The following is a 56659-nucleotide window of genomic DNA, read 5'->3' as shown; positions in this document are numbered from 1 at the left end:
GTGTCGGGGCGCTCCCAGCCCAGCCGCGCTGCAACGGCCTAGGTCCGCCCGCGATGTGCGGTCGGTACGTCTCGGCCTCGACCTCCGATGAGATCGCCCGGTACTTCGATGCCGAGGCCGAGCCCGAGCAGGCGCTCGAGCCGAACTGGAACGTCGCTCCCACCGACGACATCTACGTCGTCCTCGACGATGGCGGCACCCGCCGGGTCGCCCAGCACCACTGGGGCCTGGTCCCGTTCTGGGCCAAGTCGCCGTCGGTCGGGGCCAAGATGATCAACGCCCGGGCCGAAGGGCTGGCCACCAAGAGCGCGTTCAAGCGCCCCTTCGAGCACAAGCGGTGCATCGTGCCCGCCGACGGCTTCTACGAGTGGCGCAAGCTCGACGGCCAGAAGGTCAAGCAGCCGTACTTCATCAGCCGGCCCGACGGGGAGCCGCTGGCGTTCGCCGGGCTGTGGGAGTCGTGGCGCCGACCCGACCAGGAGCGCTCCGAGCGCCTGCGGTCGGCCACCATCATCACCACCACCCCCAACGAGCTCCTGGCCACGCTCCACGACCGGATGCCGGTGATCCTCCCCCGGTCGCAGTGGGAGACCTGGCTCGACCCGGACAACACCGACCTCGAGCTGCTCGGCCAGCTCCTGGTCCCCGCCCCGTCCGATGCCCTTCGCATGCACCCGGTGTCCACCCAGGTCAACAGCGTGAAGAACACCGGCCCGCACCTGGTCGACGAGGTCGCGCCCGCACCGGTCCAGCCCCGGCTGGGCGAGCCCGAGGCCTCTCCCGGGTGAACGACCGGGCCGCCGGTCCCAGCATCCGACGTCGCTGGCAGCGGTTCGTCCTGCGCCTCCAGGGGCAGCTCGACGGCGAGACCGCCGATCGCCTGCTGCCGTGGGCGCTCGCGTTCGCCACGTTCGTCCTGTTCCTCGCGCTCGACGCAGCTGCTGAGCGCTCGCTCGACGGCGGCAGCGGCCTCGGGCCCTGGCTCCAGGCCGTGTGGCGCCGCGACCACGGTGGCGCCGGGCACCCGATGGGAGGCCTCGATCCCGCCCACGCCACCTGGGCGTTCGTGGCCGAACCGGTGCTCCAGCTCGGGCGGCTCGTGTCACCCGAGGCCGTGTTCGCCGTCGTCCAGGCGGCGGCGCTGGCGATCGCCATCGTGCCGCTTTGGCGCCTGGCGCGCGACGAGGCGCGGCTGCGCGTCGGCGCCACGTCGGTCGTCATCGCCGCGTACGCCCTGGCCCCGGCGCTGCACCGGGCCAACCTCACCTCGTTCCACCCCGAGGCCATCGCCCTGCCCCTCCTCCTGTGGGCGTACCTCCAGGCCCTGCGGTCGCACTGGTACCGGTACGGGGTCCTGGTGGCGGCGGTGCTCCTGTGCGGCGCATCGCTCGGCCTCACCATCGCCGGGCTCGGGCTGGTCCTGTTCCTGACGGGGTACCGGCGGCCGGGCTGGATCACCGCCCTGGTCGGGATCGCCTGGTCGGCGGTGGCGGTGCTGGTCCTCGACCCGCAGCTCCCCACGGGGACGCTCACGCCGGCGGGCGAGTTCGTCGCCCGGGCCACGGGGCCGCTGGCCGTGGTGCCCCAGCTGCTGACGGATCCCGTCGATCAGCTCCGCCAGCTGGTGGCCGAGCCGGCGGTGCTGTTCCTCGTGCTGGTCCTGGCCCCGCTGCTGTTCCTGCCGATGGTGGCGCCGCGGAAGCTGTCGGGTGCGCTGCCGTGCCTGGCCCTGGCGATGATCGCCGACGGCGCGGTGCAGGACGCGGCCCAGCGGGGCGTGATCAACCTGTCCCCGGCCGGGGCCCACATCGCCCCGGCCCTGGCCTTCGTGTTCATCGCCCTGGTCGCCGCCCTCGAGCGCATCGGCGAGATGAGCGTCAGCCGGGTCAACGTGGACCGACGGGTCCTGTTCGCCCTGCTCGCCGGGGCGTCGCTGTTCTTCCTGACCGAGGCGCCCACGTCGCCGTACCGCCAGCCGTGGGCGTGGGGGAGCCAGGATGCGGTCGACGGCGCCCGGCTCGACGCCGCCGACCTGATCCAAGGCACGGGGCCGGTGGCCGTGTCACCGTCGAGCACCTCGCTGGTGGCCGAGCGCCCGGTCGTGCACGAGCTGCCGATCGACGCCGACACCCTGACCGATGCCCGGGTGCGCTCCAGCACCGAGGGCGTCGAGTGGGTGCTGCTCGACACCACGGGCTCCGACCGGACCACCGGCCGCCCGTTCTGGACCGACGACGACGCCGACCGCGTCCTCGCCAGGCTGCGCGACGAGGGCTTCCGGGTGGTCTACGCGGCGCAGGGCGTCTACCTCCTGCAGGCGACGCCTCAGGGCAGCTGAGCGGCCTCTGGGTGGCCCTGGGCCGCGAGCGCCGCCCGCAACCGGTCGGCGGCCTCGTCGAGCGCCTCGGCCCGGGCTCCAGCATCGGCGCGACGGAAGTCGAGGTCGGCCTCGGTCTCGATCGGGATGGCGTGGAGGTGCGTGTGGGGGACCTCGAGCCCGGCGATGATCATGCCGATGCGGCTGGGGGCGAAGGCCTCCATCTGGGCCCGGCCCACCGCCTTGGCCACGACCATGAGGTGCGCCGCCAGGTCGTCGTCGAGATCGATCCAGTGATCGACCTCCTCGCGCGGCACCACGAGCGCATGACCAGGGGCGATGGGCGCGATGGTCAGGAACGCCACGCAGCGGTCGTCCGACCACACGAACCGGCCCGGGATCTCGCCGGCGATGATGCGGGTGAAGAGGGAGGTCATGGGCCGATCCTAGGGACGGCGGCCCGCGTCGTCTCCGTGCCGACCGGGGCCGATCAGTAGGATCCGGCCCATGTCAGTGAGCGGCACCCCCGTCGCGGCCACCCCCGGCGCCCACGACCCCGATGGCCAGGATCGGATCTTCACGATCCCCAACGTCATCTCGCTGATCCGGCTGCTCTGCCTGCCGCTGTTCCTCTACCTGCTCTTCGGGAAGGACGAGCCGCTGGCGGCCTCGATCCTCCTCGGTGCGCTCGGCGGCACCGACTGGATCGACGGCTACATCGCCCGGCACTACCACCAGGTCTCGGAGCTCGGGAAGATCCTCGATCCGGTGGCCGACCGCCTCCTGTTCTTCGTCGGCATCGGTGGCATCTGGATCTACGGTGCCGTCCCGGGGTGGTTCGCCGGCATGGTGCTGCTCCGGGAGATCGTCGTCGCCGTCACCACGGTCGTGCTCGCCGCCATGGGGGCCCGCCGCGTCGATGTCACCTGGTGGGGCAAGGCCGGCACGTTCGCCCTGATGATCGCCTTCCCCATGTTCCTGGCCTCGTCCGCCGACTTCTGGCTCGCCGACCAGGCCCGGTTCCTGGCGTGGGGCTTCGGCCTCCCCGGCCTGGCCCTGAGCTACGTGTCGTGGGCCATGTACCTCCCCCTCGGGCTCAAGGCGCTGGCCGAGGGACGGGCCGATCGGGCCGCGTCCGAGACCGCTCAGGCGTGACGTTGGTCCGCACCGCCTCCACCGGTCGGTAGGTTCGGACCCATGAAGGCCGTGATCATGGCGGGTGGTGAGGGCACCAGGCTCCGCCCGCTCACCTCGAACTGCCCCAAGCCCATGCTCCCGTTGGCCAACCGGCCGATGATGGAGCACATCATCGGGCTGCTCAAGCAGCACGACATCACCGAGATCGTGGTCACGGTGGCGTTCCTGGCCAACCAGATCCGCACGTACTTCGGCGATGGCTCCGAGTTCGGCGTCCGCATGGTCTACGCCACCGAGGACCAGCCCCTCGGCACCGCCGGGTCGGTGCGCAACGCCATGGAGGAGCTCGACGAGACGTTCCTGGTCATCTCCGGCGACGTCCTCACCGACATCGACCTCGGCAAGATCCTCGCCGTCCACGAGCAGAGCAGCGCCATCGCCACGATCGGCCTGGTCCACGTGCCCAACCCGCTCGAGTTCGGCATCGTCATCACCCGCGAGGACGGCTCCATCGAGCGGTTCCTCGAGAAGCCCACGTGGGGCCAGGTGTTCAGCGACACCATCAACACCGGGATCTTCGTGCTCGAGCCCGAGATCTTCGACTACATCCCCGGCGGGCGCCCGGTCGACTTCTCCAGCGAGGTCTTCCCGGCCCTGCTCGCCGACGGGAAGCCGCTCTTCGGTGCCGTCGCCGACGGCTACTGGGAGGACGTGGGCACGCTCGAGTCGTACGTGTCGGCCCACAAGGACGTCATGGACGGCCGGGTCACCGTCGACGTGCCCGGGTTCGAGTTCGGTCAGGGCATCTGGATCGGCGAGGGCGCCGAGGTCCACCCCGACGCCAAGATCGAGGGCTTCGCCATCATCGGCGAGAACAGCCGGGTCGAGGCCGGGGCCCGCCTCGGCGACTACACGGTCCTGGGCGGCAACGTCCGGGTCCGCGGCGACGCCGACCTCGAGCGCAGCGTCATCCACGACAACGCCTACCTGGCCGAGAGCGTGCGCATCCGGGGCGCGGTGGTGGGCCGCGCCAGCGACATCCGCCGCGGGGCCCGCTGCGACGACGGCTCGGTCATCGGTGACGAGTGCTTCATCGGCGACGACGCCCACGTCGGCGCCGGCGTGAAGATCTACCCGTTCAAGACCGTCGAGGCCGGCGCCACCATCAACTCCTCGATCATCTGGGAGTCCAAGGGCGCCCGCAGCCTGTTCGGCCGCGACGGCATCTCCGGGCTGGCCAACGTCGACATCAGCCCCGAGCTGGCGGCCCGGGTGGCCATGGCCTTCGCCACCACGCTGCGCAAGGACACCACGGTCATCACCTCCCGAGACTCGTCCCGGGCCGCCCGCATGCTCAAGCGGGCGTTCATGGCCGGGCTCAACGCCAGCGGCGTCAACGTGCTCGACCTCGAGGTGGCGCCGGTGCCGGTCACCCGCTTCCTCACCCGCCAGCCGCTGGCCACCGCCGGCGTCACCATCCGCCTCGTCGAGGGCGACTCCCAGTCGGTGGTCATCCGGTTCTTCGACCGAGACGGCATCGACATCACCGAGGACGCACAGCGCAAGATCGAGCGGCTCATCGGCCGGGAGGACTTCCGCCGGGTCCTGGCGGGGGAGATCGGCGACATCGGCTTCCCGCCGCGGGCCCTCGAGCAGTACACCGCCGGGCTGGGCGAGACCGTCGCCCTCGACGTGGTGCGCAAGGCCAAGTTCAAGCTGGTGATCGACTACGGCTACGGGGCCACCGCCTTCGTCATGCCCAACGTGCTGGCCAAGCTGGGCGCCGACGTGCTCGGCGTCAACCCCTACGCGTCCACCCGGCAGGCCATCACGGTCGAACGGGCCGACTCGGTCGACCAGGTCAAGGCCCTGGTGCTGGCCTCGGGCGCCCACCTCGGCGCCGTGCTCGACGCCGACGGCGAGCACCTCACCCTCATCGACGACACCGGTCAGCAGCTCACCGACGACGAGGCCCGCCTGGCGTTCGTGTCCCTGGTGGCGGGCCACCTGATCGGTGACCGCATCGCCCTGCCGGTCAACGTCAGCAGCGCCGCCGAGCAGCTCGTCGAGCCCCACGGCGTCCGCATCCAGCACACCAAGACCTCCACCGCGGCCCTCATGGCCGCCGCCAGCGAGACCGGCGTCGGGTTCGCGGCCAGCGGCGACGGCGGGTTCATCCTGCCGGGCTTCCTGCCGGCGTTCGACGGAGGTGCGGCCCTGGTCAAGCTGCTCGAGCTCCTGGCGCTGGAGGGCACGTCGCTCTCGGCGGTCCGCGAGTCGCTGCCCCGCACCCACCTCGCCCACGAGACCGTCGTGACGCCCTGGGAGCAGAAGGGCCTCGTCATGCGGACGCTGGTCGAGCTGAGCAAGGACCGCCGCCTCGAGCTCATCGACGGGGTCAAGGTCATCCACGACGACGGCTGGGTCCTCGCGCTGCCCGACCCCGAGGAGCCCGTCACCCACATCTGGGCCGAGGGGCCCGACATGCCTGCAGCCAAGGCGCTCGCCAAGGAGTACGTCCGGCGCATCCGCCAGACGCTGCGCTGACCCGGGCCCCGAACCGAACCGTGAACCTGACCCTGAGGGTTCGGGTCCCTCGCCCCGACGTGGTGGGATAGCCTCGCCAGCCATGAACGTCCCCGATGATCTGAAGTATTCGAGCGACCACGAGTGGATCCGGGCCGACGGCAATCGCATCCACATCGGCATCACCGACTACGCGCAGGACGCGCTCGGTGATGTGGTGTTCGTCCAGGTCCCGGAGCAGGGCGCGGCCGTGGCCGCCGGCGCCGGCATCAGCGAGGTCGAGTCCACCAAGTCGGTGTCCGACATCTACGCACCGGTCGCCGGCACCATCGTCGAGGTCAACGACGAGCTCGACGCCCACCCCGAGCGCCTCAACGCCGACCCGTACGGCGACGGATGGATCTGCGTCATCGAGGTCGATGATCCCGCGGCGCTCGATGCGCTGCTCGATGCCGAGGCCTATCGCAAGCTGATCGAAGGCTGACCCAGCTCCCTGGGTCAGACGGTTCGGACGGAGGGAAGCAGTGAGCGACGTGTTCTGCAGCAACTGCGGTCATGCCAACCAGGCCGGGTCCAACTTCTGCTCCTCGTGCGGGCAGCCGCTCGAGCGGGTCGACGAGGAGCCGCCCACCATCACCTTCTCCCTCGACTCCGAGAGCGGCGAGGAGCTGCACGTCGACCTCGGTTCGGTCGGCCCGGGCGGGCGCCTCGTCGTGACCCGAGGCCCCAACACGGGCGCCGAGTTCGACCTGGAGCACGTGATCACCACCGCCGGGCGCCACCCCGACAGCGACATCTTCCTCGACGACGTCACCGTGTCTCGCCGACACGTGGAGATCGAGCGCACCACCTCGGGCTCGGTGGTCCGGGACGTGGGGTCGCTCAACGGCACCTACCTCAACCAGCAGCGCATCGACGGCGATGTGCCCATCCACAACGGCGACGAGCTGCAGGTCGGGAAGTTCAAGCTCCTGTTCGTCGCCGGAGAGGCGAGCTGACATGACCGATCACCTGTCGATCGGCGAGGTGCTCTCCCTCCTCCAGGACGAGTTCCCCGACGTCACCATCTCCAAGATCCGGTTCCTCGAGAGCCAGGGGCTCATCGATCCCGAGCGCACCCCGTCGGGGTACCGCAAGTTCTACGAGTCCGACATCGACCGGCTGCGGTGGATCCTCGTGCAGCAGCGAGAGCACTTCCTCCCGCTCAAGGTCATCAAGGACCGCCTGGCCGACCCCGATGCCGGCCAGGGCGAGCTGCTGCTCTCGAACGGCACCCCGCCGCCCGAGGCGCCCCGGCCCGCAGCGTCGTCGTCCGAGCCGTCACCGTCGTCCCCGGAGGAGCCGGCCGAACCGGCGGAGCCCGCACCGGCCGCGCCGGCGGTCGCCCACGAGTCCCCGGCCCACATCGCCCAGGTCGTGGCCACCGCCGAGGCCGAGCTGGCCGCGGCGGCCGAGTCCGCGGACAGCCAGCCCATCTGGATGGTCGACCTGGCCAAGGCGTCCGCCGCCACCAAGGCCAGCGCCGCCAAGGCCGAGGCCCAGCTCCCGCTGGCGGTCGACAGCGGCCCCACCGAGGTCAGCCTCACCGCGCAGGAGCTGGCCACCGCCGCCGGCATCAGCCGCGACTCGCTGCGGGCCCTCGAGCAGTACGGCCTCATCACCGGCCGAGCGCTGGGCGACTCCGTCTTCTACGACGGCGACGCTCTGATCATCGCCAGCAAGGCGTCGGGGTTCCTCGACCGGGGCGTCGAGGCCCGGCACCTGCGCATGTACAAGGTGGCGGCCGAGCGCGAAGCCGGGTTCATGGAGCAGCTCACGATGCCGCTGCTGAAGCAGCGCAACCCGCAGGCCCGCCGAGAGGCCGTCGAGCTGGTCGAGGAGCTGTCCGCCCTGGGCCACGACCTGCGAGCGGCGCTGCTGCGGTCCAACCTCCGACGTCACCTCGACCAGGCCTAGGTGGCGGCCACACCGGTGGCCGGCCCCCAGCTCCTGGCCAGCCCCGAGGAGCTCGACCAGCACGTCCGCGAGCTGGCCGCGGCCATCAGCGCCGACCATCCCGACGGCGTCACCCTCGTGGGGGTGCTCAAGGGCTCGGTGATCTTCCTGTGCGACCTGGCGCGCCGCCTCACGGTCCCCACGCGCCTCGAGCTGCTCGCCGTCGCTCCCTACGACGGCGCCGCCGGCCGCACCCGCGTGGTGAAGGACCTCGACACCTCGGTGGAGGGGGAGCACGTCGTGCTCGTCTCGGGGATCATCGACACCGGCCTCACCGCCGACTTCTTGCTGCGCCACCTCACCGACAGCGCCCCGGCCTCGCTGCGAGTGTGCGCCCTCGCCGACAAGCGCGCCCGGCGCATCCTCCCGCTCACCATCCACTACACGGCCATCGAGGCGCCCGACGCCTTCCTCCTCGGCTACGGGCTCGACTACGCCGGCCGGTACCGCAACCTGCGCGGGCTGTGGACCGCCGACGGCGCCGCGCTGGCCGACGATCCCGACCGCTACGTGGCCCAGCTGCACCACGGCGGCGGCCCGATCTGACCGGTCACCCATCTACCGGTCGTGTCCCCTATGGACGACGGTAGGCTCGGGTCGATGGTCGAGATGGAGCTCGTCGGAGTGCGCGTGGAGATGCCCAGCAGCTCTCCCATCGCGCTCCTCAAGGAGGTGGGCGGCGCGCAGCGCGTCCTGCCGATCTTCATCGGCGCCCCCGAGGCCACCGCCATCGCCTTCGCCCTCGAAGAGGTCGTCACGGCCCGGCCGATGACCCACGACCTGATCCAGAACCTGCTCGACGATCTGGGCGTCAGCCTCGAGAAGGTCACGGTCACCGAGCTGCGCGACGGCGTCTTCCACGCCGAGCTCGAGCTCCACGCCCACGACGGCGTGCACACCGTCTCCAGCCGTCCCTCCGACGCCATCGCCCTCGCCTCCCGCACGGGCTCGCCGATCTACGCCGACGAGGCGGTGCTGGCCGAGGCCGGCTACATCGAAGAGCCCGAAGAGGACGAGGTTCCCGATGCCGAGGAGAGCGAAGAGATCGTCGAGGAGTTCCGCGACTTCATCGACTCGGTGAATCCCGAAGACTTCGCCACCTGACCCCTGGGTGCACGTGGGAGCCCAGCTGCGGCTGGACCAAAGGTCGACGTTCACCATTGACCCCGCGCGCGGGGTTCCGTAGGGTGACACCTACGTAACTTCACGCATGTGGTCCGTTCGGCCCACCTGCAACGCGGAGGCCAGGCGATCATGACCCAGAACTACAGCGGCAAGAAGGCGGCGGAGATCGTCGGGATCAGCTACCGCCAGCTCGACTACTGGGCTCGTACCGACCTCATCCGCCCGTCGGTGTGCGACGCCGCGGGCAGCGGTAGCCGCCGCCAGTACGGCTACCGGGACCTCCTCGAGCTCAAGGTCGTGAAGTCGATGCTCGACGCGGGCATCAAGCTGGAGTCGGTCCGCACCGCCTTCGAGTACCTCCGCGAGAACCTCGGCGAAGACGTCGCCTCGGCCCGGCTCGTCATCGGTGGCGGCAAGGCCATCTTGGTGCGCGACGATCACGAGCTGCTCGACGTCATCAACTCCGGCCAGTTCGTCATGACCAGCCTCCTGTCGCTCGACGGGGTCCAGCAGGAGATCGACACCGCCATCGTCGATCTGTTCCCCGGCGACGCCCCGGCCGCCGCTCCGGCTCGGCCCGCTGCCCCTGCGTCACCGCAGGCCGCCACCGGAAGCTGACGCTGATCGAACCGGTCCACCCGCCTGCGCCCGTCTCCGTCGGGCTGCCCTACGAGCGGATCTCGTTCGCCCACAACTCCGAGCGGCAGTTCGCCCGCCTGCTCGACTTCTACCGGGTGCGCTGGGACTACGAGCCCCACGAGTTCGTGCTCGAGCGCAGCGCCGACGGGTCCACCACCTGGGCCTTCGCCCCCGACTTCTACCTGCCCGATCACGGGCGGTACATCGAGGTCACCACGCTCAACCAGAAGCTGGTCACCAAGAAGCACCGCAAGCTCCGCCGCCTGCGCGAGCTCCAGCCGCTGATCGACATCACGCTGCTCTACCAGCGCGACTACCTCGAGCTGCTGGTGAAGTACGGGCTCGAACGGCCCGAGCAGCTGGCCGACGCCGGCGACGAGGTGCAGATCGCCGCCGAGCCCTTGGGCCTGCTCGGCCTGGGCACCCTGCACACCCCGCTCGACGAGCACGGTCCGATCGACGATCGCTCGGCCTGGGAGCACCCCGCAGCCGGCTGAGGCCCCGCGCCGCCCCCACTACGATCGGTGCGTGACGACCCTACGCACCTCTCCGCTCGATGCTTCCCACCGCGCCCTCGGCGCCAAGCTGGTGGAGTTCGGCGGCTGGGACATGCCCCTCTCGTACCCCTCTGGCACCCTGGCCGAGCACCGGGCGTGCCGCACCGAGGCCGTCGTGTTCGACGTGAGCCACCTGGGCACGGTCCGCATCACCGGCCCCGAGGCCTTGGGGCGCCTGCAGTTCGCCCTCACCAACGACCTCGACAAGGTCGGTCCGGGCCGGGCGCAGTACACGCACCTGCTCGACGCCGACGACGCCTCCGTGGTCGACGACATCATCGTGTGGTGGGTCGACGACGAGACGTTCGACGTCATGCCCAACGCCTCCAACACGGCCGGTGTGGTCGGGGCGCTGGGGGAGGGGGCGGTCGACGTCACCGAGACCCGCGCCATCCTGGCGCTCCAGGGCCCTGCCGCGCGGCGCCTTCTCCACGGCATCTGGCCCGAGGCCGCCGCCATCGGCCGCTTCCACGTCGCCCGCATGACGTGGAACGGGATCGACTGCGTGGTGGCCGGTACCGGCTACACCGGCGAGGACGGGCTCGAGGTGGCGGTGCCCGCCGCCGACGCACCGGCGCTGTGGGATGCCGTCCTGGCCGCCGGGTTCGCGCCCGCCGGGCTGGGGGCCCGAGACACGCTGCGCCTCGAGGCCGGGCTCCCGCTGCACGGCCACGAGCTGGGCGAGGGCATCACCACGCTCCAGGCCGGCCTGGGCTGGGTGGTCAGCTGGGACAAGGGCGACTTCTTGGGCCGGGCCCCGCTGCTGGCCGAGAAGGAGGCTGGCGTCGCGCGCCGCCTCCGGGCCCTCACGATCGAGGGCCGCCGCCCGCCGCGCGCCGATCAGGTGGTGCTGGTCGATGGGCAGCCGGCCGGCGTGGTCACCAGCGGCAACTTCTCGCCCACGCGCGGGCAGGGCATCGCCTTGGCGTTCGTCCCGCCCACCGTGGCCATCGGCGACACCGTCGCCATCGACGTGCGGGGCGAAGCCGTCCCGGCGCAGGTGGTCAAGCCCCCGTTCGTGACGGCCACCCCCGCCGAGCCCGTGGCCTGACCCCCGCCCGACGCCCCGTCAGCGAGCGATCGTCTCGCCCAGTCGGGGCCGGCGCAGGAACCGGTGCTCGCTGGCATCGGGGACCCCGTGCACCGGGTGGAGGTCGGCCCCCGGTGTGAGGCGGGCATCCACTACGGCGATCTCGGCGATCGAGAGGTCGCCATCGGGCCAGGCTTCGACCACACCCACCAACGTGGTGAGCGAGGCGTAGCCGAGGTCGAGGCAGCCCTGATCGGTGTCGGGGCCGGGACGCTCCTCGGTGGCCTCCAGCGTGAACTCGATCTGCTCCTCCGAGGCCGAGGCGACCGCGGCGCGCACGGCCCCGAACGGGGCGAGCCGGGCCCAGCGGATCCCTCCCACCTCGGCCCGGGGGCAGGCGGGGACGTTGAGGTTCAGCACCGACCGACGCGGTGCGGCGATGATGAGGTCGAGGACCTCGACGGCCACCTCGGCGGCGGTCTCCCAGTACCAGGGGGCCGAGGTGCCGGTGCTGACCGCCAGGCCGCTGCAGCCGAGGTTCTGGGCGGTGAGCGCGGCCCCCACCGTGCCCGAGTGGAGCACGGACCGGCCCGTGTTGTGCCCGGCGTTGATGCCCGACACCACCAGGTCCGGAGGGTCGCCGAACGCCCCCAGGAACGACGCCATGACCGTGAGCGCAGGCGGTCCCGCCAGCGACCACGCCTCGATGTCGGGGGCGCCGGGCACCTCGACGCGCCGGACCGCAAGGGGCTGCCGCGGATCGAAGTCGCCCAGGGCGGCACCGGCACCGCTCCAGTTGCTGTCGGGCGCGACGACCACCACCTCGTGGCCGGTGGCCGCCAGCGCCCGGGCCAGGACGTGGATCCCTTCGCTCTCGATCCCGTCGTCGTTGGTCACCTGGATGCGCATGGGCTCGACCCTACGAGCGCCACCTGACATCGAGGTGGCCTCCCGGTGGACAGCGCACGTTCGCCCCGGCCCCGCCTACTCGGCGAAGTCCTCGACGGGAGGGCAGCTGCAGATGAGGTGGCGGTCGCCGTGGGCGCCGTCGATGCGGCGGACGGGCGGGAAGTAGCGGTCACCGCGGCGGACCGTGGGGGAGGGGAACGCGCCCAGCTCCCGCTCGTAGGGGTGGGCCCACTCGGTGGTGGTCAGGCAGTTCACCGTGTGCGGGGCGTTGGCGAGCGGGTTGTCGTCGACCGGCCAGTCGCCGGCGGCCACCTTCGAGATCTCGGCGCGGATGGCGATCATGGCGTCGCAGAAGCGGTCGATCTCGCCGAGGTCCTCCGACTCGGTGGGCTCGATCATGAGCGTGCCGGGCACCGGGAAGCTCATCGTGGGGGCGTGGAAGCCGTAGTCGATGAGGCGCTTGGCCACGTCGTCGACCGACACCCCCGTGTCCTTGGTGATGCCCCGCAGGTCGACGATGCACTCGTGTGCCACCAGGCCCCCGCGGCCGGTGTACAGCACCGGGAAGTGGGGCTGGAGGCGGTGGGCGATGTAGTTGGCGTTGAGGATGGCCACCTGGGTGGCGCGGCGCAGGCCGTCGCCGCCCATCATGCGGACGTACGCCCACGGGATGGGCAGGATGCTCGCCGAGCCCCACGGGGCGCCCGAGATGGGCCCGGGGCCCGTGGCGGGTCCGGCCTCGGCGACCAGCGGGTGGTTGGGCAGGAAGGGCTTCAGGTGCTCGCCGACGGCCACGGGGCCCACGCCGGGGCCGCCGCCACCGTGGGGGATGCAGAACGTCTTGTGGAGGTTGAGGTGGCTGACGTCGGCGCCGAAGCGGCCGGGGCGGGCCAGGCCCACCATCGCGTTGAGGTTCGCGCCGTCGAGGTACACCTGACCGCCGGCGTCGTGGACCGCCGCGCAGATCTCGGTGACCGCCTCCTCGAACACGCCGTGGGTGCTCGGGTAGGTGATCATCAAGGCGGCGAGCTGGTCGCTGTGCTCGGCGATCTTGGCGCGCAGGTCGTCGAGGTCGACGTTGCCGGCGTCGTCGCACGCCACCACCACCACGCGCATGCCGGCCATCACGGCGGATGCCGCGTTGGTGCCGTGGGCCGACGACGGGATCAGGCACAGGTCTCGCTGCTGGTCGCCGCGGCTGCGGTGGTAGCCGCGGATGGCGAGCAGACCGGCCAGCTCGCCCTGGGATCCGGCGTTGGGCTGCAGGCTGACGGCCGCGTAGCCGGTGATCTCCACCAGCCACTGCTCGAGCTCGGCGATGAGCGTGCGATAGCCCTCGGACTGGGGGAGGGGAGCGAACGGGTGGATCTGCCCGAACTCGGGCCAGGTGATGGCCTCCATCTCCGCCGTGGCGTTGAGCTTCATCGTGCACGAGCCCAGCGGGATCATCGAGCGGTCGAGCGCCAGGTCGCGGTCGGCCAGCATGCGCAGGTAGCGCAGCATGGCGGTCTCGGAGCGGTGCTGGTGGAAGACCGGGTGGGTCAGGAACGGCGTGTCGCGATCGAGGCCGGCGGGGAGGGCGGAGCCGGCCGCGGCATCCAGGGCGTCGAGGTCGGCGCCCGTGACGCCGAACGCACCGAGGACGGCCTCGATGTCGGCCCGCACGGTGGTCTCATCGGTGGAGATGCCGACGGTGTCGGCATCGACCAGGCGGAGGTTCACCCCGCCCTCGAGCGCGGCAGCCACCACGTCGGCGGCCCGGCCCGGGACCACGGCGGTGACCGTGTCGAAGAAGTCGGCGTGGGCCACCTCGATGCCGGCCCCCTGGAGGCCGGCGGCCAGGACGGCGGCGAAGCGGTGGGTGCGCAGGGCGATCTCGGTGAGCCCCTCGGGCCCGTGGTACACGGCGTACATCGACGCGGTGACGGCCAGCAGCACCTGGGCGGTGCAGATGTTCGACGTGGCCTTCTCGCGCCGGATGTGCTGCTCGCGGGTCTGGAGGGCGAGCCGGTAGGCCCGGTCGCCGTCGGCATCGACGGACACGCCGACGAGCCGGCCCGGCATCGAGCGCTGCAGGCCCTCGCGCACCGCCATGTACCCCGCGTGGGGGCCGCCGAAGCCGAGCGGGACGCCGAAGCGCTGGGCCACGCCGACGACCACGTCGGCACCCAGCTCACCCGGCGAGCGCAGGACGGTCAGGGCCAGGAGGTCGGCATCGACGGCCACCACGGCGCCATGGCCGTGCGCCGCCTCGATCACCGACGACCAGTCGACGATGCGGCCCGAGGAGCCGGGGTAGGGGAGCAGCAGCCCGAACGACTCGGTGTCGGCGGGAAGGCCGGCGGAGAGGTCGGTGACCACGACGGTGAGGCCGAGCGGCTCGGCACGCGTCCGGACCACCTCGATGGTCTGCGGGTGGCAGTCGGCATCGACCAGGAACACCGCGTCGGCGCTCTTGCCCTTGGCGGCCCGCTTGGCGAGCGTCATCGCCTCGGCGGCCGCGGTGGCCTCATCGAGCAGCGAGGCGTTGGCCAGGGCCATGCCGGTGAGGTCGGCGATCATCGTCTGGAAGTTCAGGAGCGCTTCGAGGCGGCCCTGGGAGATCTCCGGCTGGTACGGCGTGTACGCCGTGTACCAGGCCGGGCTCTCGATCACGTTGCGGAGGATGACCGCGGGCGTGATGGTGGCGTGGTAGCCCAGCCCGATCATCGACGTGACCACCTCGTTGCGGTCGGCCAGGGCCCGCAGGTCGGCCAGGGCCTCCGTCTCGGAGCGAGCGGCGGGCAGGTCGAGGCCTTCGGTGCTGCGGATCGCCGTCGGCAGGGCCGCGTCGGTCAGCTCGTCGAGCGATCCGTAGCCCAGGGCGGCCAGCATCTTGGCCTGCTGGTCGGCGCCCGGACCGAGGTGGCGCGTCTCGAACGGGGCGGCCCCCTCGAGCTGGCTGAGGGTGGGCTGATCGGTCATCTGGAGGTCTCCTCGGTGGCCTTCGGGCCGCGCTGGTCTGACCTCCCCAGCTGTCTCGGGACCTGAGAGCTTCACCCGGAGACCGGGCTTTCCCCTTCGGTGAGGGGCGACGGTGCCCCTGCTTTCCAGCGTTGCCTGCGAGGACGGTCCTTGGTGCCTGAGAGATTCCGGGGAGGACTTGCTCCTTCGGCGTGCTCCGAGGAGCACTCTCCCGCCCACGCTGAACGGCAGCACCGATGGTACCAGCCGGCCCCCCGTCGGTAGCGGTCCGTCGGGCCGCCCCGATGGCGCCGCTACGATCCAGCCCACCGGTCGCCAGCAGTGGGGCCGGACCAGGGGAGGGGAGCGTCCATGCGGTCGAGCAAGAAGCTGAGCGCCCTCGCGCTGGTCGTGGCCCTGCCCCTCGCGGCCTCGGCGTGCGGTGGCGGCTCCGACGCTGCCACGCCCGCGTCGACCACCACCACCATCGCCGGGAAGGTCGACGTCAAGACCGACGACGGCAAGTCGAGCGTCGAGTACACCGACAAGGACGGCAACACCACCACCTACGGGGCCGACGCCTCGCTGCCCGAGGGCTGGCCCCAGGACCTGGCCCCGCCGGCCACGGTGCGGCTGGTCAGCTCGTCGAGCGCCGACACCGGGGGCAAGAAGCAGCTGTTCGTGACGGGGGAGTCCACGGCTCCCTTCGACCAGCTCCACGACGGCATCAAGGCGCAGCTCACGGCCGCGGGCTTCGACATCACGAACGACGTGAAGACCGGCGCCCAGGGCGGTTCGGGCGGCTTCGCCGGGGTGGAGGCGTCCGACAAGGCCTTTGCCGCCAGCATCAGCATCGCGGAGGACACCGACGCCAAGAAGGTGACGATCCTCTACACGCTCACGCCCTCGTCCTAGGCCGAGGGCCCGGCGACCGCCTCAGTCGACCGGGTCGGTGCTGCCGTACGCCGACGGCTCCTGCTCGGCGATCCAGTCGAACAGCGGCTGGGCCTGGAACAGGCCGGCCACGTGGCTGCCGTTCTCGGCCCCCGTGGCCCGGGCGACGTCGTCATCGATCAGCACCGGCTCGCCGGCGGCGCGCGCCAGCAGCTCGACCTCGCACGTGCGCTCCATCGTGACGTACCAGAAGAGGGCCTCTTCGACCGACTGCCCGACCGTGAGCAGGCCGTGGTTGCGCAAGATGGCGGCCTTGTTGCCACCGAGGGCGTGCGCCAGCCGCTTGCCCTCCTCGGGGTCGTTGACCGTGCCGGTGTAGTCGTCGAACAGGGCGTGGTCCTCGAAGAAGATCGCGCTGTCCTGGGTGATCGGCGAGAGCTCGCGGCCCAGGGTGGCGAACGCCCGCCCGAACTTGGAGTGGCTGTGGGCGGCGGCGATGACGTCGGGCCGGGCCTCGTGGATCGACGAGTGGATGGCGAAGGCGGCCCGGTTCAGCGGCCAGCTGCCCTCGACCACCTCGCCGTTGTGGTTCGCCAGGATCAGGTCGTCGACCGTGATCTGCTTGAAGCTCATCCCGAACGGGTTGACCCAGAAGAGGTCGGGGTCGCCGGGATCGCGCGCGGTGATGTGCCCGGCGACGCCTTCGTCGAAGCCCAGACGGCCGAAGATCCGGAAGGCCAGGGCCAGGCGCTGCTTGCGCCAGAGGCGCTCGTGGTCCGTGGACCGCTCGACGAAGAGGTTGCGGGGAAGCCGGGTCGACACCATGGTCCGAGTCTATGGACGATCAGGCGAGGACCCGGCTCCGGTACGCGGCCGCCGAGACGAGCGCCTCGAAGACGCCCTGGTCGCCGTCGGCGGCGTAGATCGGGAGCAGGGTGTCGACCTGGGCCTGGGTGGGGACCTTGCCGTTCATGCCACGGGCCAGCTCGACGATGGCGACGGTGCCCCGGGTCTTGCGCTCGTACTCCGACGACTCGGAGAACTGGAGCACCACCTGGCCGCGCTGCCAGCCGGAGGCCAGCTTGGCCAGGTAGAAGCTGCGGCCCGACGGGTCGGGGTCGCGGTCGAACACGTTGTTGTAGATCTTGTCGATGAACGCGGTGTCGGTCAGCGTGCTGTAGCGGCGCTTGAACTCCGAGGAGGTGGCGAAGAACTGGGAGATCGCCGCCAGGGAGGTCCCACTCCGGCGCCGGGTCGCCCAGTAGTCGAGGCCGCTCGGATCGGGCAGCCGCAGGAAGTACGCCCGGTACAGGCGCGTGGCCGGCCCGTAGGCACCGTCGAACCACGCTCCCGCCCTCAGCCCGTCGACGAACGCCGACGGGGTCGTCGTGCCGGCGTCGAGGGCCGCCACATCGAGCAGCAGCCGGCTCGCCGACGGCGCCGCGCCGGTGAAGTCGAGGTGCTGCTGCTGGACGAAGGCGGCCAGGGTCCCGAACGGGGCGATCGTGGCGGTCGATGCGGCCGACTCGGGGCTGGTCCCCACGGCGTTGGTCGCCGTCACCCGGTAGCGGACCACGGTGCCGGCCGGAGGGGCGGGGAGGGGGGTGGTGGTCGCGGTGCCCTCGTACACGGAGGCGCCGCTCGCCGGAGCGGGAGCCCCGACGTAGGCGAGCAGCGAGTAGCCGGTGACGGGGCTGCCGCCGTCGTCGGCCGGCGCGCTCCACGAGGCCGTGAGGCCCGACCCGCCGGCCGTGATGGTGGGAGTGCCGGGTGCGGTCGGGGCCTCGAGCGGCGCCACGTCGACCGCGGTGACGGTGCTGGCGCTGAGGTTGCCGTTGACGTCGAGGGATCGGACCTCCACGTACGACCGGCCGAGCTTGGTGATGGCCTTGTCGGGGGCCACGCCGATCGACGGCACCCAGTCACCGACGGTGCCATCGGGGTTGTGCACGCGAACCTCCTGGCCGCGAAGGCCACCAGCATCGGTGCCGCTGAAGCGAACCGTGGCCGTCAGGCGATGCACGCCGCTCGGGGTTCCCGAGGGCAGCACGCTGGCGCCGGCCGTCGGGTACGTGGTGTCGGTCCAGTTCCGGCCCGCCACCGTCGCGGCGTCGGCGATCTTGCCCTGGCCCTGCTTCGACGGGTGGAAGTGGTCGCCGCAGCCGCCGCCCACGAGGCCCGGGAGGGGGCAGAAGCTCGCCGTGTTGCGGCTGATGTCGAGATCGGTGAAGGCCCACTGGGCCTGGGGGAGCAGGGGCCCGTCGGGCGGCGAGACCCGGTTCGACGTCAGGTCGAACAGGTGGTTGCCGTCGAAGCGGCAGCGCAGGACCTTGCCGCACTCCTCGGCGAGGACGCCGTTGTAGGCCTCGTCCCGGGTGCGGACATCCTGGCGGCGCGTGATGTCGGCGGCGGCGTAGCTGTCGGGGTTGTGGAGCAGCGACTGGCAGGGGAACTTCACGCCGAGCCCGGTGAGCCCGTCCCAGTAGAAGCGGGCCCCGTTGATGCCCGAGGCCTGATCGCTCTCGTTCTCGGGGTGGTACGTCGCGTTCTTCACCGCGCCGCGGATGTACCAGAGGTTGTAGATGTCGGGAACGCTCATCACCTGGATGAGGGCGTTGGGTGCCTTGGCGTGCACCGCGGCCAAGCCCGCCTGGAACTGCGTCCGGTAGGTCTCGATCGACGTCATGTCGGCGACGGTGTCGCGGCAGAGGTCGTTGCCGCCGAACTCCACCAGGACGAGCCCGGCATCGGCCGGCAAGGCCGCCACGTCACCGCTTCCACCGGACTTCCCGTTCTGGATCTGCGGGGCGAAGTCCGACATCTTGTCGCCGTTGGTCGAGTAGTTGTACCGCTTGGTGGTCGGGACGTTGAGCCGGGCCGCCACGCTGTTGACCTCCCAGCCGGTGGCCCAGGAGTTCTTCGGGTTCTCGGCCGACAGGGCCCCGGTGCCGGTGGACTGGGTGATCGAGTCGCCGACCGCGGCCACGCTCGTCGGCTTGCCCGGGCGCGGCGCCGTGGGGGTGGGTGCCGCCAGCGGTGCGGGCGCGGGCGGCGCGCTCGGAGCCGACGGCGCGGCGCCGGCGGGAGCCGATGCGGCCAGGGCCGGGATGCCGAGCATCCCGATCGTGGCCGCAGCCAGCAGGACGGTACGGCGCGTGGCGCGTCCAAGGATCATGTTCGAGCTCCCCCTCGTTCCCCACCCGTCGGCGTCAGCCGACGGACCCGGCGACAGTAACGCGCGGCGGCCACCGCCGAACGCCTTCGTGGATCGCGCGCAGACCATCACCGTCGGCACCTGTCCACCACCGGTAGTTTCATCACGTGACGAAACCACCGATGGGTGAGCGGTGCCGGTGGTGCGGGCGAGCGTTGCCCGATGCCGCCCGAACGGGACGACCCCGGAGGTACTGCCGGCCGGGCTGCCGCCAGCAGGCCCACATCGCCCGCAAGTACGCCGCCGCCCACGGCCTCGGCGACGACGATGTGATCATCGACCGGCTGCAGCTCGAGGAGCTCCAGGGCGCGCTGTACTGCCTGCAGGCCGCCATCGAAGACGTCGACGGCGATCTGGAAGGCAGACCGTCGGCCGCCGAAGTGCGAACGGCGCTCGGCTGGCTCCTCGACAACGCCCGGCCGCTGGCCGCCCAGTGGATCGAGCCCAAGGCCGACCTGGGATCCTGATCCCAACTCGACATAACGTAGATTATGGGCGTTGCGGCGCTGCTCACTCCTGATGCCCGCGCTCGTGGTCATCCCGCTCCTCTTCCGTCGCATCAGCCTGCTACCGCCGGGGCCCCGGCTACCTTCCCGCTCCGGCGGCGGCCCAAATGGTGGGACCGGTCATCCTCCGCCTTCTGACGAAGGAGACACTGCATGAAGGACTTCCTACGAGGCCTCGCCGCGGCGATGGCGCTCTCCACGGTGGTGCTGGCCACGACGCTCCCGGCGGGCGCATGGACCACCCAGCCACCCAACCCGATCGTCCCGTGGACCATGTACCCGGGCGGCTACTGCGCTCTCGGCGGTGGCGCCTGGGGGACGCAGCCGGGAGCCGGTGGCACCCACTACCAGGTCAACGCATCGACGGTGTCGCAGAAGACTCCGTCGGGGTCCGGGAGCTGCACCGCCACCTCATCTGCCCCGTACAACACGATGGCCGTGCAGGCCCGCATCCAGAAGCAGACGAGCAGCGGCTGGGTCGACTGCAAGAGCACCCTGGTCGTCTACAACGCGGCGAACAGCTGGTACGCCCAGGTCAACGTCGATGGCGACGTGCTCGGATGCGGCTCGGGCAACTACCGCCTGGCCACCGACCACCGCATCATCTACGGCGGTACCCCCCAGTACAAGACCTTCACCTCCAGCAGCGTCGCGCTCTGAGGTGAACCAGCCGCCCGCAGCCCCACCCACCTCGCCTCGCCGCTCCGCGCGGCTCGGTGCGACGATCGCCGGCATGGTCGTCGGCGTCGCCGTCGTCGCCGGTGGGCTCGCTGCGGCCGGGGTGCTCGGCTCCCATGCCGAGCACCCCGGGTCGCGGGCCCCCAAGACCCTCTCTGGCTACGCCACCACCCCCGGCGATCCGAGCGTGGGCCCCCTCACCCCGGTGCTCGACCGTGCTGGCCGCCTCGCCGGGTACGTCCGCACGAGCGCCTTCGACGCCGCCCTCGACGAGGGCACCCCCACCCTCACCCTTGCCAGCGGCCGCATCACCACCCACGGCTACCCCGTGCGAAGCCGGGCCGGCGATCTCGTCGGCTACTACCTCGTTCCTGCCGGCTTCGTCGACCTCAGCACCGCCACCGACCCCTCACGCCTCCGAGCGATCATCGCCAAGGGTGGCAGCGGGCCGGGGGCGACCTCGGGGCACTGAGCAGGTCGGGTGAGCGCGACGGGCTGCTCGTCCTGATCGCCCTCGGTCCCCGGCGCCGACGCGGCACAATGGACCGATGACGACCGACACCGATCTCGGGCTGCTCGTCGGCGTCGCGGCCGAGGACTGGGCCGAAGATGCCGAGTACTTCGAGTACTCGCGCGCCGCCAACCCGGTCGGCTCGGGGCACACGCCGAAGCTCCCCATCGAGCTGTTCCCGTCGACGCTCTACGAGGGGGGCGAGAGCCGGGTGGTGCCGTTGGACCTCTCCTCGGTCCTCGGAGGCACCCGGGGGCCGGCCACGAGCCCGGCCCTGCTCGCCTCGTTCGTGAAGATCCTGGCCGGCGATGAGATCGGCACCGAGTCGGTCGCCACCTCGGACCTGTTCTTCGTGCTGAGCGGGAGCGGATCGTCGGTCACGAGCGCCGGCCGCCTCGAGTGGGGCCCCGGCGATCTGTTCGTCGTCCCGTCGGGCGGGGCGATGGTCCACACGGCGACCGACGACACCGTCCTGTACTGGGTCAACGACGCTCCCCTGCTCCGCTACCTCGGGGTCGTCCCGTCCGAGGCCCGCTTCCGCGGCACCCGGTTCTCCGGGGCCCGGCTCGCCGACGAGCTGGCGGCCATCGCCGCCGATCCCCATGCCGAGGACCGCAACCGGCTGAGCGTGCTGATGGCCACCGCGCCCCAGACCCAGACGCTCACCGTGACCCACGTCCTGTGGGCGATGTACGGCCTTCTGCCCGCTGGTGCCGTGCAGCGGCCCCACCGCCACCAATCCGTCGCGCTCGACCTCGTCGTCGACTGCCCGCCCGGTTGCTACACGCTCCTCGGGCGGAGCCTCGACGAGCGGGGCGACATCGAGCGCCCGATCCGCGTCGACTGGGAGCCGGGCGCCGCCTTCGTCACCCCGCCCGGGCTGTGGCACGCGCACGTCAACGAATCGGGCACCGACGCCCACATCCTCCCGATCCAGGACGCCGGGCTGCACACCTACCTCCGCTCGCTCGACATCCGATTCGCGCCGCCCGCACCCTGAGACCTGCCTGCTGGCGGCCGGTAGGGTCCGCCCCATGGCCAACGAGCAGATGCGAGAGTTCTGGCGGACCAACGCTGCGGGCTGGGTGCAGCACCGCCACCTCTTCGATGCCGAGCTGGCGCCGTTCAGCGAGGCCATCTTGGCCACCGTCGAGCCAAAGCCCGGAGACCGGCTGCTCGACATCGGCTGCGGCACGGGCTCCCTGCTCGGCCTCGCCACCGCCATGGGAGCCAGCGGCCTCGGGGTCGACATCTCGCCCGCCATGGTGGAGGCGGCCACCGAGCTCGTGCCCGATGCCTCGTTCGTGGTGGCCGATGCGCAGACCGACGACCTCCGCTCCATGGGGCCGTTCAGCACGATCGTGTCCCGGTTCGGCGTGATGTTCTTCGACCAGCCGGCCTCGGCCTTCGCCAACATCCGGTCGGCTGCGGCGCCGGGAGCCTCGCTCGCCTTCGTGTGCTGGCGCGGCGTCGAGGAGAACCCGATGTTCACCCTCGGCACCTCGCTGCTTGTCGATCGCCTCGACCCCCGGCCCCCTCCCCCGGCCCCCGGGACCCCCGGTCCCATGGCCTTCGCCGACCCGGCCCGGGTCGAGGAGATGCTCGCAGCTTCGGGGTGGGCCGACGTGGCCATCGTCCCGCACGACGCCCGGTGCGACTACAGCAGAGACGGCTCCGACGGTGTCGAGGAGCGCCTGACGATGATCCTCCACACCGCCACCGGCCGGGCGGCCCAGCTCCAGCTCGAGCCCCAGCTCGGCCCCGACGCCTGGGCGGCCGTGCTCGACGAGGTCCGCGCCGAGCTGCGCCGCCACCTCGTCGACGGCCGCGTGGCCTTCAACGGCGCCACCTGGCTGGTGACCGCCCGCAACCCCAGCTGACATCGGCCTGAGCCCTTGCGTCGCTCCCCCAGCGGTGAGGTGGGGAGATCCCCGGACGGGCGGGTCGCGGCGAGCGAGTAGATTGGCAGCCCTATGTCTCGCAGGATCGACATCGAGCTCACCAGTGACCGTGCCGATGGCACCTGGTCGTGGCGAGCCGCCGGAGCAAAGCAGCCCAAGGGCGTACTCAGGGCGGAGCTGCTCCCGGAAGGGGCCTCCGTGGGACAGGAGCTGCGCGCCGACATCGAGTTCTCGCTCGACGGCGACGAGGTGGTCGCCGTCCTGCCCCCCAAGACCAAGAACCGGGCCCCGGTCGAGACGCTCGAGATCATCGCGCGCCCCGTGAAGGACGACGAGCTGGTCACCAGCAAGCTCGCCGGGCGCGGCGGCGGCCGCGACCGGGGTGACCGCCCCGACCGTGGCGACCGTGGCAGCCGCGGCCCGCGCCGAGACGGCGACCGCAAGCCCCGAAGCGACGGCGATCGTCGGGGCGGCCGTCCCGACGGCGACCGGCGTCCCCGGCCAGAAGGCGACCGTGGCCCCCGCTCCGAGGGCGACCGCGGCCCGCGCAGCGACCGGCCGCGCCGCGACCGCCCCGCTCCCCCGCCGAAGCCCAAGGCCAAGCGGCTCCGTGCCGGGCGCGCCCACCGCAAGGCGGCGCTCGACGCCCTGCCGGCAGCCGAGCAGGTCATCGCCGAGCAGATCCTCATCGGTGGCATCCCGGCCGTGCGCCAGGCCGTCGAGAAGCAGAACGAGCAGGCCCGCGCCGCCGGCGGTCGAGAGGTGGCGGCCGAGCCGTTGGTCGCCATCGCCGAGCGCCTCCTCCCCGACCTGCGCTCGGCCGAGTGGCTCGACAAGGCCGAGGCGGCCCTCGCCGACATGGCCGAGCTCGACCTCCGCGACCTGCGCTCCGTCGTCGTCGCCTCGGAGACCGGGGCCAAGGACGAGGCCGGACGTGAGCTGGCCACCCAGCTGCGCGACGGCCTGAGCCAGCGCCTCGACAGCGAGCAGGCCGCATGGCTGGCCGAGCTCCAGGAGACGGTGACCGAAGGCCGGATCGTCCGGGCGCTCCGCCTCAGCTCCCGTCCGCCCAAGGCCGGCGCCCCGCTCCCCGCCGAGCTGGCCGTGAAGCTGGCCGAAGCCGCATCGGCTTCGCTCACCGCCGACACCGCCGCCGACCGCTGGGCCACCGTGCTCGACGCCCTCTCCTTCTCTCCGGTGCGCCTCACGGTCGCACCGGCCTCCAAGCCCGATGCCCCCTCCGAGGAGCTCATCGCCGTCATCACCCGCATGGGTGACCGCGTGCCGAAGGTGGCCGAGGCGTTCGGCATCGAGCCCAAGGCCACACCGGCCCGCAAGGGACGCGGCCGTGGTGGGGCCGCTGGGAAGGGCGGCGGCAAGCCCCGTCCGCCCAAGCCGCCGAAGCCGGCCGCGCCTGCAGCTGGGGCCACCCCCGCCGAGGCCACCCCTGCCGAGGCAACCCCCACCGAGGCCGCGCCGGCGGAGCAACCCCCTGCTGAGGTCATCGAGGCCGCCATCCAGGAGGGCGAGATCGAAGCCGTCGGCAACACGCCCGCGGCCGCCGCTGCGGTACCGGAGCCCGAGGCTCCGGCCGAACCGGTCGCGGCAGCGCCCGAGCCGGCTTCGGCCGAGCCCCAGACCGCTGCCGCGGACGAGCCGTCCGCCACCCCCGACGCCTGAACCGATCGGGGCCCGGCCGTCGCGCGGCCGGCCCCGCATCAGGTGTCGCCGCGCGGCACCACCACCGAGGCCCGAGTGGCCCGACCCCGGAACTCGCCGGTGTGCGGATCCTCGTCCCAGCGCGCCCCGCACTCGGCGCACTGGCACGAATCGAGGCGGACCGAACCGAGGTACAACCGCGCCACATCGGTCCCGCGGCAGTAGGGACAGGCGACCTGGTGGGACCCGGACGGTGGCATCGCGGGCCACCGTAACCGCCCGGACGACGAACCTGACTGATCGGTCAAGTACCCGGTAACGTCGCCGCCATGACCGTCGATTACGAACTCCGTGGCCACGTCGCTGTGATCACCATCAACCGTCCCGCTGCCCGCAACGCCGTGAACACCGACGTCGCCCAGGGCATCGAGGCCGCCATCGACCAGCTCGAGGGCGACGACGCCGCCTGGGTGGGGATCATCACCGGTGCCCAGACCGACAAGGGCTGGATCTTCAGCGCCGGCGCCGACCTCAAGCAGATGGCCACCGACCCCGGGGGCATGTCCACCGCTCGCGGCGGCTTCGGCGGCATCGTCCACCGGGTGCGCTCCAAGCCGCTGATCGCCGCGGTCGACGGCCCCGCCCTGGCCGGCGGCACCGAGATCGTCCTGGCCTGCGACCTCGTCGTCGCCTCCGAGACCGCCGTGTTCGGCGTCCCCGAGGTCAAGCGCAACCTGGTCGCCGCCGGCGGCGGGCTGTTCCGCCTGCCCCGCAAGATCCCCCGCAACATCGCCATGGAGCTGATCCTCACCGGCCGCCTCGACTTCTCGGCGGCGGAGGCCCACCACTACGGCTTGGTCAACCACCTCAGCGCCGAGGGCGGGGCGCTGGCCCGCGCCACCGAGCTAGCCGAGCAGATCTGCGAGGCCGCTCCCCTGGCCGTCCGCGAGAGCCGCCGCATCGCCCTCGAGACCACCGACGAGCCCGACGACGTCGGGTGGAAGCGGTCCGGCGAGGGCATCATGAAGATGTTCGGCACCGAAGACTTCTCCGAGGGCCTCAACGCGTTCATCGAGAAGCGCGCCCCCGAGTGGAAGGGCCGCTAGGCCCGCCGCTCGCCTGACGAACGGGTCCTCCGACCATCAGGTGATCGTGGCGATCACCTGGTGGTCGTGCAGGAACTCGGCCAGGCCCGGAGCCAGGCGGTAGTCGCACACGTCGGCCAGGGGCACCCAGCGGGCCTCTGCCGCGTCGTCGCCCGGCGCCGGCTCGATGGCCTCCATCAGCGTGACCACGTGGCTCAGCACCACCTGGTGCGGGCCCTCGTCGTCGACGAGCTCGAGCACGCCCAGCAGCTCGCCGCAGACGCCTTCGAGCCCGGTCTCCTGCCGCAGCTCGCGCACCACCGCTTCCGCCAGCAGCTCCCCCGGCTCCACCCGGCCGCCCGGCACGGCCCACGTGCCCTGCGCCCGCCCTCGGCCGCGCCGCACGAGGAGGAGGCGCTCGTCATCGATCACCACGGCGCTGACGCACAGCTCAGGCGCGGCCATCGTCGCTCCCTGCCGGATCGTCGGTGGGGCGCAGCGATCGGTGCACGACGATGGCGCGGGCCTTGAGCCCGAAGGTCTCGAAGAAGTTCTTGGTGCCGCGGTCGCCCGGCAGGGCCAGCGAGTCGATGCCGACGGCCCCGACCTCGTTGGCGTGGGCCACGAGCAGGTCCATCATCGCCTCGCCCAGGCCGATGCCTCGCGCCTCGGGGTGGACGTACAGGTCGGTGATCACCGACAGCGGCGAGCCGTCGGCCAGCTCGTCGATCCGGCTGATCCCGTAGCCGACCACCACCTCGTGGATGGTGGCCACCACGGCCAGCCCTTCGGCACGTGGGCGGGCGACGTCGGCCTTGATCCCCGCCTCGACGGGCTCCTGACGGCCGTCCTGGAGGCGCCACACGGCGCCCCCTCGCAGCTCCGACAGCTCGGCGACCGCCTCGGTGGCCAGCTCGGTGATGGCGGCGAGATCGTCGCCGGTGGCGACGCGGGCAGCGTCCACGGTGGCGCCTACGCCCCGCCGAGCTGGGTGATCTTGCCCAGGATCGTCTTGCGACCCCGGTGGCTCACCTCGTAGTCGTGCACGGCCTGCAGCTCGTCCTCGGAGAGCCCGGCCAGGCGCGGGATCACCTGGCTGGCGGCCAGGCTGTCGTAGTCGGCGATCGGCAGGGCGATCGCGGCTTCGCTGGATCGGACGGGCGCGGGCGCCGGGGTTGCGGGCGCTCCCGGCGTGGACGTGGGCGCGGCGGCCGTAGGGGCCGCAGCCGGCGTCGCCGCCTGGGTGACGCCGAACTCGGTCAGCACCGCCCCGGCCTGGGCCTGGACCTTGGCCAGCTTCTTGGTGGCCGTGGTCTGCCCGTGGGTCACGGCGAACTGCCCCACCACCTTGGCCATGTTGACCTGCTGGCGACCGCGCTCTACGAACGACGGGAGCAGGCGCCGGGCCTCGAGGACGAAGCCGATCGGGGCGTACACCGCCACCTCGACCACGTGCCCGATGGGGTTCTTCTCGTCAGTCACCGGCCCATGTTGGTGCACCGGTGCGGTGACACCCCAATCATTCGGGCGGGCCCGCCGGCCCACCCCCAGGCGTCAGGCCAGGTTGAGCTCACGCTTGACCGGGCAGTCCTCGCCGTCGAGGCCACCGGGGCAATCGGTGCGCTTGGCGCTGAACTGGCTGCGCCGGACCAGCAAGAAGCACTCGTTGCACGAGAACTCCTCGGCCGCCCGAGGTGCGACCCGGTCGCCGCCGTCGGCCCGGTCGTCGACCGGTGCTTCCTCGTCGTCCTCATCGTCATCGTCGGCGCCGGCGGCGATGCGGTCCTTCAAGATGGTGTCGAGGTCCTCCTCGACGTCATCGGGGTCGACATCGTCGTCATCGTCCTCATCGTCGTCGCCGGACCGTCCCTTGACGGGCGCAGGAGCGGGCTCCTCCTCCGCATCCTCGTCCCCCTCCTCGACCACCACGGCCACGAGGTCCTCGTCGGGGACGACGACATCGTCGTCGAGGTCGTCGGCGAGCTCGTCATCGAGTTCGGCGTCGTCGAGGTCGCCGTCGAGGACATCGTCCTCGGCGTCTTCGACGTCGATCTCGTCTTCGATCAGCTCGTCGTCTGCCATGTCTTCCTTCGTCGGAACGTTTTCGGTCTAGTGCTGCTGGCCCGCTGGAGCGAGGCCGCGGCCGGATACTACGCGCGAGACCGCGCGATGCCGCATCCTGGCGCGATCATCGGCCTTCGCGCCGTGCTTCTGCCCGCCGTTCGGCGTCGAGGCGCTCCAGGCTCGGCTCCGGAGCGTGGTCGACGTACCGCATCATCTCGGCCACCGCGTGGTGCCCGGCCTCGTCGGCGATGAGCCGGTGCATGTCCTGCGCGACCTCCCGGTAGGCCGGGTGGCCCTGCGGGCCGCTGCGCAGCTCGAGCATGTGCATGGCCTCCCGTGCGTTCATCTGCATCGTGAAGCGGACCTTGTAGGCCAGGCAGACGGCATAGGAGGCCTCGGCCGGGAAGCGGGCCTCCAGGAGGTCGTAGAGCGACGCGGAGCGCTCCATGGCCCGGTCGAAGGCGCCGCCCTCGCCGGCCAGGTCGACGGCCTCTGGGCGCGTGTAGCCGTGCCGCGGCGACAGGGGCTGCCACTCGAGGGTGAGCATGCGGTGGCGCTGGAGGTCTCGGAAGGCCCCGTAGTCGGCCAGGACGTCGAAGCGGTAGTCGATCCGCTCGAGGGCCCGTCCGGGCCGGTGGCGCCGGTTGGACCGCTCCCCCACGTACGCCTTGACGATCTGGAGGCGCTCCTCGGCCGACATGGCCCGCACCCGGCGCTCGATCTGCACCTCGGGCACGTGCGTGTGGGCGTAGAGCATGGCGGTGACCATGTGGATCTCGGCGTCGGGATCGAAGTCGACCAGGGTCGTGCGGGGTGCCGCCTGGGCCTCGGTCTCCCCGGAGGGGAAGAACCGCGCGGCGATGTCGTCCATGGCCTCGCGGTTGCGGCCGAGGTAGTCGCTCCAGGCGACCCCCCGGTCGGGCAGGTCGACCCGTTTGAGGAACGACGGGATGACCTTGCGCAGCTCGTGGAGCATGAGGTCGGCGTACGTGCGGGCCTCGGGCAGCGGGTGCGAGCGCATGCGCAGCAGGAGCGCCTCGTAGGCCTGACCGGTGCCGTAGATGCCGACGTTGGACAGCGACGCCGCCGGCAGGATGCCGCGCAGGGCGTCGAACGCCTTGGCCCGCACCGCCTGGCGGTACACGAAGTCGGAGTCGTTCTCGTCCTTCGGGAACTGCTCCTTGAAGAAGTCGGTGAGCTTGGGGAGCAGTTCGGCGTACGTGTCGAACAGCCGGTCCATCTCGCCCACGAACCGGGTGCCGAGGGGTGACCCGAGGATCCCCGGATCCCGGTAGAAGCGGTACCGGCCGCCGATGCGGGCGTCGTAGGCGATGTAGCGGGTCGACTGCTCGAGGTACGACATCAGCCGACCCCACTCGAGCACCTTGGTCAGCAGGTTGGAAGCCTGCTCACAGGCCAGGTGGACCCCGCCGAGCTGGGCCACGGAGTCGTCGCCGTACTCGAAGAACACCCGGTCGTAGAGCTCCTCGGCGCGCCGCAGGCCCACGGTGGCGTCGATGGTCTGGTCGCCGGAGATGTCGAGCTCGCCGACGAACTCGTCGAGGAACAGGCGCCGCAGGCTCTTGGAGGACCGGGAGTACCGGGCGAACAGGGCACCCTTGACCACCTCGGGCAGGTTGACCAGCGCGAACACCGGGCTGTCGAGGTTGGTGAAGTAGCGGCGCAGGACATCAGCCTCGGTTTCGCTGAACTCCTCGGCTACGTAGACGGTCACAGGCGGTGACCCTAGAGGGTTCTGCGAGACGGACCGCGGACCGCAAACCGCACGTCGGATCAGGCCTCCGGAGCAGCGCTGATGGTGGCCGAGCCGGTGGCCCGGCCGCTCCCCCTCGCGTCGGCGAACGCCGCCGTGGCGGCGTCCATCGCCCCAGGCCGCGCCCAGAGGTCGGCCACCGTGGCCGCCATGGCGCGGGCGCCGTCGAGGACCGCCCGGTCGCCCTCCTCCGCTCGGGCGTAGCGCACGAAGTCCGACGTGTGGATGGCGACGGTGGGCGGCGACACGGCGATCATGGGGTGGATCGACGGGACGATGTGGCTGATGTTGCCCATGTCGGTGCTGCCCACGATGGCGTCGAGCGACACCGGGTCGACCAGGGTGCGACCGGTGCGCGCCAGGTTCTCGCGGTACAGCTCCACCATCGGGTCGTTGTCGACCATGTCGGCGAACGCCGGATCGATCCACTGGTGCTCCATGGTGCAGCCGGCAGCCGTGGCGCCCGCCTCCAGGCAGGTCAGCACGCGGGCCTTCAGCTTGTGGAGCCCCCGCACCGTGGGCGACCGCACGTACCAGGTGGCAGCCGTGCGGGCCGGCACCACGTTGGCGGCGTCGCCCGCCTCGGTGAAGATGCCGTGGATGCGCTCGTCGGGGCGGATGTGCTGGCGGAGGGCCGCCACGTTCACGTACCCCAGCACCGCGGCGTCGAGGGCGTTGCGCCCCGCCTGAGGGGCCGCCGCGGCGTGGGCGGCGCGCCCGTGGTACGTCACCTCGAGCTGCTGGATGGCGATGGCGCCGAAGCGCGCCAGGTCCATCCCCGCGGGGTGAACCATCAGGGCGGCGTCGACGTCGTCGAACGCGCCCCGCTCGGCCATGACGATCTTGCCGCCACCACCCTCCTCGGCGGGCGTGCCGAGGATCACCACGGTGCCGCCCAGCTCCTCGGCCACCGCGGCGGCGGCGATCCCGGCGCCGATGCCGGCGGTGCCGATGATGTTGTGGCCGCAGGCGTGGCCGATCACGGGGAGGGCGTCGTACTCGCACAGCACCGCGATCCGCGGTCCTCCGGTGCCGGCGACGGCCTCGAACGCCGTGGGCAAGCCGTAGGCGCTGCGGGTGACCTCGATGCCGGCGCTCTCGAGGACGCTGGCCAGCACCCCGTGGGCGAAGTGCTCGTCGAACCCGAGCTCGGGCCGGGCATGGATCTGGTGCGAGGCGTCCAGCAGGGCGTCGGCGTGCTCCGACACCACGGCGTCGATCCGGTCCTTGGCAGCCTGGAGATCGGTCATGGGGGCAGGCTACGTCGCTGGTCAGGCGGGAGGCGCGGGACCCCGGGGCCGGGCCTCAGTCGTGGCGGAGGACGACCTTGCCGACGGGGTTGCCCCGCTCGAGGCGCTCGAGGGCCTCTGGATACGCCGCGAGCGGCAGCTCCACGTCGACCGCCACCGGCAGGCCCTGCTCGACGAGCTTGACCACCTGGCCGAACTCCCCGTAGCCGCCCATCGTCGACCCGATGATCTCGTGCTGCTTGAAGAACAGGCGGGGCAGGTTGACCTCGACCACCGGTCCCGAGGTCCCGCCGCAGACCACCAGGCGTCCGCCGGGCTGCAGGGCGCGGATCGAGCGGTCCCACGTGGCCGGCCCCACGCTCTCGACCACCACCTCGCAGCGCACCGGCCAGTCCTCGTCGGAGGCGAACGCGCCGGCGGCGCCGGCCTCGACCGCCCGGCGGCGGGTCTCCGGGTCGCGGGAGGTCCCGTAGACGGTGGCCCCCATGTGGTTCGCCAAGGCGAGCGCCGCCATGGACACGCCGCCACCGATCCCGACGATCAGGACCGACTCGCCGGCCTGGAGCCGGGCCCGGCGGAGCATGCGGTAGGCGGTGAGCGTGGCCAGCGGGAAGGCTGCGCACTCGGCCCAGCTGCGGTTCGCCGGCTTGGGCACCACGTTGCGGGCCGGGACCGTGACCAGGTCGGCGTGACCGCCCCAGCGCTGCTCGCCCAGGATCTGGAACCCCGGGTACATCGGGGCGTCGTCGCCGTGGGCGACCACCATCTCGATGGGCGACACCGCGGGGTTCACCACCACCTCATCGCCGACTGCGACGCCCTCGACGTGCGAGCCCACCGCCTCGACGACACCGGCCACGTCGCAGCCGGGCACGTGGGGCAGGTGCGGCCGCGGCTTCCCCTTGGTGACCCACAGGTCCATGTGGTTGAGGGCGCTGGCCACGGGCCGGACCCGCACGTCCTCGGGCCCGACGGTCGGGTCGGCGATCTCGCCGAACCGGTAGGGGCCGGGGGACGCGTCGAGGATCCATGCCTGCATGGACGGCGACGGTACCGCTCACCCCCCGGGGCCCACCACCGGCCGCTCAGACGAAGCAGGTCAGGGCATCGGGCTCGACGCGGATCGCGAGGGTCCGGGCCGAGACCACCCGCTCGCCGTCGAGCCACACCGGGGTGGGCCGGTCGAACTCGACCTGCAGCGCCGGCACCCGGGACTGGGCGATGCCCGGGTGCGGGACGTGGGTGCCGGTGGGCAGCCGCGAGCGGACCTTCAACCGGTCGTCGAACCCGAGGTCGCCGTCGAACACGTCGAGCAGCCCGTCGTTCGGGTGGCTCTTGGGCGCCACGTCCCACGCGCCGATCCACTGGGCGTTCATGACGGCGAGCACCCGGCCGCGCCACCAGCTGCGGCGCGCCACCAGGTGGGCCACGAACCAGTGCTGATGGCCATCGATGAGCACCGAGCCGATGTCGGTGGGGAGCCGCATCGCGGCGTCGGATCGGAGCCGGTCGAGGTCGCCGGTGCCGCCGACGGTCCGGCACAGGTCGCCGGCCACCAGGCCGAGGGCGGGCAGCGCATCGCCGGCCCGGCGTGCCGCCTCCACCAGCGATCGCGCCTGCGCGTCGGAGCGCACCAGCACGCCGTCGTCGGGGAGCGCGCCCGGGCTCCCCCAGGGTTGGAACTTCTCGATGGTCACCCGACCGGCTCGCCTTCGGCGTGGGGTGCGGGATCGGTGGCCTCGACCGGGTGCGTCGGGGGCGAGGCCGACCCGGGCCCGTCATTGGTGGACACCTCCGACGACGCCGCGATGATGCCGCGGAACAACCGGTCGGCCGCGGCCCGGGCGGTGGCGCGGGTCTCGCTGCTCGGCGCCACCTCCCCCACCTGGCGGAGCAGGTCGATGAGCTGCTTCACGTTGCGGACGAAGTCGCCGCCCGACAGGTCCTCCTCGGCGATCACCACGTCGAAGGACTCCCCCGCCGCCCAGGCGTAGGCCAGGGCGAGGAACGTGGGATCGGGCGGCCGGGTGGCCGGCAGGCCCGCCCGCTCCTCGTCGCGGGCGAGGGTCCGGCCCAGCTTCTCGATCCTGGTGGCCCGCTCGCGAACCCCGGGCGACGGGTACCACGGCGTCGGCGGCGGCTCCTTGGACCGGTGCTCGTAGGTCAGCATCGAGACCAGCCCGGCCATCGACGCCTCGTCGACGTCGTCGAGGACGCCGTCGGCCATGACCGTGGCCACCAGCAGATCCGACTCGTGGAACGTCCGGGCCAGGATCTCGCCGCGGGCGGTGAGGTTCCACCCCGACAGGAAGCCGCGAGCGGTCAGCAGGCCCTCGATCTTGTCGAAGCGCCGGGTGAGCGACGTGGTGCGGTCGTCGACGCGGCGATCGAGCTCGTCGAGCTGGCGCACCAGGCGGTCCCGTTCGGAGGCGGCCATGAGGTGGGCATCGAGATCCGGGCACGCCGCCACCGGCAGGTCCGCAGCGCGCGCCTGGACCGGCACCGTCGCGGCCGCGCCTCCGCCGTCGGGCCCGGCGCCCACCGTGCCGTCGATCACGCCGGAGCGGTGCGTCACCCGCGCCTTGCGCAGGGCACTGGCGGCCTGGCGCTGGAAGATCCGGTTCCGCGGGTTGTAGGGCTCGGGCAACGAGATCGACGCCGCGCGCGCCGGTGGCTCGTCGAAGTCATCGGGGTCGAGGACCGACACGCGGGCGTCGCCGTCGATCACCCGCAGCCGCACCCCGCCCTTGCGGTGCGAGACCGACAGCACGGCGAGGCGGTGGCCGGCCACCCGGATGACGTCGCCGGGAGCGAGCTCCTCGACCATCGATGCCAGCTGGGCCCGAGCACCCTGCCGGGCCTCGCGCGCCTGCTGGCGCTCGGCCGAACGGCGCGCCCGGTACTCGTCGACATCGCCGAGCTCGCACCGGGCCCGCTCGACGGCCTGGTCGAGCAGCTGCTGGCGCGACGCACGGCGGTGCACGATGCGGCCGAGCGACTGGTCGGCCTGGTACTGGGCGAAGGACCGCCCGAGCAGCTCGTGGGCGGTGTCTCGGTCGTACCGACGCACCAGGTTGACGACCATGTTGTAGGTCGGCTGGAAGGCCGACCGGAGGACGAACTCCCGGCTCGATGCCAGGGCGGCGACCTTGTCGAACCCGTACCACGGTGACCACAGCACGAGCGCGTGGCCAACCGGGTCGAGCCCACGCCGGCCGGCTCGCCCGGTGAGCTGCGTGTACTGGGACGGGGTGAGGTCCTCGTGGTGCTCGCCGGTGAACTTCGACAGGACCTCGATCACCACCGAGCGGGCCGGCATGTTGATCCCGAGGGCGAGGGTCTCGGTGGCGAACACCACCTTGACCAGGCCCTCCACGAAGCAGGCCTCCACCGCCTCCTTGAACGGCGGCACCATGCCGGCGTGGTGCGCGGCCACCCCGGCCTCGAGGCCCGCCAACCAGCGGCCGTACTCCAGCGCGCCGAGGTCGCCGTCGGAGAGGTGGTCGGTGTGGGCCTCGGCGATGGCCCGGATGCGCTCGCGCTCGGGCCCGGTCGTGAGGCGCATCCCGGCGTCGAGCACCGAACGGGCGGCGTCGTCGCAGCCCTTGCGGCTGAACACGAAGCAGATGGCCGGGAGCAGGCCGCTCCCCGCCAGGTGCTCCACGACCTCGGTGCGCCGGGGCGTGCCCCACCGGTGCTTGCCGCGCTGGCGGAACCGCTCGGAACGGGGCCCGTCGTTGCCCGGTGCGTCGAACCGGGTCCCCTCGGGGTTGGGGCGGCCGTCGACCAGGGTCTCGACCTGCACCAGGTCGCCGCTGCCCTTGTCGTAGACCAGGAAGTGGTTGACCAGCTCGACGGGCCGCTCGTGCTCGACCACCGTGTCGGTGCGGCCGCGCGCCGCGGTGATCCAGCCCGCCAGCTCGTCAGCGTTGGAGACGGTGGCCGACAGGCACACGAACCGCACGCTGGGAGGCGTGTGGACGATGACCTCCTCCCACACCGGGCCCCGGTACGTGTCCTGCAGGTAGTGGACCTCATCGAGGATCACCCACGCCAGGTCGTCGAGGGCCGACGACTCGGCGTACACCATGTTCCGCAGCACCTCGGTGGTCATCACCACCACGCTGGCGCCCGGGTTCACGGCGTTGTCGCCGGTCAGCAGTCCCACCTGGTGGCGGCCGTGACGTCGCACCAGATCGGCGTACTTCTGGTTCGACAGGGCCTTGATGGGCGTGGTGTAGAACGCGCGCCGCCCTTCGGCGATGGCGCGGGCCACGGCGTGCTCGGCCACAACCGTCTTGCCCGACCCGGTCGGGGCGGCGACGAGGACGTTGTGCCCGAGGTCGATCGCGGCCATCGCCTCGCGCTGGAAGCGATCGAGGACGAACGGCTCGGCGGTCACGCTACGAGGTGACCTCGTTGGTCCGCCGCCGCACCACGAGCAGGCCGATGAGGATCGAGATCTCGTAGAAGATCATCATCGGGATCGCCAGCGCGAACAGGCTGATCGGGTCGGCGCTGGGGGTGATCACCGCGGCGATCACGAAGATGATGACGATCCCGAAGCGGCGGAAGTCGCGGAGCTGCTGCGGCTTGAGCACGCCCACGAGCTGGAGCGCGACGAGGACGATCGGGAACTCGAAGCCCACGCCGAACGCCAGCATCATGTACACGATCAACATGAGGTAGTTCTGGGGCGTGAACTGGTAGTAGAGGTCCTTGCCGCCCACCGTGGACAGGAACTGAAGGGCCGGTGGGAGCGTGAAGTAGGCCACCGCCGCGCCGAACAGGAAGAGGGCCGTGGCCGAGAACACGAACGCCGAGGCGTAGCGCCGCTCGTTCTGGTACAGCCCCGGCGAGATGAAGCGCCACACCTGCCAGAGCAGGTAGGGCATGCAGATGGCGATGCCGATGTAGGCCGACATCTTGATGCGGAGCATGAACCCGTCGAGCGGGCCGAGCACCTGGAGCTTGTCGCTGACGTTGGGGTCCTTCGACAGCTCGTTCAGCGGCTCGCGCAGGAAGCTCAGCACCGGGTTGTAGAGCACCCAGCCCAGCGCGGAGCCGATGGCGATGGCGATGGCACACTTGATCAGCCGGCTGCGCAGCTCGATCAAGTGCTCCATGAGCGACATGCGCCCGTCGAGCGGTGGTGCGTCAGCGATGGTTCCGGCCATGGTTCAGCGCTCGGGCGTCAGCCCGCGGCGCGGTCGGCGGGGTCGATGGCCGGGCGGGCCGGCGCCGCTTCGGCGGGGTCGGGCTCGGGGGCGGCGGTGTCGCCGGGGTCGACGGTGCCGGGAGCGGTGCTTGCGACGGGGGCATCGTTGCGAGCCGCCACCTCGATGATGTCGTCGGCGGCAGGGGTGGAGGTGGCGGCGGGCGTGGCCGGGGCCATGGTGCCGCTCTGGGGCTTCTCGGTGGCCGAGCTGTCGACCACGCTGTCCATGGCGCTGCGCATCTCGGCCTGGAAGCTGCTGGAGACCTTGCGGACCTCGGCCATCACGTTCCCGAACGTGCGCATCGCCTTGGGCAGCTGCTGCGGCCCGAGCACGACCAAGGCGACCAGGAAGATGACCAGGAGCTCTGGTCCTCCTGGCATGTTGATCATGCGGTGAGCTTACCGGCGGTGGATGCGGTCCACGGAGTCGCGCGTGCGGCGGGTCTCCACCCGGAGCGGGATGAGCCCGTCCTCGAGACGGCGGAAGCGCCGGTGAGCGGCCTGGGCCTCGTCGGTGGCCTTGGCGATCATGCGCAGCAGCGCTGCAGCCGCGGCCGCACCGATCCCGAGCACTGCTGAGGGTGCGATCCAGGTGGTGTCCACGACACGAGCGTAGCGGGGGTTCGCCGGCTTGCGCCCGCGAGTTCTCGCTGGGTCCCGATCAGCCCGGGGTCATCTTGCGCAGCGTGTCGATCCAGTCGTCGCGCTGCAGCAGGGCGTGGAAGTCGAGGAGGTCGTCGTGGTCGATGGGTGCACCCTGGTGCACCTCGGTGAGCTCCTCGGGCAGGTGCCAGGTCACGAGGCGCACGCCCGAGGTGACCAGCAGCTCCACGATCCGGGGCTCGGCGGACTTGACGACGATCCGGCTGCACGTCGGGCAGGCGAACGAGTACGAGCCGGCGCTGTTGGCGCTGCACACGCGCACCGTGACATCGGCGCTGGTCAGCTCCACATCGCCGCAGTCGCTGCAGCTCGCCCGAATCGTTGCCATGTACGCACGCCTCCCGTGAACAGTCCCACTCAATCGGCCACCGAGCGGTGATGTTGAGGGGTGGCTGCTGGCTCGCGCAGGGCTGGTGGACCACCATGGCGGCCGTGGCTGCCCTCATCCCCACCCGGCTCGAACGACCGATCGGCTTCGCCCATCGCGGCGCGCGGGCGCATGCCCCCGAGAACACGCTCGAGGCGTTCGAGCTGGCCCTGAGGCTGGGCGCCACCGCGCTCGAGAGCGACGTCTGGCTCACGGCCGACGGCGTCGCCGTGCTCGACCACGACGGCGTGGTGGGCGGCCTGCTGCGCCGCAAGCCCATCGCGTCGGTCCCGCGGTCCGACCTCCCTGACCACATCCCCACCCTCACCGAGCTCTACGGCGAGCTGGGCACCGAGTTCCAGCTGTCGCTCGACGTGAAGGACCCGGCGGCCGGCGTGGTGGCCGTGGCCGACACCCACGCCGCCGATCCCACGATGGTCACGCGCCTGTGGCTCTGCGAGACCAGCGTCGATCGCCTGGCGGCGCTCCGCGCGGTGTCGCCGCACGTGCGCCTGGTCGACTCCACCCGCATGGCCAAGATCAAGGAGGGGCCCGAGCTGCGGGCGGCGAAGCTCCAGCGGGCGGGGGTCGACGCCATCAACATGCACCACACCGACTGGACCGGCGGGCTCGCCACGCTGTTCCACCGCTTCGGTCTGTGCACCTTCGGGTGGGATGCCCAGTTCGACCGCACCCTCGACGAGCTGCTCCGGATGGGCATGGACGGCGTGTTCTCCGATCACGTCCCGCGCATGGTCGACGCCCTGGCTCGCAACGCCGCGGCGCGCGGCCTCGTCATCGACTGACGGTCAGTCGACGTCCCACGTGGGCCGGCTGTGCAGGAGCGTCCGGAGGTCGCCGGTGCCGGAGCGATCGTGCGCCGCCGCCAGCTGCCGGTTGGTCTCGCTGCCGTAGTCGGGCCGGGAGACGGCGCGGAAGACGCCGACGGGCGTGGGCTCGTGGGGGCCGGCCGACAGCCGCGACAAGGTGAAGGCCAGGCCGGGCTCGGCGCGCGCCTCGTCGTGCACGAGGATGGCCTCCTCGCCCACGTCGGCCACCTGGACGATCTGGGCCCGGCCCTGGGCATCGATCGCCACTCCCTTCTCCTTCTCCGCGCCGAACCGCACCTGCTCGCCGTGGACGAGCGGGATCAGCATGTCGTCGCGGGCCGACTTGGCCGTGATCGTCTCGAACGCGCCGTTGTTGAAGACGTTGCAGTTCTGGAAGATCTCGACGAAGGCCGCACCGCGGTGCTCGCGGGCCCGCCGGAACATCTCCTGCATGTGCCTCCGGTCGAGGTCGTGCGTCCGGGCCACGAAGCTCGCCTCGGCGCCGAGTGCGACGCTGATCGGGTTGAACGGCTGGTCGAGGGAGCCGAACGGCGTCGACTTGGTGACCTTGCCGACCTCGCTGGTCGGTGAGTACTGGCCCTTGGTCAGCCCGTAGATCTGGTTGTTGAACATCAAGATCGTGAGGTTGACGTTGCGGCGCAGGGCGTGGATGAGGTGGTTGCCGCCGATCGACAGCATGTCGCCGTCGCCGCCCACCACCCAGACGTCGAGATCGTCGCGGGCCATGGCCAGGCCGGTGGCGATGGCGGGCGCCCGCCCGTGGATCGAGTGCATCCCGTAGGTGTTCATGTAGTACGGGAACCGGGCTGCACAGCCGATGCCGGAGATGAAGACGGTGTTCTCCGGCTTCCCGCCCAGCTCGGGCATGAGCATCTGGACGGCCTTGAGGATGGAGTAGTCGCCGCAGCCAGGGCACCAGCGGACCTCCTGGTCGCTGGACCAGTCCTTCGCCGTGGTCTCGTGCTCGATGAGGTCGGTCACTGGTCCATCTCCTTGAGGAAGGCCGCCTCGAGCTCGCCGGCGGTGAACGGGACGCCACGGATCTTCGTGACCGATCGGGCGTCGACCAGGTACTCCGCCCGCAAGAGGCGGGACAGCTGGCCGAGGTTGAGCTCCGGCACCACCACGCGCGGGTACCGCCGGAGGATCTCGCCGAGGTTGGCCGGGAACGGGTTGAGGTGGACGAGGTGGGTGTGGGCCACCCTCCTCCCCCGGTTGCGGCACCGGTTCACGGCCCCGTCGATGGCCCCCCAGGTGGATCCCCACCCGATGACGAGCAGCTCGGCGTCGTCGACGTCGCCGAACACCTCGAGCGGCGGGATGTCGTGGGCGATGCCCGCCACCTTCTCGGCCCGCACGTGGACCATGTGCTCGTGGTTGGCGGGGTCGTAGGAGATGTTGCCGGTGCCGTCCTCCTTCTCGATCCCGCCGATGCGGTGCTCGAGCCCGGGCGTGCCCGGGATGGCCCACGGCCGGGCCAGCGTGAGCGGGTCTCGCAGGTACGGCCAGAACTCCGCTCCGCCCTCGGAGTTGGTGTGGTTGTGCTCGCTGGCGAACTCGACCGAGATGTCGGGCAGGTCGTCGACATCGGGCAGCCGCCACGGCTCGGAGCCGTTGGCGAGGTAGCCGTCGGAGAGCAGCAGGACCGGGGTGCGGTACTTGAGGGCGATGCGGGCCGCCTCGATGGCCGCGTCGAAGCACTGCGACGGGCTGTAGGAGGCCACGATGGGGATGGGCGACTCGCCGTGGCGGCCGTACATCGCTTGGAGCAGGTCGGCCTGCTCGGTCTTGGTGGGCAGGCCGGTGGAGGGACCGCCCCGCTGGATGTCGACGATGATCAGCGGGAGCTCGAGGCTCACGGCCAAGCCCATGGTCTCGGACTTGAGCGCGATGCCCGGGCCGCTCGTGGTGGTGATGGCGAGGTGGCCGCCGAACGCGGCACCCAGCGCGGCACCGATGCCGGCGATCTCGTCTTCGGCCTGCAGGGTGCGGATGCCGAAGTTCTTGTGCTTCGACAGCTCGTGGAGGATGTCGGAGGCCGGCGTGATCGGGTACCCGCCCAGGAACACGGGCAGCCCCGAGAGCTGGCCGGCCGCCACCAGGCCCCAGGCCAGCGCGGTGTTGCCGGTGATGTTGGTGTAGGTGCCGGGCAGGTGGTCGGCGGGCCGGACGGCGTAGTGGTGCTCGAAGAGCTCCGCCGTCTCGCCGAACGCGTGGCCGGTGGTGAACGCCACCCGGTTGGCTGCCGCCACCTGGGGCGACTTGGCGAACTTCTCGTCGATCCACAGGAGCGTCGGCTCGGACGGCCGGGTGTACATCCAGCTGATGAGGCCGAGCGCGAAGAAGTTCTTGGAGCGCTCGGCGTCGCGGGGCTTCACCCCGAGGGGGGCGACCGCGTCCTTCGTGAGCGTGGTCATCGGCACCTCGTAGACCGTGAACCGGTCGAGGGTGCCATCGGTGAGCGGATCGGACCGGTAGCCGGCCTTGGTGAGGTTGCGCTCCTCGAAGGCGTCGGTGTTGACGATCACCGTCCCGCCGTCGACCAGGTGGTGCAGCTCCGATCGCAGCGCCGCCGGGTTCATGGCGACCAGGATGTTGGGCGCATCGCCGGGGGTGGTGATGTCGTGGTCGGAGATGTGGACCTGGAACGCCGACACGCCCGCGAGGGTTCCAGCGGGCGCCCGGATCTCGGCCGGGAACTCGGGAAGCGTCGACAGATCGTTCCCGAACACCGCGCTCGCCGCTGTGAAGCGGTCGCCGGTGAGCTGCATGCCGTCGCCGCTGTCCCCAGCGAAGCGGATGATGACCTGGTCGATCTCGACCGGATCTGCTGACTGTGCAAGGTCGGCCACACTGCCTCCTCGATCGTTTCCCCTGATTCGGGGAATCCCCTTCCCCGATGGGCAGGGTAGCGACCCGCTACCCATCGCGGTGGGGACCTCACGCATTCATCCTTGACCGATGCATCCCGAGTATGCATACTGCGTACCCATGAGCGTGCGGATGGGGCTCCTGGCGTTGCTCTCCGAGCAGCCGAGCCACGGCTACCAGTTGAAGGCCGCCTTCGAGGCGCGCACCGGCGGGGTGTGGTCGCTCAACGTGGGCCAGGTGTACACCACGCTCGATCGCCTCCGGGCCGACGGGCTCGTCGAGCCGCTCGAGGTCGAGACCGCCGCGGGAGACGGCCGCGACCGCCGCCCGTGGCGCATCACGGGCGACGGGAAGGAGGCGCTCGAGGCCTGGTTCGAGGAGCCCTCGGTCGACGAGGTCCCGCCGCGCGACGAGTTCCTCGTGAAGGTGCTCCTGGCGTTCGGCGGGTCGAAGGCCGAGGCCCTCGCCATCATCGACCGCCAGCGCACCGAGCTCTACCGCCTGCTCCACGGAGCCCGCCGCGCGCCCGCCATCAGCGGCACCGGCCCCGCCGCCGACCTGGCCGCCGTGCTCATGGCCGAAGCCGTGACCAGCCGTCGTGAAGCCGATCTCCGCTGGCTCGACGCCTGCGAAGCCCACCTCCTCGCAACTCCCGGATCGAGATGAACAACGTGACCGACCCCGTGCTCCAGCTCCACGGTGCCACCAAGACCTACCGCCACGGCACCGTCGACGTGGCGGCGCTCCGCGGCGTCGACCTCGAGGTCCTTGCCGGATCGCTGACCGCGATCATGGGTCCGAGCGGGTCGGGCAAGTCGACGCTCCTGCACCTCGCGGCCGGGATGGTGCCCGCCATCACGGGCACGGTGCGCGTGGCGGGGATCGACCTGGCCGGCCGCTCCCCCGCCCAGCTCGCCGCCCTCCGCCGCCACACCGTGGGGGTGGTGTTCCAGCAGTACAACCTGATCCCGTCGCTCACGGCGCTCGAGAACGTGACGCTGCCCCTCGAGCTCGATGGCGGCGCGCTGCGGGCCGTGCGCGAGTCGGCACGGACCGCGCTCGAACGGGTGGGGGTCGACGAGCCCTACGACCGCTACCCCGACGATCTGTCGGGCGGCCAGCAGCAACGGGTGGCCATCGCCCGCGCGGTGGCCGTGCCCCGCAAGGTGATCCTGGCCGACGAGCCCACCGGCGCCCTCGACACCCTGACCGGCGATCGGATCCTCGAACTGTTCCGCCAGCTGGCTGACGACGGCGCCGCGGTCCTGATCGTCACCCACGAGCCCCGGGTGGCCAGCTTCGCCGACCGGGTGGTGACCATCCGCGACGGCAAGCGCGTGGCCGACACCCTGACCCCTGTCGATCGGGACCTGTCGTACCTCGCCACCCGGCGACCCGCACCCGTCGACGTGGAGACCACCGCGTGACCACCTCGTCGCGCGGCAGGGTCAGCGTGGCCGCCCGGCTGGCGCGCCGTGAGGTCCGCCGGCACCCGTGGCGGCACCTGCTGGTCGCCCTGCTGATCCTGGTTCCCGTGCTGGCCGCCCTCACCTGCTTCTCCGGCATCGTGACCTGGCAGGACGCCATGCACCGCCAGGACAGCTTCACCGATCCTCCCGCAGGGGCGTTCACGTTCCCGGCCGAAGACGGGCCCCGGGCCCAGACCGCAGACGGGTCGGCGGCCTCGCTTCGCCACCTCGGGCTGCCGGCGGACACCCGGGTGGAAACGGCGTGGAACGGCGTCGACTGGTTCATCACCGACCACCAGCGCGCCGACCGGAAGGGACCCCAGCTCGCAGGGGCCCAGATGATCGAGGCGACGGCGGGGAGCGCCAGCGCCGACCGCGTCGTGGTCACGAAGGGCCGCCTGCCCCTCACCAAGGACGAGATCCTCCTCACCGAGCCCGTCGCCGACGCCGGCGGGTGGTCGGTGGGCGACACGGTGGAGGCGGCGCGCGGCGGCCAGTCCTTCGACGTCGTCGGGATCGGCGTGCTCGGCGACGAGACCAACCGTCCGGCGGCTGCGGTCACCCACCAGCCCCTGTCGTACTGGCAGCAACCGATCGTGGGCTTCGACAACGTGTACCTCGGCGACGAGTGGGTGAACGGCCGCTCGCACCAGCAGGTGACCGCGTGGCCTCCGGCCAGCGAGGTGCGAGCGGGCTTCCAGCACGACGGCTCGTACACCGCGAGCTCGTCGGCCGATCTCGACGACCGGGTGCGGCCCGGGCTGCTGATGGCCTCGGTGGCGGTCTGCGCGGTGGTCGCCGTGGTGGCATCGGCCGCCTTCGCCATCTCGTCGCGCCGCCAGCTGCGCAGCGTGGGTCTGCTCGCCACCGTGGGGGCCGATCCGGCCACCATCAGGTGGGCGATGGTGCTCCAGGGTGCGATCCCCGGCTTGGTCGCCGGGGTGGCGGCGGTGGCCATCGGCGTGGTGGTGGTGGCGGTGGGCAACGCCAACGACGTCTTGGAGCGGCTGGGCCACATCTCTGGCTCGCACCTCATCTTGTCGGTCAGCGGTGCGGCGATCGCCGTGGGCCTGGGCCTGGCCTCGGGCATCGCGGCGGCGTGGCAGCCGGCGCGGACCGTGAGCCGCATCCCCGTCTTGTCGGCGCTGGCGGGCCGTCGCCCGCTGGGCCCGATCCGGGCCCAGGTCCCGGTGATCGGCGCTGTGCTGTGGGGGGTTGGCGCGGTGATGCTGGCCATCGCCTTCGGCGGCCGAGCCGGCTTGGTGGAACAGCTCCAGCCGTTCCTGGTCATCGGTGGCATCGCCGCCCTGGCCCTGGGCGGGGTGGGCCTCGCGCCCGTCCTGGTCGCCCTGCTGGACCCGCTGGCGCGCCGGGTGCGGGGCCCGTCCCGCATGGGCCTGCGCGGCCTGGTGCGCCACCGGACCCAGAGCGCGGCCACCGTGGCCGCGGTGGCCGTGGCCCTGGCCCTGCCCGTCGGCCTCCTCACCGCCCGCAACGCGGCGGCGCCGACGCCGATGGCATCGAGCTCGTACACCTACGGTCCCGGTGGCGAGGTGCAACCGGAGGACCAGCCGCCATCGGTCTTCCGCTCCGATCCCGACGTGGCGCACGTGGAGATCGAGGGGGCGATGGACTCGAAGGCGGCTGCCGACGCCACGGAGGCGGTCGCCCACGTCATGGGTCCTTCGGCATCGATCCTGCACTCCATCTCGATGGCCGACGAGGCAGGAAGGTGGCGCAACATCGCCACCATCGACGAGCGCGTGGCCGACTCGATCCTGGTGCCGTGGGCGGCGACCGCCATCGCCCAGGGCAAGGCCATCTCGCTCGAGGACGCACCAGGCCCTGTCACCCTCCGCGCCGATGGCGACGAGGCCACGTTCGACACGGTGCTCGCCCCCGGTGGTGCCGGCACCTGGTTGCCCGCCGCCTCGGCGGCCTACCTGGTGGGCCGCGGCGCCCTGGGCGACGTGGGCTCGCGGCGGGCCGACCAGTCCCGATCGGTGGTGCGGGAGCAGCCGCTGACGACGAGGGAGCACGATGCCATCGCCGTGCTGCAGGGAGAGCGGTCGCGGCCGCTCACCACCGACCCGACCCTGGAGGCCGTCCGAGCTGCGGTCTCGCCCGACGCTCCCACTCCGGCCGGTTCGTTCTACGAGTCCGGTGTGGACATCGTCGACACCGCGAGGCACGTCGATTCGAGCAGCCTCGAGGCCGTCGACGCTTCGAACGGCACGGAGAAGGCGCTCGACGCCGTCTTGGTGGCGGCCATCGTGGTCGCCCTCGCCCTGGCCCTGCTGGTGCTCACCATCACCTTGTCGCTGCGCTCGGTGGACGGCGAGGCCGAGCAGCGTGCTGCGTTCGCCGCCGGGGTCTCCCCGGCCCGCCTGCGCCGGCAGCGGGCGTTCGAGGGCGTGGCCCTGGCCTTGCTGGGCGCGGTGCTGGCTCTGCCCCTGGGCTGGATCCCGGTGGCCGCAGCCCAGTGGGGCGCGGCCGACTCGAGCGTGTTGTCCGATGGCGCCACCACCCAGATCGCGCGCGGGTTCTCGTCGCCCGGGTGGATGGTGGTCCCGATCCTGCTGGCTCCGGCTCTGCTGGCCGGCGCCTTGTGGACGGTGGTCCCGTGGCTGACGGCGACGGTGCGGGCCGCGCGCCATCGCGGCCCGAGGGACGTGCTCCTCGCCCCCGGCGCGTAGGCGGATCCCCGACGCGATGGTGCCCGGCCCTCGGGGCCGGGCACCATCGTCGTTCGCGAGGGGGCCCGGAGGCCGGGCGATCAGGTGATCGAGGCCTCGTAGATGCTCTTGATGGTCTCGGCCAGGGTGGCGTCGAACTCGGCATCGGTCTGCTGGGCCGACAGGCCCTGGGTGAGGGCCCGCGAGAAGCTGGCGATGACGCCGTGGTTGCGGGCGAGGCGGGCGTTCGCCTCGTCGCGGGAGTAGCCACCGGACAGGGCGACGACCCGCAGCACGCTCGGGTGATCGACGAGGTCCTGGTAGAAGCCGTCGGTCTCGGGCAGCGTGAGCTTCAGCATCACCGGCTGGTCGGCCGGCTGGGCTTCGAGCTGGCCCAGGATCGCGGCCTTGAGGAGCGACTCGGCCTCGGCCTTCTGCGGGCTGTGGATGTCGACCTCGGGCTCGATGATCGGCACGAGTCCCGCGGCCAGGATCTGACGGCCGACCTCGAACTGCTGGTCGACGACCGCACCGACGCCGGCGCTGTCGGCCAGCTTGATGACCGAGCGCATCTTGGTGCCGAACATGCCCTTGGCCACGCCGCGCGCCAGCAGCTCGTCGAGCTCGGGCATCGGCTTCATCACCTGCGCACCGTTGGCCTCGTCGGCCAGGCCCTTGTCGACCTTCAGGAACGGGACCACCCGCTTCTGCTGCCAGAGGTAGTCGCCCGTGTCGATGCCCTCGACCTGGCGGTCCATGGTCATCTCGAACAGGATCGCACCCACGACACCGTCGCCCGAGAAGGCCGGGCTCACGATGATGCGGCTGCGCATCTCGTGGATCCGGTCGTACATCTCGGCTTCGTTGGCGTACTGGTCCTCGTCGACGCCGTAGAGCAGCAGGGCCTTGGGGGTGCTGCCACCGCTCTGGTCGAGCGCGGCGATGAACCCCTTCCCGCTGCGGACCTGCTCGAGCTGCTCCTGGTTCATTGCTGCGATGTCCCCATCCTGGTTCAGACGATGTCCGGTCCATCTTGGCCGACGCTCCGACAGCTCGCCCAACCCAGGTCACCCCGGCGGACCACCGCAGCCTGAGGCGGCGCAGGGCGTCACGGCCGTTCATGCGATCGCGCCGGCCAGCACATCGAGCTCGGCGCCGACCGCCGCCTGGACCCGCTTGCGCTGGGTGGCCGGGAGCACCTGCGATGCCACCACCTCGGTGCGGCTGCCGGTGCCGGCAGGGGTGCGGAAGAACCGGCGGCGCACCTTGCCGGTGACCACGACCTCCGCCCCCGCGGCCAGGCGCAGCGCTCGGTCGGGCGGGTCGAACCAGACCACCGGCACCGACTCGGTGGGTTGGTCCGGGGTGCGCACGGTGACCTCGAAGCTGGCGAGCCGATCACCCGACGGCAGCTCCCGGACCTCCGGAGCGCGCGACAGCGCTCCGAACACGACGACGACGTTCATGGCATCACTCCAAGGGACACGCCGGCAGCGCCGGCGAGGGCAGGGAGGACGACTCCGCGTCGTCGAGCAGCGAAGGATCGAGCCGGACCCGATCGAGTGGCCAGACCCTACGGAGGGGGTCTGACAGCGAAGGGCGTCAGCCGATGGTGCTGGCGCGCTCGGCGGCGTCGGCGAACTCGGGCTCTCGCTCGGCCACCCACCGGAACAGCTCCCGGGCCCGGGCGACGTCGCCCGCCCGCTCGTAGAGGTCGGCCAGGGCATAGGCCTGGCGGAGGTGGTGGATCTGCGGGTTCTTGGTGGACCGGTGGCTCTTCTCGAGCAGGGCGACGGCCTTGTCGAGCTGCTTGCGGTCAGCCAGCGACCCGGCCATCACGATCCGGCCCTCGGTGACCAGATCGGCCGACGGCGACGCCTCGCGCAGCTCGTCCCACAGCTCCTCGACCTGAGCGTGGCGCCTGAGGCCGCGGTAGGCATCGGCCAGCACCGGGTTCTGCTCACTCGATCCCGTGAGCTCCCGGAACGCCTCGAGCTCGCGCACGGCGTCCTTCCACCGGCCCAGCCGGTAGTAGGTCAGGCCGAGCAGCTCGCGGACCATGGCGGCCTGAGGCGCCTGCTCGGCCAGGGGCTTGAGCAGGGTGCGGGCCTCCTGGTAGCGCTCGCGCTCGAAGGCGTGCGCGGCATCGCGCAGGCGCTCGTTGGCCCGGGTGCCCCGCGTCGTGCCGAGCGCCTTGACCAGCTCGGCCTTGGCGTCGGCGCCCCCCGTGCCCGCACCGGCCTTGCGGAACTCTCGACCGCGCCGTTCCTTCGGCTTCGCGGAGCTGGCCGGGCGCGGCTTCTGCCCTCGCCGGACCGCGCCGGCAGCCTCGGAGCGGACATCGTCGTCGACGCGGACCCACTCGTCGGACCGCCTCGACGCCGGCGCCGGCCGGGTGTCGCGCCCCTGCGCGCCGACGCTGTCGCGGGCATCGAAGTCGGGCGAGGTCAGCCGACCGGCACCCTTGCGACCGAGGCTCCCCCAGTTCTTGGGACCGGCGGTGCGGGGCTCTTCGCGCTCGGGCGGACGGGACCCGCCGGGGCGACCGCCACCGCTGCTGCTCCCCCGCGACGAGCCGCTCTTCGCGCCGCTCGGCGGACGACCGCTGCCGGATTTGCCGGAGGGGGGCCGACCAGAACCCGACGAGCCGCCGGAAGGGCGGCCCCGACCGCTGCTCGCAGGCTTCTGACCACCCGCGCCTCGAGGAGACGAAGGACGATCGTTCTGAGCCACTGAGCCACACTAACCGGGCAGGTGGGTGGATTAGGTTGTCGAGCCAAGCAGGCGTCGGTCACACGCTCGCTCGATGTGGGAGATGACGGGATGGGCGACGGTCCGGGCGAAGCCGCAGGCACGGCGGGAGCACAGGCCCAGGGCCGGTCACCGGCCCAGGCGGGCATGGTCCTGGTCTCGCTCATCTTGGTGGCGGCGGTCGCCAACCTGAACCTGGCCGTGGCCAACGTGGCCCTGCCCGACATCGGCGATGCGTTCGACGCCTCGCAATCGGCGCTCAACCTGGTGGCCGTCGGCTACTCCCTGGGCCTGGCCGCCTCGGTGCTGTGGCTGGGCGCCCTCGGCGACCGCTTCGGCCGCAAGCTCATGCTGATCCTGGGCGTGTCGCTGTCGGTGCCCGCCTGCATCCTGGCCGCCATGGCGCCCAGCATCGGGGTCCTGGTGGTGGCCCGCATCGTGGGCGGGCTCTCCGCCGGCATGGCCTACCCCACCACCCTGGCGCTGATCACGGCCCTCTGGTCGGGACCGGGCCGCACCAAGTCGATCGCGCTCTGGTCGGCCCTCGGCGGGGCCATCTCCTCGTTGGGCCCGCTGGTGTCGGGCGCACTGCTCGAGCACTTCTACTGGGGCTCGGTCTTCCTGGTCACCCTCCCCCTCGCCGTGGTGGCGCTCGTGCTGGCGATCCGGTTCGTCCCGGCCCACGTCAACGAGGGCACCGAGCCGGTCGACAACCTCGGCGGCGTGCTGTCGGTGCTGCTCATCGGCGGCCTCGTCCTGGCCATCAACTTCGCCCCGCTGCCGAGCAAGCACGCCCTGACGTTGGGCCTGGCCGCCGTGGCGCTCGCCTCGGGGGTCGCCTTCATCTTGCGCCAGCGGCGGGCCGCGAACCCCCTCTACGACCTGCACGTGGCGGCGCGACGCATCTTCTGGGTGGCCGCCTGCGCCGGGATCATCGTGTTCGGCTCGCTGATGGCCGCCATGTTCATCGGTCAGCAGTTCCTGCAGAACGTCCTGGGCTACGACACGCTCGAGGCGGGTGCCGCCATCTTGCCGGCCGCGATCATGATGGTGATCTTCGCTCCGCGCAGCGCCAAGCTCGTCGAGACGAAGGGGGCGCGGTTCACCCTGCTGTTCGGCTACGCGTTCTGTCTGCTCGGGTTCTTGACCATGTACGTGTTCTGGAACGAAGGCACCTCGTACGCATGGGTGGCGCTGGCCTACGCCTTCATGGGGGCCGGTGTCGGGCTCGCCGGCACACCGGCGTCCCACTCCCTCACCGGCTCGGTGCCGGTGAGCAAGGCGGGGATGGCATCGGGCACCGCAGATCTCCAGCGAGACCTGGGCGGCGCCATCATGCAGTCGATCCTCGGTGCCGTGCTCACGGCCGGCTACGCCGCCGCCGTCAGCGCCGAGATCACGAGCTCTCCCAACAGCGACAAGGTCACCAGCTCGGTCCAGGCCGAGCTCACCAAGTCGTTCTCGAGCGCCGCCACCACAGCCAAGCAGTACCCGCAGTACGCCGACCAGATCATCCAGGGCGCCAAGCAGGCGTTCCTCGACGGCCAGGACAAGGCCTACCTCGCCGGCATCGCGGCGGTCCTGCTGGGCGGCGTGCTGATCTGGTTCCTCTTCCCCAAGCGCGAGGAGGAGCTGGCCCTGCTCCAGGCCTACCTCGACGAGGACGAGGCCGACGCCGGCCCCGCCGAACCGGCAGCACCGGCACCCGCTCCCGCCTGAACGCCCTGGAGCAGCTCCCTCCGTCGATCCGCCATCGCTCTGCCGAGCAGCTGATCAGACCCGCCGCCGGCTCCGAAACGAGCTCAGGCCCGCAGGCCGAGCAGGCGCACCGCCTCGGCGCCCACGTCACTCCGATCCACTCCGACGTCGATCGGCGGCCCTCACGATCACCGCGTCCAGCCTGTCGATCAATCGCACCCGCAGCACCGGCCCGTCGGGCATCGGGTCCACGGGTCGTCGGGTCCCCCACCCCCTGATCTGCGGCTGCCGCCATCGGCGGTCAGCCGAAGGCTCGAGCCGGGGAGACCGGCCAGCGCCTCCGGCTGGACCGCACCGGATGCCCGCACGCACCCGACAGCTGCCCGGATGCGCTCCACTTCCAACACGTGGACGGACGCCTGGACGGACCCCGTCGACGCCGGACCGCCACCGGGCGCCGGTGACACCGGCATCGACGTGGCGGCCCGCCGTGCCGGCGAGCACGAGCGACCCGGGCCCAAAACGAGAAGAGGGCCCCCGCATAAGCAGGGGCCCTCTCCAGAGAAATCCGGCGACGACCTACTCTCCCAGGGCGAATCCACCCAAGTACCATCGGCGCAGTCTGGCTTAACTTCCGTGTTCGGGATGGGAACGGGTGTGACCCAGACGCGATAGTCACCGAAATCTGTTGTCAAAGGCGAGCGCCGACAAACGGCGCTCAAGCCCTCAAGGACTCCATAGCGAGCACGAACTTCATTGTAGATCCAAGCCCTCGGCCGATTAGTACCGGTCGGCTGAACGTGTTACCACGCTTACACCTCCGGCCTATCAACGTGTTGGTCTATCACGGGCCTTACCTGGTTAACCCAGTGGGAAACCTCATCTAGAAACAGGCTTCGCACTTAGATGCTTTCAGCGCTTATCCCTTCCGTAGGTCGCTAATCAGCAATGCCCTTGGCAGGACAACTGACACACGAGAGCTACGTCCATCCCGGTCCTCTCGTACTAGGGACAGGCTTTCTCAAGTTTCCTCCGGCTGCAGAGGATAGGGACCGAACTGTCTCACGACGTTCTAAACCCAGCTCGCGTACCGCTTTAATGGGCGAACAGCCCAACCCTTGGGACCTGCTTCAGCCCCAGGATGCGATGAGCCGACATCGAGGTGCCAAACCTTCCCGTCGATATGGACTCTTGGGGAAGATGAGCCTGTTATCCCCGGGGTACCTTTTATCCGTTGAGCGACGGCGCTTCCACACGCAACCGCCGGATCACTATGCCCTGCTTTCGCACCTGCTTGACTTGTAGGTCTCGCAGTCAAGCTCCCTTGTGCCATTGCACTCGACGACTGATTGCCAACCAGTCTGAGGGAACCTTTGGGCGCCTCCGTTACTCTTTAGGAGGCGACCGCCCCAGTCAAACTACCCACCTGACGCTGTTCCCCATCCCGATAAGGGACGTGGGTTAGAGCTCCGTCATGAGCAGGGTGGTATTTCAAGGTTGACTCCGCACTGGCTGGCGCCAATGTTTCCAAGTCTCCCACCTATCCTACACAACACATAACAAAACTCAACATCAAGCTATAGTAAAGGTCCACGGGGTCTTTCCGTCCTTCTGCAGCTAACGAGCATCTTTACTCGTACTTCAATTTCGCCGGGTCTATGGTTGAGACAGTAGGAAAGTCGTTACGCCATTCGTGCAGGTCGGAACTTACCCGACAAGGAATTTCGCTACCTTAGGACCGTTATAGTTACGGCCGCCATTCACCGGGGCTTCAGTTCAAAGCTTCGCCCTTGCGGACTAACCTTTCCCTTTAACCTTCCGGCATTGGGCAGGCGTCACAGCGTATACATCGTCTTGCGACTTCGCACGCTGCTGTGTTTTTAGTAAACAGTCGCTTTCCCCTGGTCTGTGCCACCCCTTCGAGCTCCGGACGCAAGGTCCTTCACCCTGATGGGGTCCTCCTTCTCCCGAAGTTACGGAGGCATTTTGCCGAGTTCCTTAACCATAGTTCTCCCGATCGCCTTGGTATTCTCTACCCGCCCACCTGTGTCGGTTTGGGGTACGGGCGACGTGTGAGCTCGCTAGAGGCTTTTCTTGGCAGCATGGAATTAGTGACTTCGCCTAAATCGGCTCGGCATTGCGTCTCAGGATTATGTGAGGGCCGGATTTACCTGGACCTCTCCCTACGCGCTTACCCCAGGACAACCATCGCCTGGGCTCACCTATCCTCCTGCGTCCCCTCATTGCTAACCGCCTTCCAGTGGGTCGGTTCGCTTCCCGAAGGAAGCAGCCCCTTAGCAACCGGAACTTGGTTCGGGCGCGCACACATCGGTACTGGAATATCAACCAGTTGTGCATCGACTACGCCTGTCGGCCTCGCCTTAGCTCCCGACTTACCCTGGGTGGATTAGCCTTCCCCAGGAACCCTTGGGCTTACGGCGGAGGGGTTTCTCACCCCTCTCTCGCTACTCATGCCAGCATTCTCACTTGTATGCGCTCCACGACTGGTTCACACCGCCGCTTCGCTGCACATACAACGCTCCCCTACCACTCACGCTAAAGCGTGAATTCGCGGCTTCGGCTCTGGACTTGAGCCCCGTTACATTATCCGCGCAAGACCACTCGACCAGTGAGCTGTTACGCACTCTTTCAAGGGTGGCTGCTTCTAAGCCAACCTCCTGGCTGTCTGGGCAATCTCACATCGTTTTCCACTTAGTCCAGAATTAGGGGCCTTAGCCGGCGATCTGGGCTGTTTCCCTCTCGACCGCGAAGCTCATCCCCCGCGGTCTCACTGCCGTGCTCTGGAGTCATGGTATTCGGAGTTTGATTGGGGTCGGTAAGCTTGTAGGCCCCCTAACCCATTCAGTGCTCTACCCCCATGACTGAACACACGACGCTGCACCTAAATGCATTTCGGGGAGAACCAGCTATCACCAAGTTTGATTGGCCTTTCACCCCTATCCACAGCTCATCCCCCCAGTTTTTAACCTAGGTGGGTTCGGTCCTCCACGAGGTCTTACCCCCGCTTCAACCTGGCCATGGATAGATCACTTGGCTTCGGGTCTACAGCACGCGACTAAATCGCCCTATTCAGACTCGCTTTCGCTCCGGCTCCCCATCACTGGTTAACCTTGCCACGTACCGTAACTCGCTGGCTCATTCTTCAAAAGGCACGCCATCGCGGCCATACCCGAAGGTATGACGACGCTTTGACTGATTGTAAACCAACGGTTTCAGGTACTATTTCACTCCCCTCCCGGGGTACTTTTCACCTTTCCCTCACGGTACTGGTGCACTATCGGTCGTCTACGTATACTTAGCCTTATGAGGTGGTCCTCACAGATTCACGCCAGTTTTCACGGTCCCGGCGTTACTTGGGATGATCGAGCAGAGGCTGAATACGTTTCGTGTACGGGGCTATTACCCACTGCGGCGCGCTTTTCCAAAACGCTTCCACTACGCATCAACTTGATAACTCTGTGACGGCTCTGGTGCTCCGTCTCTCGAGTCCCACAACCCCGAAGTGGCAACGCCACCAGGCTTTAACACCACTTCGGTTTGGGCTGATCCCGTTTCGCTCGCCGCTACTCAGGGAGTCACGTTTGTTTTCTTTTCCTCGGGGTACTGAGATGTTTCAATTCCCCCGGTTCCCTCTACCCGTGCTATGTGTTCACACGGGAGTACCACCCGCAAAGGTGGTGGGTTTCCCCATTCGGACATCCACGGTTCGTAACGCTTTCTAGGCAGCTGACCGTGGCTTTTCGCAGCCAGACACGTCCTTCATCGGTAGTAGACGCCAAGGCATCCACCGTTGGCTCTTTGTAGCTTGGAAGAACAAAGATGCTCGTGCTCGCTATGCAGTTCTCAAGGGGCTCAGCGGGACCAGGCGAACCCAGTCCGAAGGCGCACAGCAACGCCCTCGCCATGTCGGCGAGGGCGCAGATGGAGCACACCTTCAGAACGGAATAGAGGATGGAACGATACCGAGCCGGCCGAACATCGAGAGGAAACACCTACGACCGATGAGCGGGAAGCTCGGACCAAACTAGCAAATGCTTCAACTTGGGAATCCGTGAGTACATGTGACTCACGATGACTCCTTAGAAAGGAGGTGATCCAGCCGCACCTTCCGGTACGGCTACCTTGTTACGACTTCACCCTAATCGCTGATGCCACCTTCGACAGCTCCTTCCCTTGCGGGTTAGGCCACTGGCTTCGGGCGTTTCCAACTTTCATGGTGTGACGGGCGGTGTGTACAAGGCCCGGGAACGTATTCACCCCGGCGTTGCTGATCCGGGATTACTAGCAACTCCAGCTTCATGGAGTCGAGTTGCAGACTCCAATCCGAACTGAGACCGGCTTTATGGGATTCGCTCCACCTCGCGGTTTCGCAGCCCTTTGTACCGGCCATTGTAGCATGTTTGCAGCCCTGGACATAAGGGGCATGATGATTTGACGTCGTCCCCACCTTCCTCCGAGTTGACCCCGGCAGTCTCCTACGAGTCCCCACCATTACGTGCTGGCAACATAGGACAAGGGTTGCGCTCGTTGCGGGACTTAACCCAACATCTCACGACACGAGCTGACGACAACCATGCACCACCTGTGTAGAACCCCGAAGGACACCGTATCTCTACGGCTTTTCTCTACATGTCAAGCCCAGGTAAGGTTCTTCGCGTTGCCTCGAATTAAGCAACATGCTCCGCTGCTTGTGCGGGCCCCCGTCAATTCCTTTGAGTTTTAGCCTTGCGGCCGTACTCCCCAGGCGGGGCACTTAATGCGTTAGCTACGGCACGGAGTCCGTTGAATAGACCCCACACCTAGTGCCCAACGTTTACGGCGTGGACTACCAGGGTATCTAATCCTGTTTGCTACCCACGCTTTCGCTCCTCAGTGTCAGTACCGGCCCAGAGCGCCGCCTTCGCCGCTGGTGTTCCTCCTGATATCTGCGCATTTCACCGCTACACCAGGAATTCCACGCTCCCCTACCGGACTCTAGCCAGAGCAGTATCGGGTGGTGTCCCAGGTTGAGCCTGGGGATTTAACATCCGACTTACTCAGCCACCTACGAGCTCTTTACGCCCAATAAATCCGGACAACGCTTGCCCCCTACGTGTTACCGCGGCTGCTGGCACGTAGTTAGCCGGGGCTTCTTCTGCAGGTACCGTCTTGATTCGTCCCTGCTGAAAGGGGTTTACAACCCGAGAGCCTTCATCCCCCACGCGGCGTTGCTGCGTCAGGCTTTCGCCCATTGCGCAAGATTCCCCACTGCTGCCTCCCGTAGGAGTCTGGGCCGTGTCTCAGTCCCAGTGTGGCTGATCGTCCTCTCAGACCAGCTACCCGTCGATGCCTTGGTGGGCCGTTACCCCACCAACTAGCTGATAGGCCGCGAGGCCCTCCCGAAGCGGAATCCATTTCCTCACCAAACCATGCGGTTCGGTGGGGGTATCCGGTATTAGCACTCCTTTCGGAGAGTTATCCCGGTCTTCGGGGCAGGTTCCTCACGTGTTACTCACCCGTTCGCCACTAGGTCTTCTCCCGAAGGATGGACCTCGTTCGACTTGCATGTGTTAGGCACGCCGCCAGCGTTCGTCCTGAGCCAGGATCAAACTCTCCATCGAGATCATCAGAAGGCCCGCCAGCAAGCTGGTGGACCGTCTTCAAATCGGAGAGCCACCTCGAGGCCTGAACCTCTCGGTGACTGGCATCAGTCCAACCCACTAACGTGGTATTTGTTGTCCTTGATGCGTAATTACTTTGTATTTCAAACGCCGCTGCGTTGCTCGAAAGCAGCACAGCGGTCGCCCGCATTTGCTTTTTCGTCCTCTATTCCGTTCTCAAGGTGCGCTCACCCACCCGTAGGCAGGCCGCTCGGCAGTCAGCCTCTTGAGGCTGTTGCTGCCGGTGCTCCGCTGCGCTGCTTTCGCAGTCGCTGCGGGGCGGAGTGTCACCTTAGGACTTTCGCTCGGTGCTGTCAACCTTGCGGCTGAGCTGCTCCGGTGTGTCCTTGTGGCGACGAGAGAGAACTTACGCAGGTTGTGACCTGCGGTCCAAATCGGGACGGTGTGTCGTCGGTAACACGCCCGTCACACGCCGTTCGCGCCGGCGTCGATCAGCCCGTAGGCCTTCTTCCCCTTGCGGATGAGCACGTAGCGGCCGTGCAGGAGGTCGCCGTCGGTCAGGGCCTGGCCCTCCCCCACGCGTGCGCCGTTCAGGTAGACGCCGCCCTGGGCGATGGCCCGGCGGGCCTCCCCCTTGGACGCCACCAGGAACTCGTCTCGGGCGAGGACGTCGGCGAGGTCAAGCTCGCCGGCCAGCTCGCCGGCCCCCAGGGCCAGGCTGGGCACCTCTCGACCGACCGCCGCCAGCTGGGTGGCGGTGGCCTCGGTGGGGTCGGCACCGAACAGCAGGTCGGAGACCCGATCGGCCGTGACGGCCTCGTCGGGACCGTGCACCAGGGCGGTGACCTCGTGGGCGAGCCGGCGTTGGGCCGCCCGGCGTCCCGGCTCGGCCTCGTGGGCGGCCAGGAGCTCGTCGATCTCGGTCAACGGCAGCAGGGTGAACTGGCGCAGGAACTGGCCGATCTGCCGGTCGTCGGTGGCCATCCAGTGCTGGAACAGCTGGTAGGGGCTCGTGCGAGCAGGATCGAGCCAGATGCGGGCGCCCGTGGTCTTGCCGAGCTTGGTGCCGTCGGCTGCGGTGAGCAGGGGCCATGCCAGGGCCCACGCCGGCCGTTGGCGCACCCGGCGGATCAGGTCGATGCCGCCGAGCATGTTGCCCAGCTGGTCGGAGCCGCCCACCTGGAGCTGGCAGCCGTGGGCCTGCTCGAGCTGGAGGAAGTCGTTGGCCTGTATGAGCATGTAGGAGAACTCGGTGTAGGAGATGCCGTGCTCGGAGGCCATGCGGTTCTTGACCGACTCCCGGGCGAGCATGGTGCCCACGGTGACGTGCTTGCCCACCTCCCGGAGGAAGTCGAGGTAGCTGACCCCCTCGGTCCAGTCGCGGTTGTCGACCAGGGCGCCGCCCGTGGGGCCGCCCGACAGGTCGAGGATCCTGGAGATCTGGCCCTTGATGGCGGCCACGTTGGCAGCCAGGGTCTCCTCGTCGAGCAGGTTGCGCTCCTCGGAGCGGCCGCTCGGGTCGCCGATCATGCCGGTGGCGCCGCCGACCAGGGCGAGCGGGCGGTGGCCGGCCTCCTGGAACCGCCGGAGGACGAGCAGGCCGAGGAGGTTCCCCACGTGGAGGCTGTCCGCGGTGGGATCGCAGCCGTTGTAGACGGTGATCGGCCCCTCGGCCATCCGGGCCGCCAGGCCGGCCTGGTCGGTGCACTCCTGCACCAGGCCTCGGGCGACGAGGTCATCGAGGAGACGGGCGTCGGTCAT

General features: G+C 70.3%; 51 protein-coding genes, 3 rRNA genes and 2 riboswitches (1 of these 56 cut by a window edge). Of the genes, 26 read left to right on the top strand and 28 right to left on the bottom strand.

Annotated features, from left to right (window positions below; genetic code table 11):
- The 3 genes in view from ACPPVX_RS00270 to ACPPVX_RS00260 are tightly spaced (at most 11 nt apart) and all read left to right on the top strand, a layout consistent with a single transcriptional unit that may run on beyond the window.
- Positions 1-42, top strand: partial view of a hypothetical protein gene (locus ACPPVX_RS00270; RefSeq protein WP_426572870.1) — the final stretch only. 723 nt of this gene lie to the left of the window's left edge; 42 of the gene's 765 nt are visible here — the last part of the coding sequence; its start codon lies beyond the left edge, outside the window; its stop codon occupies positions 40-42.
- Positions 43-53: 11 nt separating this feature from the next.
- The gene (locus tag ACPPVX_RS00265; protein ID WP_426572869.1) at positions 54-788 is read left to right on the top strand and encodes an SOS response-associated peptidase; all 735 of its coding nucleotides are present in this window, start codon (positions 54-56) and stop codon (positions 786-788) included.
- Positions 785-2338, top strand: a complete 1554-nt coding sequence (locus tag ACPPVX_RS00260; RefSeq protein WP_426572868.1) for a DUF2079 domain-containing protein — start codon at positions 785-787, stop codon at positions 2336-2338. The genes ACPPVX_RS00265 and ACPPVX_RS00260 overlap by 4 nt, the downstream gene beginning before the upstream one ends.
- Here the strand turns inward: ACPPVX_RS00260 and ACPPVX_RS00255 are convergent.
- Positions 2326-2754 carry an HIT family protein gene (locus tag ACPPVX_RS00255; protein ID WP_426572867.1) on the bottom strand — a complete coding sequence of 143 codons (429 nt, stop codon included), beginning with the start codon at positions 2752-2754 and terminating at the stop codon, positions 2326-2328. The genes ACPPVX_RS00260 and ACPPVX_RS00255 overlap by 13 nt on opposite strands.
- A gap of 70 nt (positions 2755-2824) precedes the next feature.
- On the opposite strand from ACPPVX_RS00255, the gene ACPPVX_RS00250 reads away from it, so the two are divergent.
- The 10 genes from ACPPVX_RS00250 to gcvT all read left to right on the top strand — a co-directional run bounded on the left by ACPPVX_RS00250 (position 2825) and on the right by gcvT (position 11347).
- Positions 2825-3472 carry a CDP-alcohol phosphatidyltransferase family protein gene (locus ACPPVX_RS00250; protein WP_426572866.1) on the top strand — a complete coding sequence of 216 codons (648 nt, stop codon included), beginning with the start codon at positions 2825-2827 and terminating at the stop codon, positions 3470-3472.
- Between the two features lie 42 nt (positions 3473-3514).
- On the top strand, positions 3515-6001 hold the full coding sequence (locus tag ACPPVX_RS00245) for a sugar phosphate nucleotidyltransferase (RefSeq protein WP_426572865.1): 2487 nt from the start codon (positions 3515-3517) through the stop codon (positions 5999-6001).
- An 82-nt stretch (positions 6002-6083) separates the two neighbouring features.
- A complete protein-coding gene (gcvH, locus tag ACPPVX_RS00240) occupies positions 6084-6464 on the top strand; it encodes a glycine cleavage system protein GcvH (RefSeq protein ID WP_426572864.1) in 381 nt (126 codons plus the stop codon).
- 40 nt (positions 6465-6504) lie between these two features.
- The gene (locus ACPPVX_RS00235; RefSeq protein WP_426572863.1) at positions 6505-6978 is read left to right on the top strand and encodes an FHA domain-containing protein; all 474 of its coding nucleotides are present in this window, start codon (positions 6505-6507) and stop codon (positions 6976-6978) included.
- Between the two features lies 1 nt (position 6979).
- On the top strand, positions 6980-7936 hold the full coding sequence (locus tag ACPPVX_RS00230) for a MerR family transcriptional regulator (protein ID WP_426572862.1): 957 nt from the start codon (positions 6980-6982) through the stop codon (positions 7934-7936).
- Positions 7937-8521 carry a phosphoribosyltransferase gene (locus tag ACPPVX_RS00225; RefSeq protein ID WP_426572861.1) on the top strand — a complete coding sequence of 195 codons (585 nt, stop codon included), beginning with the start codon at positions 7937-7939 and terminating at the stop codon, positions 8519-8521.
- A gap of 54 nt (positions 8522-8575) precedes the next feature.
- The gene (locus tag ACPPVX_RS00220; protein ID WP_426572860.1) at positions 8576-9079 is read left to right on the top strand and encodes a bifunctional nuclease family protein; all 504 of its coding nucleotides are present in this window, start codon (positions 8576-8578) and stop codon (positions 9077-9079) included.
- 150 nt (positions 9080-9229) lie between these two features.
- Positions 9230-9718: a MerR family transcriptional regulator gene (locus ACPPVX_RS00215; RefSeq protein ID WP_426572859.1), complete on the top strand. Its 489-nt coding sequence runs from the start codon at positions 9230-9232 to the stop codon at positions 9716-9718.
- A gap of 116 nt (positions 9719-9834) precedes the next feature.
- Positions 9835-10236 (top strand): hypothetical protein, encoded by a 402-nt coding sequence (locus tag ACPPVX_RS00210; protein ID WP_426572858.1) that lies wholly within the window; start codon positions 9835-9837, stop codon positions 10234-10236.
- Positions 10237-10267: 31 nt separating this feature from the next.
- Entirely contained in the window at positions 10268-11347 is a 1080-nt protein-coding gene (gene gcvT, locus ACPPVX_RS00205) for a glycine cleavage system aminomethyltransferase GcvT (RefSeq protein WP_426572857.1), read from the top strand.
- Positions 11348-11365: 18 nt separating this feature from the next.
- Here gcvT and surE read toward each other — a convergent pair whose 3' ends face one another.
- Both surE and gcvP read right to left on the bottom strand, forming a co-directional pair.
- Complete coding sequence (gene surE / locus ACPPVX_RS00200; RefSeq protein WP_426572856.1) at positions 11366-12235, bottom strand: 5'/3'-nucleotidase SurE; 870 nt, start codon at positions 12233-12235, stop codon at positions 11366-11368.
- Positions 12236-12310: 75 nt separating this feature from the next.
- Positions 12311-15199 (bottom strand): aminomethyl-transferring glycine dehydrogenase, encoded by a 2889-nt coding sequence (gene gcvP, locus ACPPVX_RS00195; protein ID WP_426572855.1) that lies wholly within the window; start codon positions 15197-15199, stop codon positions 12311-12313.
- A 49-nt stretch (positions 15200-15248) separates the two neighbouring features.
- Positions 15249-15329: riboswitch (glycine riboswitch) on the bottom strand.
- 4 nt (positions 15330-15333) lie between these two features.
- A riboswitch (glycine riboswitch) is annotated at positions 15334-15423 on the bottom strand.
- Positions 15424-15550: 127 nt separating this feature from the next.
- On the opposite strand from gcvP, the gene ACPPVX_RS00190 reads away from it, so the two are divergent.
- Positions 15551-16093 (top strand): hypothetical protein, encoded by a 543-nt coding sequence (locus tag ACPPVX_RS00190; RefSeq protein ID WP_426572854.1) that lies wholly within the window; start codon positions 15551-15553, stop codon positions 16091-16093.
- 21 nt (positions 16094-16114) lie between these two features.
- On the opposite strand, the gene ACPPVX_RS00185 is transcribed toward ACPPVX_RS00190, so the two are convergent.
- Positions 16115-16897 carry a class II aldolase/adducin family protein gene (locus tag ACPPVX_RS00185; protein WP_426572853.1) on the bottom strand — a complete coding sequence of 261 codons (783 nt, stop codon included), beginning with the start codon at positions 16895-16897 and terminating at the stop codon, positions 16115-16117.
- Between the two features lie 19 nt (positions 16898-16916).
- The gene (locus ACPPVX_RS00180; RefSeq protein WP_426572852.1) at positions 16917-19247 is read right to left on the bottom strand and encodes a DUF4214 domain-containing protein; all 2331 of its coding nucleotides are present in this window, start codon (positions 19245-19247) and stop codon (positions 16917-16919) included.
- Positions 19248-19393: 146 nt separating this feature from the next.
- On the opposite strand from ACPPVX_RS00180, the gene ACPPVX_RS00175 reads away from it, so the two are divergent.
- From ACPPVX_RS00175 to ACPPVX_RS00150, 6 genes are all read left to right on the top strand, one after another.
- Complete coding sequence (locus ACPPVX_RS00175; protein WP_426572851.1) at positions 19394-19753, top strand: hypothetical protein; 360 nt, start codon at positions 19394-19396, stop codon at positions 19751-19753.
- Between the two features lie 192 nt (positions 19754-19945).
- Positions 19946-20452, top strand: coding sequence for a hypothetical protein (locus ACPPVX_RS00170; RefSeq protein ID WP_426572850.1), 507 nt, complete (start codon positions 19946-19948; stop codon positions 20450-20452).
- 73 nt (positions 20453-20525) lie between these two features.
- Positions 20526-20942: a hypothetical protein gene (locus tag ACPPVX_RS00165; RefSeq protein ID WP_426572849.1), complete on the top strand. Its 417-nt coding sequence runs from the start codon at positions 20526-20528 to the stop codon at positions 20940-20942.
- A 76-nt stretch (positions 20943-21018) separates the two neighbouring features.
- Positions 21019-21981, top strand: a complete 963-nt coding sequence (locus tag ACPPVX_RS00160) for a cupin (protein WP_426572848.1) — start codon at positions 21019-21021, stop codon at positions 21979-21981.
- Between the two features lie 34 nt (positions 21982-22015).
- Complete coding sequence (locus ACPPVX_RS00155) at positions 22016-22861, top strand: class I SAM-dependent methyltransferase (protein ID WP_426572847.1); 846 nt, start codon at positions 22016-22018, stop codon at positions 22859-22861.
- Between the two features lie 93 nt (positions 22862-22954).
- On the top strand, positions 22955-24562 hold the full coding sequence (locus tag ACPPVX_RS00150) for a hypothetical protein (RefSeq protein WP_426572846.1): 1608 nt from the start codon (positions 22955-22957) through the stop codon (positions 24560-24562).
- 38 nt (positions 24563-24600) lie between these two features.
- Here the strand turns inward: ACPPVX_RS00150 and ACPPVX_RS00145 are convergent, their stop codons facing one another.
- Positions 24601-24801: a hypothetical protein gene (locus tag ACPPVX_RS00145; RefSeq protein ID WP_426572845.1), complete on the bottom strand. Its 201-nt coding sequence runs from the start codon at positions 24799-24801 to the stop codon at positions 24601-24603.
- Between the two features lie 69 nt (positions 24802-24870).
- Between ACPPVX_RS00145 and ACPPVX_RS00140 the strand changes: the two genes are divergently transcribed.
- Positions 24871-25647, top strand: coding sequence for a crotonase/enoyl-CoA hydratase family protein (locus ACPPVX_RS00140; RefSeq protein WP_426572844.1), 777 nt, complete (start codon positions 24871-24873; stop codon positions 25645-25647).
- Positions 25648-25683: 36 nt separating this feature from the next.
- On the opposite strand, the gene ACPPVX_RS00135 is transcribed toward ACPPVX_RS00140, so the two are convergent.
- The 13 genes from ACPPVX_RS00135 to ACPPVX_RS00075 form a co-directional block, all read right to left on the bottom strand.
- A complete protein-coding gene (locus tag ACPPVX_RS00135) occupies positions 25684-26091 on the bottom strand; it encodes an NUDIX hydrolase (protein ID WP_426572843.1) in 408 nt (135 codons plus the stop codon).
- Positions 26078-26590: an N-acetyltransferase family protein gene (locus tag ACPPVX_RS00130; RefSeq protein ID WP_426572842.1), complete on the bottom strand. Its 513-nt coding sequence runs from the start codon at positions 26588-26590 to the stop codon at positions 26078-26080. Before ACPPVX_RS00130 ends, ACPPVX_RS00135 begins: the two co-directional genes overlap by 14 nt.
- An 8-nt stretch (positions 26591-26598) precedes the next feature.
- Positions 26599-27108, bottom strand: a complete 510-nt coding sequence (locus ACPPVX_RS00125; protein WP_426572841.1) for a hypothetical protein — start codon at positions 27106-27108, stop codon at positions 26599-26601.
- A 72-nt stretch (positions 27109-27180) separates the two neighbouring features.
- Complete coding sequence (locus ACPPVX_RS00120; protein WP_426572840.1) at positions 27181-27708, bottom strand: hypothetical protein; 528 nt, start codon at positions 27706-27708, stop codon at positions 27181-27183.
- Positions 27709-27814: 106 nt separating this feature from the next.
- Complete coding sequence (locus tag ACPPVX_RS00115; RefSeq protein WP_426572839.1) at positions 27815-29425, bottom strand: FAD-dependent thymidylate synthase; 1611 nt, start codon at positions 29423-29425, stop codon at positions 27815-27817.
- 59 nt (positions 29426-29484) lie between these two features.
- Positions 29485-30714, bottom strand: a complete 1230-nt coding sequence (locus ACPPVX_RS00110) for a M20 family metallopeptidase (protein ID WP_426572838.1) — start codon at positions 30712-30714, stop codon at positions 29485-29487.
- A gap of 55 nt (positions 30715-30769) precedes the next feature.
- Positions 30770-31753 carry a zinc-binding dehydrogenase gene (locus tag ACPPVX_RS00105; protein ID WP_426572837.1) on the bottom strand — a complete coding sequence of 328 codons (984 nt, stop codon included), beginning with the start codon at positions 31751-31753 and terminating at the stop codon, positions 30770-30772.
- A gap of 46 nt (positions 31754-31799) precedes the next feature.
- Positions 31800-32411 (bottom strand): diacylglycerol/lipid kinase family protein, encoded by a 612-nt coding sequence (locus tag ACPPVX_RS00100; RefSeq protein ID WP_426572836.1) that lies wholly within the window; start codon positions 32409-32411, stop codon positions 31800-31802.
- Entirely contained in the window at positions 32408-35116 is a 2709-nt protein-coding gene (locus ACPPVX_RS00095) for a DEAD/DEAH box helicase (protein ID WP_426572835.1), read from the bottom strand. Before ACPPVX_RS00095 ends, ACPPVX_RS00100 begins: the two co-directional genes overlap by 4 nt.
- Position 35117: 1 nt before the next feature.
- Positions 35118-35891 carry a twin-arginine translocase subunit TatC gene (gene tatC / locus ACPPVX_RS00090; RefSeq protein ID WP_426572834.1) on the bottom strand — a complete coding sequence of 258 codons (774 nt, stop codon included), beginning with the start codon at positions 35889-35891 and terminating at the stop codon, positions 35118-35120.
- A gap of 17 nt (positions 35892-35908) precedes the next feature.
- A complete protein-coding gene (locus tag ACPPVX_RS00085) occupies positions 35909-36322 on the bottom strand; it encodes a Sec-independent protein translocase subunit TatA/TatB (protein WP_426572833.1) in 414 nt (137 codons plus the stop codon).
- 9 nt (positions 36323-36331) lie between these two features.
- On the bottom strand, positions 36332-36535 hold the full coding sequence (locus ACPPVX_RS00080; RefSeq protein ID WP_426572832.1) for a hypothetical protein: 204 nt from the start codon (positions 36533-36535) through the stop codon (positions 36332-36334).
- 58 nt (positions 36536-36593) lie between these two features.
- Positions 36594-36923 carry a hypothetical protein gene (locus tag ACPPVX_RS00075; RefSeq protein ID WP_426572831.1) on the bottom strand — a complete coding sequence of 110 codons (330 nt, stop codon included), beginning with the start codon at positions 36921-36923 and terminating at the stop codon, positions 36594-36596.
- Between the two features lie 104 nt (positions 36924-37027).
- Between ACPPVX_RS00075 and ACPPVX_RS00070 the strand changes: the two genes are divergently transcribed.
- On the top strand, positions 37028-37768 hold the full coding sequence (locus ACPPVX_RS00070; RefSeq protein ID WP_426572830.1) for a glycerophosphodiester phosphodiesterase: 741 nt from the start codon (positions 37028-37030) through the stop codon (positions 37766-37768).
- Between the two features lie 3 nt (positions 37769-37771).
- Here the strand turns inward: ACPPVX_RS00070 and ACPPVX_RS00065 are convergent, their stop codons facing one another.
- Positions 37772-38794 (bottom strand): 2-oxoacid:ferredoxin oxidoreductase subunit beta, encoded by a 1023-nt coding sequence (locus ACPPVX_RS00065; protein ID WP_426572829.1) that lies wholly within the window; start codon positions 38792-38794, stop codon positions 37772-37774.
- Positions 38791-40665 (bottom strand): 2-oxoacid:acceptor oxidoreductase subunit alpha, encoded by a 1875-nt coding sequence (locus tag ACPPVX_RS00060; protein ID WP_426572828.1) that lies wholly within the window; start codon positions 40663-40665, stop codon positions 38791-38793. Before ACPPVX_RS00060 ends, ACPPVX_RS00065 begins: the two co-directional genes overlap by 4 nt.
- A 139-nt stretch (positions 40666-40804) precedes the next feature.
- Between ACPPVX_RS00060 and ACPPVX_RS00055 the strand changes: the two genes are divergently transcribed.
- From ACPPVX_RS00055 to ACPPVX_RS00045, 3 genes are read left to right on the top strand one after another with little or no spacing between them, the layout of a single operon-like run.
- Positions 40805-41350: a PadR family transcriptional regulator gene (locus tag ACPPVX_RS00055; protein ID WP_426572827.1), complete on the top strand. Its 546-nt coding sequence runs from the start codon at positions 40805-40807 to the stop codon at positions 41348-41350.
- A complete protein-coding gene (locus tag ACPPVX_RS00050) occupies positions 41347-42111 on the top strand; it encodes an ABC transporter ATP-binding protein (protein WP_426572826.1) in 765 nt (254 codons plus the stop codon). The genes ACPPVX_RS00055 and ACPPVX_RS00050 overlap by 4 nt, the downstream gene beginning before the upstream one ends.
- Positions 42108-44849: an FtsX-like permease family protein gene (locus ACPPVX_RS00045; RefSeq protein ID WP_426572825.1), complete on the top strand. Its 2742-nt coding sequence runs from the start codon at positions 42108-42110 to the stop codon at positions 44847-44849. The genes ACPPVX_RS00050 and ACPPVX_RS00045 overlap by 4 nt, the downstream gene beginning before the upstream one ends.
- Before the next feature lie 80 nt (positions 44850-44929).
- On the opposite strand, the gene ACPPVX_RS00040 is transcribed toward ACPPVX_RS00045, so the two are convergent.
- The 3 genes from ACPPVX_RS00040 to ACPPVX_RS00030 all read right to left on the bottom strand — a co-directional run bounded on the left by ACPPVX_RS00040 (position 44930) and on the right by ACPPVX_RS00030 (position 47561).
- The gene (locus tag ACPPVX_RS00040; RefSeq protein ID WP_426572824.1) at positions 44930-45817 is read right to left on the bottom strand and encodes a fructose bisphosphate aldolase; all 888 of its coding nucleotides are present in this window, start codon (positions 45815-45817) and stop codon (positions 44930-44932) included.
- Between the two features lie 129 nt (positions 45818-45946).
- Positions 45947-46294, bottom strand: coding sequence for a single-stranded DNA-binding protein (locus ACPPVX_RS00035; RefSeq protein WP_426572823.1), 348 nt, complete (start codon positions 46292-46294; stop codon positions 45947-45949).
- Positions 46295-46430: 136 nt separating this feature from the next.
- On the bottom strand, positions 46431-47561 hold the full coding sequence (locus tag ACPPVX_RS00030; protein ID WP_426572822.1) for a tetratricopeptide repeat protein: 1131 nt from the start codon (positions 47559-47561) through the stop codon (positions 46431-46433).
- A gap of 90 nt (positions 47562-47651) precedes the next feature.
- Here ACPPVX_RS00030 and ACPPVX_RS00025 point away from each other — a divergent pair, with 90 nt between their 5' ends.
- On the top strand, positions 47652-49298 hold the full coding sequence (locus ACPPVX_RS00025) for an MFS transporter (RefSeq protein ID WP_426572821.1): 1647 nt from the start codon (positions 47652-47654) through the stop codon (positions 49296-49298).
- Between the two features lie 545 nt (positions 49299-49843).
- Here ACPPVX_RS00025 and rrf read toward each other — a convergent pair.
- The 4 genes from rrf to tyrS all read right to left on the bottom strand — a co-directional run bounded on the left by rrf (position 49844) and on the right by tyrS (position 56659).
- Positions 49844-49960, bottom strand: a 5S ribosomal RNA gene (gene rrf, locus ACPPVX_RS00020).
- Between the two features lie 77 nt (positions 49961-50037).
- Positions 50038-53109: ribosomal RNA gene (locus ACPPVX_RS00015) — 23S ribosomal RNA — on the bottom strand.
- Positions 53110-53381: 272 nt separating this feature from the next.
- Positions 53382-54898 (bottom strand): 16S ribosomal RNA (locus ACPPVX_RS00010).
- The 16S, 23S and 5S rRNA genes sit together here, the layout of an rRNA operon.
- Before the next feature lie 465 nt (positions 54899-55363).
- Complete coding sequence (gene tyrS / locus ACPPVX_RS00005) at positions 55364-56659, bottom strand: tyrosine--tRNA ligase (RefSeq protein WP_426572820.1); 1296 nt, start codon at positions 56657-56659, stop codon at positions 55364-55366.

The sequence above is a fragment of the Aquihabitans sp. McL0605 genome (genome assembly GCF_049993875.1).
Classification (GTDB): Bacteria; Actinomycetota; Acidimicrobiia; order Acidimicrobiales; family Iamiaceae; genus Aquihabitans.
The sequence above is the reverse complement of the archived record's forward strand: the minus strand, read 5'-3'. Positions and strand labels throughout refer to the sequence as shown.

What these genes read in the sequence shown, in the direction of transcription:
- ACPPVX_RS00155 (WP_426572847.1), top strand. Translation starts at nt 22,016, where the DNA reads ATGGCCAACGAGCAGATGCGAGAGTTCTGGCGGACCAACGCTGCGGGC.
- ACPPVX_RS00145 (WP_426572845.1), bottom strand. Translation starts at nt 24,801, where the DNA reads ATGCCACCGTCCGGGTCCCACCAGGTCGCCTGTCCCTACTGCCGCGGG.
- ACPPVX_RS00035 (WP_426572823.1), bottom strand. Translation starts at nt 46,294, where the DNA reads ATGAACGTCGTCGTCGTGTTCGGAGCGCTGTCGCGCGCTCCGGAGGTC.
- gcvH (WP_426572864.1), top strand. Translation starts at nt 6,084, where the DNA reads ATGAACGTCCCCGATGATCTGAAGTATTCGAGCGACCACGAGTGGATC.
- ACPPVX_RS00025 (WP_426572821.1), top strand. Translation starts at nt 47,652, where the DNA reads ATGGGCGACGGTCCGGGCGAAGCCGCAGGCACGGCGGGAGCACAGGCC.
- ACPPVX_RS00185 (WP_426572853.1), bottom strand. Translation starts at nt 16,897, where the DNA reads ATGGTGTCGACCCGGCTTCCCCGCAACCTCTTCGTCGAGCGGTCCACG.
- ACPPVX_RS00255 (WP_426572867.1), bottom strand. Translation starts at nt 2,754, where the DNA reads ATGACCTCCCTCTTCACCCGCATCATCGCCGGCGAGATCCCGGGCCGG.
- ACPPVX_RS00085 (WP_426572833.1), bottom strand. Translation starts at nt 36,322, where the DNA reads ATGATCAACATGCCAGGAGGACCAGAGCTCCTGGTCATCTTCCTGGTC.
- ACPPVX_RS00040 (WP_426572824.1), bottom strand. Translation starts at nt 45,817, where the DNA reads ATGAACCAGGAGCAGCTCGAGCAGGTCCGCAGCGGGAAGGGGTTCATC.
- ACPPVX_RS00075 (WP_426572831.1), bottom strand. Translation starts at nt 36,923, where the DNA reads ATGGCAACGATTCGGGCGAGCTGCAGCGACTGCGGCGATGTGGAGCTG.
- ACPPVX_RS00265 (WP_426572869.1), top strand. Translation starts at nt 54, where the DNA reads ATGTGCGGTCGGTACGTCTCGGCCTCGACCTCCGATGAGATCGCCCGG.
- ACPPVX_RS00170 (WP_426572850.1), top strand. Translation starts at nt 19,946, where the DNA reads ATGAAGGACTTCCTACGAGGCCTCGCCGCGGCGATGGCGCTCTCCACG.
- ACPPVX_RS00120 (WP_426572840.1), bottom strand. Translation starts at nt 27,708, where the DNA reads ATGGCAGACGACGAGCTGATCGAAGACGAGATCGACGTCGAAGACGCC.
- ACPPVX_RS00180 (WP_426572852.1), bottom strand. Translation starts at nt 19,247, where the DNA reads ATGATCCTTGGACGCGCCACGCGCCGTACCGTCCTGCTGGCTGCGGCC.
- ACPPVX_RS00140 (WP_426572844.1), top strand. Translation starts at nt 24,871, where the DNA reads ATGACCGTCGATTACGAACTCCGTGGCCACGTCGCTGTGATCACCATC.
- ACPPVX_RS00105 (WP_426572837.1), bottom strand. Translation starts at nt 31,753, where the DNA reads ATGCAGGCATGGATCCTCGACGCGTCCCCCGGCCCCTACCGGTTCGGC.
- tatC (WP_426572834.1), bottom strand. Translation starts at nt 35,891, where the DNA reads ATGGCCGGAACCATCGCTGACGCACCACCGCTCGACGGGCGCATGTCG.
- gcvP (WP_426572855.1), bottom strand. Translation starts at nt 15,199, where the DNA reads ATGACCGATCAGCCCACCCTCAGCCAGCTCGAGGGGGCCGCCCCGTTC.
- ACPPVX_RS00055 (WP_426572827.1), top strand. Translation starts at nt 40,805, where the DNA reads ATGAGCGTGCGGATGGGGCTCCTGGCGTTGCTCTCCGAGCAGCCGAGC.
- ACPPVX_RS00250 (WP_426572866.1), top strand. Translation starts at nt 2,825, where the DNA reads ATGTCAGTGAGCGGCACCCCCGTCGCGGCCACCCCCGGCGCCCACGAC.
- tyrS (WP_426572820.1), bottom strand. Translation starts at nt 56,659, where the DNA reads ATGACCGACGCCCGTCTCCTCGATGACCTCGTCGCCCGAGGCCTGGTG.
- ACPPVX_RS00165 (WP_426572849.1), top strand. Translation starts at nt 20,526, where the DNA reads ATGGTCGTCGGCGTCGCCGTCGTCGCCGGTGGGCTCGCTGCGGCCGGG.
- ACPPVX_RS00220 (WP_426572860.1), top strand. Translation starts at nt 8,576, where the DNA reads ATGGTCGAGATGGAGCTCGTCGGAGTGCGCGTGGAGATGCCCAGCAGC.
- ACPPVX_RS00110 (WP_426572838.1), bottom strand. Translation starts at nt 30,714, where the DNA reads ATGACCGATCTCCAGGCTGCCAAGGACCGGATCGACGCCGTGGTGTCG.
- ACPPVX_RS00135 (WP_426572843.1), bottom strand. Translation starts at nt 26,091, where the DNA reads ATGGCCGCGCCTGAGCTGTGCGTCAGCGCCGTGGTGATCGATGACGAG.
- ACPPVX_RS00230 (WP_426572862.1), top strand. Translation starts at nt 6,980, where the DNA reads ATGACCGATCACCTGTCGATCGGCGAGGTGCTCTCCCTCCTCCAGGAC.
- surE (WP_426572856.1), bottom strand. Translation starts at nt 12,235, where the DNA reads ATGCGCATCCAGGTGACCAACGACGACGGGATCGAGAGCGAAGGGATC.
- ACPPVX_RS00150 (WP_426572846.1), top strand. Translation starts at nt 22,955, where the DNA reads ATGTCTCGCAGGATCGACATCGAGCTCACCAGTGACCGTGCCGATGGC.
- ACPPVX_RS00160 (WP_426572848.1), top strand. Translation starts at nt 21,019, where the DNA reads ATGACGACCGACACCGATCTCGGGCTGCTCGTCGGCGTCGCGGCCGAG.
- ACPPVX_RS00190 (WP_426572854.1), top strand. Translation starts at nt 15,551, where the DNA reads ATGCGGTCGAGCAAGAAGCTGAGCGCCCTCGCGCTGGTCGTGGCCCTG.
- ACPPVX_RS00215 (WP_426572859.1), top strand. Translation starts at nt 9,230, where the DNA reads ATGACCCAGAACTACAGCGGCAAGAAGGCGGCGGAGATCGTCGGGATC.
- ACPPVX_RS00050 (WP_426572826.1), top strand. Translation starts at nt 41,347, where the DNA reads ATGAACAACGTGACCGACCCCGTGCTCCAGCTCCACGGTGCCACCAAG.
- ACPPVX_RS00245 (WP_426572865.1), top strand. Translation starts at nt 3,515, where the DNA reads ATGAAGGCCGTGATCATGGCGGGTGGTGAGGGCACCAGGCTCCGCCCG.